This is a genomic window from Cytobacillus massiliigabonensis (assembly GCF_900199725.1).
GTDB lineage: Bacteria > Bacillota > Bacilli > Bacillales > Cytobacillaceae > Cytobacillus > Cytobacillus massiliigabonensis.
The window spans coordinates 2,513,745-2,571,415 of record NZ_LT904904.1 but is presented as its reverse complement, the minus strand read 5'-3'; the positions used below and the strand labels follow the sequence as shown (position 1 = coordinate 2,571,415).

Annotated in this window: 60 protein-coding genes and 2 riboswitches (2 of these 62 cut by a window edge); of the genes, 24 read left to right on the top strand and 36 right to left on the bottom strand. The window is 37.0% G+C overall.

Annotation, left to right across the window (positions count from 1 at the left end; all coding sequences use genetic code 11):
* A protein-coding gene (locus C1726_RS23895) for a substrate-binding domain-containing protein (protein ID WP_102275442.1) crosses the window boundary here: on the bottom strand, positions 1 to 20 show its 5' portion. 937 nt of this gene lie to the left of the window's left edge; 20 of the gene's 957 nt are visible here — the first part of the coding sequence; the start codon lies at positions 18 to 20; the stop codon falls past the left edge of the window.
* A 95-nt stretch (positions 21 to 115) separates the two neighbouring features.
* On the opposite strand from C1726_RS23895, the gene modA reads away from it, so the two are divergent.
* The 3 genes from modA to C1726_RS23880 all read left to right on the top strand — a co-directional run bounded on the left by modA (position 116) and on the right by C1726_RS23880 (position 2,141).
* Positions 116 to 931, top strand: coding sequence for a molybdate ABC transporter substrate-binding protein (modA, locus tag C1726_RS23890; RefSeq protein ID WP_102275441.1), 816 nt, complete (start codon positions 116 to 118; stop codon positions 929 to 931).
* A gap of 5 nt (positions 932 to 936) precedes the next feature.
* Complete coding sequence (gene modB / locus C1726_RS23885) at positions 937 to 1,590, top strand: molybdate ABC transporter permease subunit (protein ID WP_102275440.1); 654 nt, start codon at positions 937 to 939, stop codon at positions 1,588 to 1,590.
* 98 nt (positions 1,591 to 1,688) lie between these two features.
* Entirely contained in the window at positions 1,689 to 2,141 is a 453-nt protein-coding gene (locus tag C1726_RS23880; protein ID WP_102275439.1) for a cupredoxin domain-containing protein, read from the top strand.
* A gap of 38 nt (positions 2,142 to 2,179) precedes the next feature.
* Here C1726_RS23880 and safA read toward each other — a convergent pair whose 3' ends face one another.
* Positions 2,180 to 2,806 carry a SafA/ExsA family spore coat assembly protein gene (gene safA / locus C1726_RS23875; RefSeq protein WP_102275438.1) on the bottom strand — a complete coding sequence of 209 codons (627 nt, stop codon included), beginning with the start codon at positions 2,804 to 2,806 and terminating at the stop codon, positions 2,180 to 2,182.
* A gap of 330 nt (positions 2,807 to 3,136) precedes the next feature.
* Here safA and pflB point away from each other — a divergent pair, with 330 nt between their 5' ends.
* The 4 genes from pflB (at position 3,137) to C1726_RS23855 (ending at position 8,479) form a co-directional block, all read left to right on the top strand.
* Complete coding sequence (pflB, locus tag C1726_RS23870) at positions 3,137 to 5,362, top strand: formate C-acetyltransferase (protein WP_102275437.1); 2,226 nt, start codon at positions 3,137 to 3,139, stop codon at positions 5,360 to 5,362.
* 363 nt (positions 5,363 to 5,725) lie between these two features.
* On the top strand, positions 5,726 to 6,454 hold the full coding sequence (gene pflA, locus C1726_RS23865) for a pyruvate formate-lyase-activating protein (protein WP_102275436.1): 729 nt from the start codon (positions 5,726 to 5,728) through the stop codon (positions 6,452 to 6,454).
* Positions 6,455 to 6,550: 96 nt separating this feature from the next.
* The gene (locus tag C1726_RS23860; RefSeq protein WP_235822836.1) at positions 6,551 to 7,630 is read left to right on the top strand and encodes a hypothetical protein; all 1,080 of its coding nucleotides are present in this window, start codon (positions 6,551 to 6,553) and stop codon (positions 7,628 to 7,630) included.
* Positions 7,631 to 7,747: 117 nt separating this feature from the next.
* Entirely contained in the window at positions 7,748 to 8,479 is a 732-nt protein-coding gene (locus C1726_RS23855; protein ID WP_102275435.1) for an urease accessory protein UreH domain-containing protein, read from the top strand.
* A 30-nt stretch (positions 8,480 to 8,509) separates the two neighbouring features.
* On the opposite strand, the gene nadE is transcribed toward C1726_RS23855, so the two are convergent.
* Both nadE and C1726_RS23845 read right to left on the bottom strand, forming a co-directional pair.
* Complete coding sequence (nadE, locus tag C1726_RS23850; RefSeq protein WP_102275434.1) at positions 8,510 to 9,334, bottom strand: ammonia-dependent NAD(+) synthetase; 825 nt, start codon at positions 9,332 to 9,334, stop codon at positions 8,510 to 8,512.
* Positions 9,331 to 10,821 (bottom strand): nicotinate phosphoribosyltransferase, encoded by a 1,491-nt coding sequence (locus C1726_RS23845; protein ID WP_102275433.1) that lies wholly within the window; start codon positions 10,819 to 10,821, stop codon positions 9,331 to 9,333. The genes nadE and C1726_RS23845 overlap by 4 nt, the downstream gene beginning before the upstream one ends.
* Positions 10,822 to 10,991: 170 nt before the next feature.
* On the opposite strand from C1726_RS23845, the gene C1726_RS23840 reads away from it, so the two are divergent.
* Positions 10,992 to 11,573 carry a biotin transporter BioY gene (locus C1726_RS23840; protein WP_102275432.1) on the top strand — a complete coding sequence of 194 codons (582 nt, stop codon included), beginning with the start codon at positions 10,992 to 10,994 and terminating at the stop codon, positions 11,571 to 11,573.
* Positions 11,574 to 11,789: 216 nt separating this feature from the next.
* Here the strand turns inward: C1726_RS23840 and C1726_RS23835 are convergent, their stop codons facing one another.
* Positions 11,790 to 12,710 (bottom strand): lysylphosphatidylglycerol synthase domain-containing protein, encoded by a 921-nt coding sequence (locus tag C1726_RS23835; protein ID WP_102275431.1) that lies wholly within the window; start codon positions 12,708 to 12,710, stop codon positions 11,790 to 11,792.
* Between the two features lie 170 nt (positions 12,711 to 12,880).
* On the opposite strand from C1726_RS23835, the gene C1726_RS23830 reads away from it, so the two are divergent.
* Together C1726_RS23830 and yidC are read left to right on the top strand one after the other, a co-directional pair.
* Positions 12,881 to 13,171, top strand: coding sequence for a hypothetical protein (locus C1726_RS23830; protein WP_102275430.1), 291 nt, complete (start codon positions 12,881 to 12,883; stop codon positions 13,169 to 13,171).
* 28 nt (positions 13,172 to 13,199) lie between these two features.
* Complete coding sequence (gene yidC / locus C1726_RS23825; RefSeq protein ID WP_102275429.1) at positions 13,200 to 13,985, top strand: membrane protein insertase YidC; 786 nt, start codon at positions 13,200 to 13,202, stop codon at positions 13,983 to 13,985.
* A 26-nt stretch (positions 13,986 to 14,011) separates the two neighbouring features.
* On the opposite strand, the gene crcB (C1726_RS23820) is transcribed toward yidC, so the two are convergent.
* Positions 14,012 to 14,383 (bottom strand): fluoride efflux transporter CrcB, encoded by a 372-nt coding sequence (gene crcB / locus C1726_RS23820; RefSeq protein ID WP_102275428.1) that lies wholly within the window; start codon positions 14,381 to 14,383, stop codon positions 14,012 to 14,014.
* A gap of 2 nt (positions 14,384 to 14,385) precedes the next feature.
* Positions 14,386 to 14,766 (bottom strand): fluoride efflux transporter CrcB, encoded by a 381-nt coding sequence (gene crcB, locus C1726_RS23815; RefSeq protein ID WP_102275918.1) that lies wholly within the window; start codon positions 14,764 to 14,766, stop codon positions 14,386 to 14,388.
* 145 nt (positions 14,767 to 14,911) lie between these two features.
* On the opposite strand from crcB (C1726_RS23815), the gene C1726_RS23810 reads away from it, so the two are divergent.
* On the top strand, positions 14,912 to 15,472 hold the full coding sequence (locus tag C1726_RS23810; RefSeq protein WP_235822835.1) for a YhcN/YlaJ family sporulation lipoprotein: 561 nt from the start codon (positions 14,912 to 14,914) through the stop codon (positions 15,470 to 15,472).
* A gap of 30 nt (positions 15,473 to 15,502) precedes the next feature.
* On the opposite strand, the gene C1726_RS23805 is transcribed toward C1726_RS23810, so the two are convergent.
* The 6 genes from C1726_RS23805 to C1726_RS23780 all read right to left on the bottom strand — a co-directional run bounded on the left by C1726_RS23805 (position 15,503) and on the right by C1726_RS23780 (position 20,003).
* Positions 15,503 to 16,090, bottom strand: a complete 588-nt coding sequence (locus C1726_RS23805; RefSeq protein ID WP_102275427.1) for a GNAT family N-acetyltransferase — start codon at positions 16,088 to 16,090, stop codon at positions 15,503 to 15,505.
* A 71-nt stretch (positions 16,091 to 16,161) separates the two neighbouring features.
* Complete coding sequence (locus C1726_RS23800; RefSeq protein ID WP_102275426.1) at positions 16,162 to 16,365, bottom strand: DUF6501 family protein; 204 nt, start codon at positions 16,363 to 16,365, stop codon at positions 16,162 to 16,164.
* 51 nt (positions 16,366 to 16,416) lie between these two features.
* Positions 16,417 to 16,650, bottom strand: coding sequence for a hypothetical protein (locus C1726_RS23795; protein WP_102275425.1), 234 nt, complete (start codon positions 16,648 to 16,650; stop codon positions 16,417 to 16,419).
* A gap of 96 nt (positions 16,651 to 16,746) precedes the next feature.
* Positions 16,747 to 18,387 carry an AMP-binding protein gene (locus C1726_RS23790; RefSeq protein WP_180968327.1) on the bottom strand — a complete coding sequence of 547 codons (1,641 nt, stop codon included), beginning with the start codon at positions 18,385 to 18,387 and terminating at the stop codon, positions 16,747 to 16,749.
* A 156-nt stretch (positions 18,388 to 18,543) separates the two neighbouring features.
* A complete protein-coding gene (locus tag C1726_RS23785; RefSeq protein ID WP_102275423.1) occupies positions 18,544 to 19,341 on the bottom strand; it encodes a VOC family protein in 798 nt (265 codons plus the stop codon).
* A gap of 77 nt (positions 19,342 to 19,418) precedes the next feature.
* Positions 19,419 to 20,003 carry a hypothetical protein gene (locus C1726_RS23780; RefSeq protein WP_102275422.1) on the bottom strand — a complete coding sequence of 195 codons (585 nt, stop codon included), beginning with the start codon at positions 20,001 to 20,003 and terminating at the stop codon, positions 19,419 to 19,421.
* Positions 20,004 to 20,190: 187 nt separating this feature from the next.
* Here C1726_RS23780 and sda point away from each other — a divergent pair, with 187 nt between their 5' ends.
* Positions 20,191 to 20,322, top strand: a complete 132-nt coding sequence (sda, locus tag C1726_RS23775; RefSeq protein ID WP_102275916.1) for a sporulation histidine kinase inhibitor Sda — start codon at positions 20,191 to 20,193, stop codon at positions 20,320 to 20,322.
* Between the two features lie 232 nt (positions 20,323 to 20,554).
* On the opposite strand, the gene odhB is transcribed toward sda, so the two are convergent.
* Complete coding sequence (odhB, locus tag C1726_RS23770) at positions 20,555 to 21,811, bottom strand: 2-oxoglutarate dehydrogenase complex dihydrolipoyllysine-residue succinyltransferase (protein ID WP_102275421.1); 1,257 nt, start codon at positions 21,809 to 21,811, stop codon at positions 20,555 to 20,557.
* A gap of 1 nt (position 21,812) precedes the next feature.
* Positions 21,813 to 24,653 (bottom strand): 2-oxoglutarate dehydrogenase E1 component, encoded by a 2,841-nt coding sequence (gene sucA / locus C1726_RS23765; RefSeq protein ID WP_102275420.1) that lies wholly within the window; start codon positions 24,651 to 24,653, stop codon positions 21,813 to 21,815.
* A gap of 406 nt (positions 24,654 to 25,059) precedes the next feature.
* A riboswitch (SAM riboswitch) is annotated at positions 25,060 to 25,171 on the top strand.
* Between the two features lie 84 nt (positions 25,172 to 25,255).
* On the opposite strand from sucA, the gene C1726_RS23760 reads away from it, so the two are divergent.
* The 4 genes from C1726_RS23760 to metH are packed head-to-tail and all read left to right on the top strand — an operon-like array spanning position 25,256 to position 32,853.
* The gene (locus tag C1726_RS23760; RefSeq protein ID WP_102275419.1) at positions 25,256 to 26,377 is read left to right on the top strand and encodes a methionine biosynthesis PLP-dependent protein; all 1,122 of its coding nucleotides are present in this window, start codon (positions 25,256 to 25,258) and stop codon (positions 26,375 to 26,377) included.
* A complete protein-coding gene (metC, locus tag C1726_RS23755; protein WP_102275418.1) occupies positions 26,365 to 27,555 on the top strand; it encodes a cystathionine beta-lyase in 1,191 nt (396 codons plus the stop codon). The genes C1726_RS23760 and metC overlap by 13 nt, the downstream gene beginning before the upstream one ends.
* A gap of 2 nt (positions 27,556 to 27,557) precedes the next feature.
* Positions 27,558 to 29,423, top strand: coding sequence for a bifunctional homocysteine S-methyltransferase/methylenetetrahydrofolate reductase (locus tag C1726_RS23750; protein ID WP_102275417.1), 1,866 nt, complete (start codon positions 27,558 to 27,560; stop codon positions 29,421 to 29,423).
* A complete protein-coding gene (gene metH, locus C1726_RS23745; RefSeq protein ID WP_102275416.1) occupies positions 29,401 to 32,853 on the top strand; it encodes a methionine synthase in 3,453 nt (1,150 codons plus the stop codon). The genes C1726_RS23750 and metH overlap by 23 nt, the downstream gene beginning before the upstream one ends.
* 48 nt (positions 32,854 to 32,901) lie before the next feature.
* Here the strand turns inward: metH and C1726_RS23740 are convergent, their stop codons facing one another.
* Together C1726_RS23740 and C1726_RS26390 are read right to left on the bottom strand one after the other, a co-directional pair.
* Positions 32,902 to 33,216, bottom strand: a complete 315-nt coding sequence (locus C1726_RS23740) for a DUF3889 domain-containing protein (RefSeq protein WP_235822834.1) — start codon at positions 33,214 to 33,216, stop codon at positions 32,902 to 32,904.
* On the bottom strand, positions 33,213 to 33,356 hold the full coding sequence (locus tag C1726_RS26390; protein ID WP_180968288.1) for a hypothetical protein: 144 nt from the start codon (positions 33,354 to 33,356) through the stop codon (positions 33,213 to 33,215). Before C1726_RS26390 ends, C1726_RS23740 begins: the two co-directional genes overlap by 4 nt.
* Before the next feature lie 137 nt (positions 33,357 to 33,493).
* On the opposite strand from C1726_RS26390, the gene C1726_RS26385 reads away from it, so the two are divergent.
* Together C1726_RS26385 and C1726_RS23735 are read left to right on the top strand one after the other, a co-directional pair.
* Complete coding sequence (locus tag C1726_RS26385; RefSeq protein WP_180968287.1) at positions 33,494 to 33,655, top strand: hypothetical protein; 162 nt, start codon at positions 33,494 to 33,496, stop codon at positions 33,653 to 33,655.
* Positions 33,656 to 33,904: 249 nt separating this feature from the next.
* Positions 33,905 to 34,297 carry a globin domain-containing protein gene (locus tag C1726_RS23735; RefSeq protein WP_056684735.1) on the top strand — a complete coding sequence of 131 codons (393 nt, stop codon included), beginning with the start codon at positions 33,905 to 33,907 and terminating at the stop codon, positions 34,295 to 34,297.
* A gap of 27 nt (positions 34,298 to 34,324) precedes the next feature.
* Here the strand turns inward: C1726_RS23735 and C1726_RS23730 are convergent, their stop codons facing one another.
* The 3 genes from C1726_RS23730 to C1726_RS26835 form a co-directional block, all read right to left on the bottom strand.
* Positions 34,325 to 34,888, bottom strand: a complete 564-nt coding sequence (locus C1726_RS23730) for a glycerol-3-phosphate acyltransferase (RefSeq protein ID WP_102275415.1) — start codon at positions 34,886 to 34,888, stop codon at positions 34,325 to 34,327.
* Positions 34,889 to 34,997: 109 nt separating this feature from the next.
* Positions 34,998 to 37,157: a beta-propeller domain-containing protein gene (locus C1726_RS23725; RefSeq protein ID WP_102275414.1), complete on the bottom strand. Its 2,160-nt coding sequence runs from the start codon at positions 37,155 to 37,157 to the stop codon at positions 34,998 to 35,000.
* A gap of 129 nt (positions 37,158 to 37,286) precedes the next feature.
* Positions 37,287 to 37,415 (bottom strand): hypothetical protein, encoded by a 129-nt coding sequence (locus tag C1726_RS26835; RefSeq protein ID WP_268877046.1) that lies wholly within the window; start codon positions 37,413 to 37,415, stop codon positions 37,287 to 37,289.
* A gap of 243 nt (positions 37,416 to 37,658) precedes the next feature.
* Here C1726_RS26835 and C1726_RS26380 point away from each other — a divergent pair, with 243 nt between their 5' ends.
* Together C1726_RS26380 and C1726_RS23720 are read left to right on the top strand one after the other, a co-directional pair.
* Positions 37,659 to 37,799 carry a hypothetical protein gene (locus tag C1726_RS26380; RefSeq protein WP_180968286.1) on the top strand — a complete coding sequence of 47 codons (141 nt, stop codon included), beginning with the start codon at positions 37,659 to 37,661 and terminating at the stop codon, positions 37,797 to 37,799.
* A 144-nt stretch (positions 37,800 to 37,943) separates the two neighbouring features.
* A complete protein-coding gene (locus C1726_RS23720) occupies positions 37,944 to 38,171 on the top strand; it encodes a hypothetical protein (RefSeq protein ID WP_102275413.1) in 228 nt (75 codons plus the stop codon).
* 147 nt (positions 38,172 to 38,318) lie between these two features.
* On the opposite strand, the gene qoxD is transcribed toward C1726_RS23720, so the two are convergent.
* From qoxD to thiT, 5 genes are all read right to left on the bottom strand, one after another.
* A complete protein-coding gene (gene qoxD, locus C1726_RS23715) occupies positions 38,319 to 38,600 on the bottom strand; it encodes a cytochrome aa3 quinol oxidase subunit IV (protein WP_102275412.1) in 282 nt (93 codons plus the stop codon).
* 1 nt (position 38,601) lies between these two features.
* Complete coding sequence (qoxC, locus tag C1726_RS23710) at positions 38,602 to 39,198, bottom strand: cytochrome aa3 quinol oxidase subunit III (protein ID WP_102275411.1); 597 nt, start codon at positions 39,196 to 39,198, stop codon at positions 38,602 to 38,604.
* Positions 39,195 to 41,144 carry a cytochrome aa3 quinol oxidase subunit I gene (qoxB, locus tag C1726_RS23705; protein ID WP_102275410.1) on the bottom strand — a complete coding sequence of 650 codons (1,950 nt, stop codon included), beginning with the start codon at positions 41,142 to 41,144 and terminating at the stop codon, positions 39,195 to 39,197. Before qoxB ends, qoxC begins: the two co-directional genes overlap by 4 nt.
* Before the next feature lie 48 nt (positions 41,145 to 41,192).
* Positions 41,193 to 42,116: a cytochrome aa3 quinol oxidase subunit II gene (gene qoxA, locus C1726_RS23700; RefSeq protein ID WP_102275409.1), complete on the bottom strand. Its 924-nt coding sequence runs from the start codon at positions 42,114 to 42,116 to the stop codon at positions 41,193 to 41,195.
* A gap of 357 nt (positions 42,117 to 42,473) precedes the next feature.
* Positions 42,474 to 43,073, bottom strand: a complete 600-nt coding sequence (gene thiT / locus C1726_RS23695) for an energy-coupled thiamine transporter ThiT (protein ID WP_102275408.1) — start codon at positions 43,071 to 43,073, stop codon at positions 42,474 to 42,476.
* A gap of 65 nt (positions 43,074 to 43,138) precedes the next feature.
* Positions 43,139 to 43,241, bottom strand: a riboswitch (TPP riboswitch).
* A 186-nt stretch (positions 43,242 to 43,427) separates the two neighbouring features.
* On the opposite strand from thiT, the gene C1726_RS23690 reads away from it, so the two are divergent.
* Positions 43,428 to 45,170 carry an AAA family ATPase gene (locus C1726_RS23690; protein WP_102275407.1) on the top strand — a complete coding sequence of 581 codons (1,743 nt, stop codon included), beginning with the start codon at positions 43,428 to 43,430 and terminating at the stop codon, positions 45,168 to 45,170.
* A 164-nt stretch (positions 45,171 to 45,334) separates the two neighbouring features.
* Positions 45,335 to 46,567: an ATP-binding protein gene (locus tag C1726_RS23685; RefSeq protein WP_180968285.1), complete on the top strand. Its 1,233-nt coding sequence runs from the start codon at positions 45,335 to 45,337 to the stop codon at positions 46,565 to 46,567.
* A gap of 171 nt (positions 46,568 to 46,738) precedes the next feature.
* On the opposite strand, the gene menC is transcribed toward C1726_RS23685, so the two are convergent.
* From menC to C1726_RS23650, 7 genes are all read right to left on the bottom strand, one after another.
* Entirely contained in the window at positions 46,739 to 47,845 is a 1,107-nt protein-coding gene (menC, locus tag C1726_RS23680; RefSeq protein ID WP_102275405.1) for an o-succinylbenzoate synthase, read from the bottom strand.
* Positions 47,846 to 48,096: 251 nt separating this feature from the next.
* Entirely contained in the window at positions 48,097 to 48,867 is a 771-nt protein-coding gene (locus C1726_RS23675; RefSeq protein WP_102275914.1) for a divergent polysaccharide deacetylase family protein, read from the bottom strand.
* Between the two features lie 102 nt (positions 48,868 to 48,969).
* Positions 48,970 to 50,043 (bottom strand): ABC transporter substrate-binding protein, encoded by a 1,074-nt coding sequence (locus C1726_RS23670; RefSeq protein WP_102275404.1) that lies wholly within the window; start codon positions 50,041 to 50,043, stop codon positions 48,970 to 48,972.
* Entirely contained in the window at positions 50,043 to 50,843 is an 801-nt protein-coding gene (locus C1726_RS23665) for an ABC transporter permease (RefSeq protein WP_102275403.1), read from the bottom strand. Before C1726_RS23665 ends, C1726_RS23670 begins: the two co-directional genes overlap by 1 nt.
* Positions 50,840 to 51,643 (bottom strand): ABC transporter permease, encoded by an 804-nt coding sequence (locus C1726_RS23660; RefSeq protein ID WP_102275402.1) that lies wholly within the window; start codon positions 51,641 to 51,643, stop codon positions 50,840 to 50,842. The genes C1726_RS23665 and C1726_RS23660 overlap by 4 nt, the downstream gene beginning before the upstream one ends.
* Positions 51,633 to 52,739 carry an ABC transporter ATP-binding protein gene (locus C1726_RS23655; RefSeq protein ID WP_102275401.1) on the bottom strand — a complete coding sequence of 369 codons (1,107 nt, stop codon included), beginning with the start codon at positions 52,737 to 52,739 and terminating at the stop codon, positions 51,633 to 51,635. Before C1726_RS23655 ends, C1726_RS23660 begins: the two co-directional genes overlap by 11 nt.
* Positions 52,740 to 52,959: 220 nt before the next feature.
* The gene (locus tag C1726_RS23650; protein ID WP_102275400.1) at positions 52,960 to 53,643 is read right to left on the bottom strand and encodes a M50 family metallopeptidase; all 684 of its coding nucleotides are present in this window, start codon (positions 53,641 to 53,643) and stop codon (positions 52,960 to 52,962) included.
* Positions 53,644 to 53,877: 234 nt separating this feature from the next.
* Here C1726_RS23650 and C1726_RS23645 point away from each other — a divergent pair, with 234 nt between their 5' ends.
* Complete coding sequence (locus C1726_RS23645) at positions 53,878 to 54,888, top strand: AI-2E family transporter (RefSeq protein ID WP_057765218.1); 1,011 nt, start codon at positions 53,878 to 53,880, stop codon at positions 54,886 to 54,888.
* Between the two features lie 32 nt (positions 54,889 to 54,920).
* On the opposite strand, the gene C1726_RS23640 is transcribed toward C1726_RS23645, so the two are convergent.
* The 4 genes from C1726_RS23640 to C1726_RS23625 all read right to left on the bottom strand — a co-directional run bounded on the left by C1726_RS23640 (position 54,921) and on the right by C1726_RS23625 (position 57,485).
* Positions 54,921 to 55,238: a hypothetical protein gene (locus C1726_RS23640; protein ID WP_102275399.1), complete on the bottom strand. Its 318-nt coding sequence runs from the start codon at positions 55,236 to 55,238 to the stop codon at positions 54,921 to 54,923.
* Positions 55,223 to 56,245 carry an anti-sigma factor gene (locus C1726_RS23635; protein ID WP_180968284.1) on the bottom strand — a complete coding sequence of 341 codons (1,023 nt, stop codon included), beginning with the start codon at positions 56,243 to 56,245 and terminating at the stop codon, positions 55,223 to 55,225. The genes C1726_RS23640 and C1726_RS23635 overlap by 16 nt, the downstream gene beginning before the upstream one ends.
* Positions 56,232 to 56,744, bottom strand: a complete 513-nt coding sequence (locus C1726_RS23630; RefSeq protein WP_102275397.1) for a sigma-70 family RNA polymerase sigma factor — start codon at positions 56,742 to 56,744, stop codon at positions 56,232 to 56,234. Before C1726_RS23630 ends, C1726_RS23635 begins: the two co-directional genes overlap by 14 nt.
* 219 nt (positions 56,745 to 56,963) lie before the next feature.
* Positions 56,964 to 57,485 carry a GNAT family N-acetyltransferase gene (locus C1726_RS23625; RefSeq protein ID WP_235822833.1) on the bottom strand — a complete coding sequence of 174 codons (522 nt, stop codon included), beginning with the start codon at positions 57,483 to 57,485 and terminating at the stop codon, positions 56,964 to 56,966.
* Between the two features lie 108 nt (positions 57,486 to 57,593).
* On the opposite strand from C1726_RS23625, the gene C1726_RS23620 reads away from it, so the two are divergent.
* Positions 57,594 to 57,671, top strand: partial view of a gluzincin family metallopeptidase gene (locus C1726_RS23620; protein WP_102275396.1) — the 5' portion only. It continues 804 nt past the right edge of the window; only the first 78 of its 882 coding nucleotides appear in the window; the start codon lies at positions 57,594 to 57,596; its stop codon lies off the right edge, out of view.

Here is a 57,671-nt window from a genome sequence, read left to right as displayed (position 1 = left end):
TCCATCCAATCATTTTTAATAATGTGATAAATATTACTGTTATAATTAGTTATATCTAATTATAATTAATTATAACTTGTTAAATAAAATTATAAATAGTTAGGATGATTGAAAAATGAAATGTAAAGGTTTAATGGTTATTCTCTTTTTGCTGTTCATGCTGATTATTAGTGGATGCTCAAATAAGCAAACAGATGACCCATCTAAAAAGACAGCAGATTCAGGAAAAGAAGAGACTGTAGAACTCACGATTTCGGCGGCTGCCAGCTTAGAAGATGCAATGAATGAAATGAAGCCCCTTTTTGAAAAGGAAAACAAGAACATTAAGGTTTTCTTTAATTATGGCGGATCTGGATCGCTTCAGAAGCAAATTATTCAAGGTGCCCCTGTTGATCTCTTCTTTTCAGCAGCACAGAATCAGTATAATGAGCTTATATCAAAAGGTCTTATTGAAAAAACAAAAGGGAAAGATCTTCTACAAAATTCGCTTGTCTTAATCATACCAAAAGAATCAGATCATCGGATAAAAGGATTTAAAGATCTGGGAAACTTTGAGGATGGAAAACTGGCGCTTGGTACACCAGAAGCTGTCCCTGCTGGACAATATGGGAAACAAACACTTGAAAATATGAACGTTTGGAAGAAAATAGAGAAAAATCTTGTCTTTGCAAAAGATGTGAGACAAGTGTTAACATATGTAGAAACTGGAAATGTCGATGCAGGGATTGTTTATAAGACAGATGCCTTAACGTCAGACAAAGTTGAAATCGTTGAAGAAGCTAACAGCAATATTCACGATCCAATTGTTTATCCTGTAGGCATTTTGAAAGGAACAAAACATATGCAAGAAGCCGAAGCCTTTTTTCAATTCCTTCAAGAGGAATCCGCTAATAAAATATTTGAAAAATACGGATTTATTGTAACGGATTGAGCGGAATGAATGAAACATTTTTTTCACCCGTACAGCTCTCATTAAAAATTGCCTTTGTTTCGCTTATTATTGTTTTTTTACTTGGAATACTCCTAGCAAAATGGATGGTTAATAAGAAGTTTAAAGGAAAAGTCATCGCTGAAACAATCCTTTTGCTTCCACTAGTGCTTCCGCCAACAGTTATCGGCTTTCTATTAATTGTGATTTTTGGGAATACAAGTCCAGCAGGTAAATGGATCGAGTGGATTTTCGACCAGCCAGTGATGTTTACTTGGTGGGCTGGCGTAATTGCGTCGACAGTTGTTGCATTGCCGCTTATGTATCAGTCTGCAAAAACAGGATTTTCAACGATTGATCCTGCCATAGAAGAAGCTGCAAGAGTAGATGGAGCTGGAGAATGGAAAGTATTTTTTCTAGTAACAATGCCACTTGCCCACCACTCGCTAATAACTGGTGCCATTCTCAGCTTTGCAAGAGCTTTAGGTGAATTCGGTGCTACATTGATGTTTGCCGGAAATATTCCTGGAAAAACACAAACGATGTCTACTGCGATATATATGTCAATTGAATCAGGTAATATGAAGCTTGCGTGGCTTCTTGTCATATCAATGATTTTAATTTCGTTTTTTATGCTGCTTGTTGTCTCCAGATATAAATAGTTTGTTTAAATCAATGAAAATATTATAAAGCAGACAAGTTCTACCCCCCTCCTTGCATATCTATAATAATGGACAACCATTTGTAAGGAGGAGAAAAAATGCCATTTTTTGTGTTGAAAAAAAGCTCCATTATTATGTTTCTTATTTTAATTACTGTTGTTGCATCTGCATCCATTTGGTTAATTTTGAACACAAGTGCAGAAACGGTTTTTAATCAGGAAACGAAGGGTGAAGTTCGTGAAATTCATATGGTTACAGGCGAATTTAAGGCTACATTATCTGACGGCAAAGAAATTGAATCGTATCGCTGGGATCCAGGAACGATTTTTATGGAAAAAGGAGAAAAAGTAAATTTAATGATCTCTGGTATAAATGGGGCAGAGCATCCTTTTTCTATAGAGGGTACAGATATTAAAGGCATAGTGAAAAAAGGCGAAGAAACCGTTGTTCCACTTCAATTTAAAAAAGATGGAGTTTACCGGTTAATTTGCCATACTCACCATGATAAATCACAAAACGGACCAATGATTGCATACATTGTAGTTGATTAAAAGTAAAGCACCGGAAAAAATTCCGGTGCTTTTTTAAATTATCTAGAAATAAACATTTGTGTCCAATAATGACCGTAGGAACCACCTTTTACATAACCGACCCCAATTTCTGTGAAACTGCTGGAAAGTATATTTTTTCTGTGCCCTTCACTGTTCATCCAGGCTTGAACAACTTCTTTTGGAGTAGCCTGTCCAGCTGCAATATTTTCACCAGCCGAACGATATGATATGCCGAAACTCTTCATCATTTGGAATGGTGTTCCATAAGTTGGGGAGTTATGGTCGAAATATTTTCGATCAATCATATCCTGAGACTTGTATCTTGCAACTCTTGCAAGCTCCCAATTTGATTTTAATGGGTTTAATCCGTATTTAGCTCTTTCCTGATTAACAAGCTGTACAACCTGATCTTCTACACTCGTTGTAGCAGCTGATAAAGTTGGAATATTTACTTTTTGCCCCGGGTATATCATGTTAGGGTTAGAAATTTGCGTGTTTGCATTGATAATCTCAGTAACACCTATTTGGTATTTAACAGCAATTTTCCACATGGTATCCCCAGACTGTACAGTGTGTACGGTAGAGGCGCTTGTATGAATAGAAAGTCCAAAGGCTAGAGCGACAGACAACAAAATAGTAAGTGAAATCTTTTTAAATGTTTTCATAATTCTATTAAACCAAAATCTCTATCTCTATTAAACCGGTAAATGCTGGCTATTCATTTTGCTATTTTCATATTAGTACTTTCCTTCTTATTGTAAAGACATTTTTTTATAATGAGAATGAACTTTATATAACAGAGTTTTCATTTTGAGCAACCGTTATAATACAGTTTCAGGAACGAATAACAATTTCCCCTCTTTTAGTTGCTGATATATAAGTGTTCACAATAAAGTCGAAAAGTTTGTGAGGTATTTCACTAATCATCTGTTATACTCAAATTGTAGATATTGCCAGCATCTGTATTACAATTTATTAACCCGAGGTGAATGGAAATGGAACAATGGAAAGGGTTTAAAACTGGAAACTGGGAAAAAGAAGTAAATGTCAGTGATTTTATAATAAACAATTTCACTCTATACCTTGGAGATGAAAATTTTCTTGAAGGACCTACCGGCGCAACGACTTCCCTCTGGGATCAAGTGATGGAACTTACTAAGCAGGAACGAGAAAGTGGCGGAGTCCTTGATATGGATACTGAAATCGTTTCAACAATCACTTCACATGGACCAGGTTATTTAAATAAAGATAAAGAAAAGATTGTTGGCTTCCAGACTGAAAAGCCTTTTAAACGCTCCCTTCAGCCCTTTGGCGGCGTACGGATGGCAATTTCCGCCTGCGAATCCTATGGTTATGAAGCTAGCAAGGAAATGGAAAAGATTTTTACAGATTATAGGAAGACGCATAATCAGGGTGTATTTGACGCCTATACAGATGAAATGAAGCTTGCGCGCAAAGCTGGAATTATTACAGGTTTACCCGATGCTTATGGACGCGGAAGAATTATTGGAGATTATCGAAGAGTTGCACTCTATGGAGTTAATGCACTAATTAAAGCGAAGAAAGAGGATTTAAAAGCAACAAGCCGGGTAATGACAGAAACAAATATAAGGCTTCGCGAAGAGATATCAGAACAAATTCGTGCATTGAATGAATTGAAACAACTCGCATTGATTTATGGTTTTGATATTTCTGAGCCTGCTAGTAATGCAGTTGAAGCATTTCAGTGGCTTTATTTTGCCTACCTTGCTGCAATTAAAGAACAAAATGGTGCAGCGATGAGTCTTGGCCGCGTATCGACATTCCTTGATATTTATTTAGAAAGAGATCTTCGAAACGGTGTGATGACTGAACAAGAAGCTCAAGAACTTGTCGATCATTTTGTGATGAAGCTTCGTCTTGTTAAATTTGCAAGAACACCCGATTACAATGAATTGTTTAGCGGAGATCCAACATGGGTAACGGAATCAATTGGCGGGATGGCATTAGACGGTCGCCCTTTAGTAACGAAAAATTCATTCCGGTTCCTTCATACTTTAAATAACCTTGGTCCTGCACCAGAACCAAATTTAACTGTTCTCTGGTCATCGAAGCTGCCTGAAAACTTTAAGAAATATTGTGCAAAAATGTCCATAGAGACGAGTTCTATTCAATATGAAAATGACGACATTATGCTGCCCGAATTTGGAGATGATTATGGAATTGCCTGCTGTGTCTCAGCAATGAAAATTGGTAAACAAATGCAATTCTTCGGTGCACGGGCTAATTTAGCAAAAGCCCTTCTCTATGCGATAAATGGAGGGAAAGATGAAAAGCTGCATGCTCAAGTCGGACCTGAGTATGCACCGATAACAGGAGAACTCCTTAACTATGAAGATCTGATGAATAAATTCGATCATATGATGGAATGGCTGGCAGATTTATATATTAATACGTTAAATATTATCCATTTCATGCATGACAAATACAGCTATGAAAGAATTGAAATGGCTCTTCATGATTCTGAGGTTATTCGTACAATGGCAACGGGCATTGCGGGACTTAGTGTTGTTGCAGATTCATTAAGTGCAATCAAATATGGACAAGTAACAATCGTTCGTGATGACAATGGTTTAGCAGTTGATTTCATTACGGAAGGCGATTATCCAAAATACGGAAATAATGATGATCGTGTAGATAGCATTGCGGTTGATATTCTTAAACGTTTTATGAAAAAACTGAAAAAACATCAAACCTATCGTGATTCTGTTCATACATTGTCTATTTTAACAATTACGTCCAATGTGGTGTATGGGAAGAAAACGGGAAATACACCTGACGGACGACGTGCGGGTGAACCGTTTGCACCAGGAGCTAACCCAATGCATGGCCGTGATACGAAAGGTACGCTCGCTTCCCTTTCTTCAGTCGCGAAGCTCCCCTATCAATATGCATTGGACGGTGTTTCAAATACTTTTTCGATTGTCCCTAAAGCGTTGGGGAAAGATGATGAAAGCCGTATTCGTAATCTCGTATCTATTCTTGATGGCTACACAATTAAATCCGGGCATCATTTAAACGTGAACGTCTTTAATCGTGACACATTAGTAGATGCAATGGAACATCCAGAACTATACCCGCAATTAACAATTAGAGTATCCGGTTATGCGGTAAACTTTATTAAACTGACAAAAGAGCAGCAGCTGGACGTTATAAATCGTACATTTCACGAGACAATGTAATAAGAAAAGCGGAAGCGCCTTGGTCATCGCCGTACAAACTGGAAGGGCTTCGAATCTAGCTGCGGCTCCTAGCCCCTCGAGGTCATAAGCTGTACTGTTCTGTGGCAAATTACGCCACGCCACAGTCCATCTTATGCTTGTCGGGGCTGAACATTCGCCTCGCATTTTAATGACTAAGATATAGGAAACACGGTTTGCGTGAGCGAACCGATGTTGACTTATCGTAGGGAGAAGACCTGAAGTTTGATAGGCGATAGGCGCTGGAGCTGGACAATAATATAAGCGGAAGTGTTCAAGAAACCAGCATTATTATCGATTTCTTGAACCCTCCTCTCTAACCTCTGGCATGAAAGGAAGATGATCATGATTGGAAACATACATTCAATTGAAACATTTGGAACCGTTGACGGACCAGGTATTCGATATGTTGTATTTACACAGGGCTGTCTGCTCCGCTGCCAATTTTGCCATAATGTCGATACGTGGGAGATAGGCACAGGCAAGCGAATGTCTGTCTCAGAAATCATGTCAGATATAAGGTCCTATCTGCCTTTCATTGAAGCATCTGGTGGTGGCATTACTGTTAGCGGAGGTGAACCGCTGCTGCAAATCCCCTTTCTAATTGAACTCTTTAAAGAATGCAAGAAGGCTGGGATTCATACCGCAATTGATTCATCAGGTGGCTGTTATTCAAACGCACCGTTATTTCAAGAACAATTAAAAGAGTTATTGCAATATACTGACCTCGTTCTACTCGACTTAAAACAAATTGATAAAGAGAAACACAAAAGACTGACTGGTTTAACCAATGATCATATCTTAACGTTTGCTCGTTACTTGTCTGATCATGAGGTACCAGTTTGGATTCGCCATGTACTTGTTCCAACCATTTCAGATGATGAACAGGACTTAAGAAAACTAGGGGAGTTCATCCATTCATTAAATCATGTGCAGAAGGTTGAGGTACTCCCCTACCATAAGCTTGGTGTATACAAATGGGAAGCGCTCGGTCTAGACTATCCTCTAAAAGAAATTGAGCCGCCAAGCGAAGAAAAAACTGCATGGGCACAGCGAATCCTTACAAAAAATTAACTCACTTTTCTTACATGCAGCAACTGACCATTGCTGCATTTTTTGTTTTTCTTCTTCTTTAAATACAGTATAATTAAATGGAAGGAGTGGTTATATTTGACAAAAATAAGTGCAAAAAATAATAAAATTCTTCTATTTTTCATTTTCATTAGTTTCATACTCGCTGCAAATTATACTTTATATAGAATTCCAATAGCAGTTCCAGTTCCTAGTGGTGCAGTTATAGGATCGATACTCGATTTCATGATTGTGATTCCTTTGCTTGCCTACTTCTTTATCATCCGGAAGAGATATTCACTTAAGTATATGGGGATCGTAATCCTTGCTGCTTATGGTGCTGCGTCCATGATTATTCCCAATGAACATTTATCTCAATACTCTTTTTTGCCATATATTGTTTTCCTTTCGGAAGGATTGCTCATTCTAGTTGAGCTCTTCATTCTTTACAAGATCATATCAAAACTGCCTAGGCTCATTAGAAATTATCGGTCCATTTCAAAACAAGATTCACTTTTTCAATTACATGTGAGGAGAACTGTTAAAAATCATCTGCCAAATCATCGTCTAATCACTGTTTTCTTGTCGGAGTTATCTATGTTCTATTATTCCCTCTTTGCTTGGCGAAAAAAGGTAAATATTCAAAATGGTCGCTCCTATACTTATCATAAAAAGACAAGTGTTAATGCTGTTTACATCATGCTTATTCATGCGACAGTCATTGAATCGATTGGCTTTCATTATTTTCTTCATCAATGGAATGAAATGGCTTCTTACATTCTTCTATTCCTTAATTTATATGCCATTCTATATTTTCTGGCTGAAATTCATGCGATTCGTCTTACCCCTTTTGTGCTTACAAAAGATTGCCTTCTTCTGCAATCAGGCTTTTCCAGAAGCATGGAGCTCCCTTTAGAGAATATAAAAGAAATAAAATATTACGATGGTCCAGAAAAGTTAAATAAAAAAGAACTGAGTAACCTATTTGATGCAAGAGTAATCGATTTTTTTCAAGAAAAGCCTCAATTCGAAATAAATTTAAAGGAGCATCAAGTAGTGAACTTCGCTTACGGGATGCAGAAGGAAGTTAAACGAATCATTTTAAATGTTGATGATCCAGAAGATTTTTATCAAGCTATTCAACAAAGAATTGGAATGGATGAAACTGTTTCTGAGTAAGAAACGGTTTTTTTCTATTCAAAAAAGTTAACGAACTTGTTATTAATTAAGACTTCACTAGGACAAATATTTGATATGCTTAATAAGAATATATCTTACAGCCTTGGAGGAATAATGATGTATCAACTGCTCAATGATCTTTCACAAGTTTTAAGTGGTCCTTTTTTATCCATGGTTGATGAGAGCAAAGAAATACCGCTGCTGGGTGCTTTTATACTAGGTTTAGTTGGTGCGCTGGCACCTTGTCAGCTAACAGGAAATATAGGTGCTATTACTTTTTATGGCAATAAAAGTATTCAGACTAAAAATCAGTGGGCAGAAGTATTCTTTTTTATAGTCGGCAAAATCGCTGTTTTTTCAGCTTTAGGCTTTTTTGTGTGGTTTCTTGGTCAAGAGCTGCAAATGATGCTTCCAGAATACTTTTCGATATTTCGAAAGCTCATGGGTCCATTATTCATAGTTATGGGACTTGTCCTAATTGGAATGATTCGGCTTAAATGGGTGTCTAAAGTGAGTGAAAAACTGCCAGAATTCAAAGGAAGCGGAAAAATGGGATCATTTTTAATGGGGGCAATCTTCTCTATTTCGTTTTGTCCGACGATGTTCTCGCTATTCTTTTTTGGGCTTATGCCTTTAGTTTTGAATTCAACTTATGGAGCTGTCCTCCCTCCTATTTTTGCGATTGGCACCTCTGTCCCACTCATTGTTTTTTTAATGATCATTTATGTGTTAGGCGTTGATGGAGCCTTAATGAGGAAAAGCAAGAAAATTGGGCTATTTATTCAAAGGATTGCGGGGGTGATTCTATTGTTGATTGGCATCATGGATTCAATTACATATTGGGTATGAATAACGCTTGGGTTCCCCCAAGCGTCTGTTTTATTTCCACCATCTATCAAACATCGAAGCAGGAATTTGTCTTTTATGTTCTGTGATTAAATAGCGTTTTTCAATTTTTTCAGCAACATCCGATGATACTTGTTTCCCTTCTAGGTAATCATCCAATTCTTCATAAGTAATGCCTAGCTCTGTTTCATCTGCCTGTCCTGGTCTTTCATCAAGAAGGTCGGCAGTTGGTACTTTTAAGTACAATCTTTCATCCGCACCTAATTCTTTCAGCAGTGCCTTCCCCTGTCTTTTTGTTAATCCAGTTAATGGTGTGATATCTGCGCCGCCATCTCCATATTTTGTAAAAAATCCTGTAATTGCTTCTGCAGCATGATCCGTTCCAATAACTAGGAGCCCTTTTTCACCGCCAAAAGCGTATTGGGCAATCATTCTCATTCTAGCCTTTACATTTCCCTTTTGATAATCACTTAAAGGCTGAGCTTGGATAATGGAGTTAAATTCTTTTTGGACCTCATCGACTGCTGCTTTTATATTAAATACATATTCTTGATCAGCTTTAATAAAGGATAAAGCTAACTTTGCATCGGTTTCATCTGCTTGTACGCCATATGGAAGACGTACTGCAATAAATAATACGTCATTTTGCCCCTCATTACGCAGTTCCTCTACTGCCAGCTGGGCTAATCTGCCGGCAAGTGTGGAATCCTGCCCACCGCTTATTCCAAGGACATATCCTTTCGCTTTTGTGCGAATCAGATATTCTTTTAAGAAATCAATCCGTCTTCTAATTTCGTTTTTTGGATCAATGTCCGGATTTACATGAAGGCTCTGCATTATTTCTTTTTGTAATGTCATTTCTCTTCCCCCAATTTTCCCTTTTCTAAATACTCTTTTACCTTTTGTTTCACCATTTCAATATGCTTCATTTTATTATCCCAGCACTTTTGGCTTAAATCGACTGGATACTCTTCTGGATTTAATGCTCTTCGATACTCTTCCCATAAGAGATTTAAGTTTTCCCTCGCATATTGCTGAATCGATGAAAGGTTTGGCAAAGAGTAAACACGTTTTCCATTAATAAAAATATCTTTATGGAGTTCTTTTGCTTCAAAATCTGTTACATATTTCTTCATATATGTATGAACAGGATGGAACATTTTTAAACGTTTTTCATCTTGTGGATACTCGAAGTCTAACGCAATGTAATCCCCTTCAGATTTATTAAATTTTTTATTTATGATCCGATACACTTTCTTTAGACCCGGTGTCGTAACCTTTTCAGGATTTCCGCTGATTTTTATCGTATCAACCATGTTCCCTGCTTCATTTTCAATCGAAACAAGCTTGTAAACTGCTCCAAGAGCAGCCTGATCATAGGCAGTAATCAATTTTGTTCCAATTCCCCATACATCAATTTTCGCACCTTGCCCTTTTAAATTCATGATTGTATATTCATCAAGATCATTGGAAGCAATAATTTTCGTTTGATGAAATCCTGCATCATCAAGCATTTTCCTCGCTTCTTTCGAAAGATAAGCCAGGTCACCGCTGTCAAGACGAATACCCACAAAATTTATATGATCACCAAGCTCTTTCGCTACTTTTATGGCATTTGGAATTCCAGATTTCAATGTATCATAAGTATCAACAAGGAATACACAATTTTTGTGCCTTTGTGCATACTTATGAAATGCCGTATATTCATCTCTATATGCTTGCACGAGTGCATGAGCATGTGTACCAGATACAGGCATGCCAAATTTTTTCCCTGCTCTAGCATTTGATGTTGATTGAAAGCCTCCAATATATGCAGCTCTTGCCCCCCAAATAGCTGCATCCATTTCATGTGCCCTTCTTGTTCCAAACTCCATCGCTATTTCCTCACCAACGACCTCTTTAATTCGAGCGGCCTTTGTTGCGATTAAAGTTTGATAATTAATAATGTTTAACAAGGCTGTTTCAATTAATTGTGCCTGTGCAAGCGGAGCCTCTACTCTTATAATTGGTTCATTTCCGAATACAAGCTCCCCTTCTTGTAAAGAACGAATGGAACCTGTAAATGTAAGAGAGCGCAAATATTCAAGAAAATCTTCTTTATACTGTAACTCATCACGCAAATAGGCGATATCACTATCTGAAAAACGGAATTTCTCAATAAATTCAATGACTCTTTCTAAACCTGCAAATATTCCATATCCATTTCCAAATGGAATTTTACGAAAATACAATTCAAAAACGGCATTTTTATTATGTATTTGATCATTCCAATACGTTTCTGCCATATTAATTTGGTATAAATCTGTATGCAAAGAAAGACTGTCATCATTATATGATGTGCTCATAATATACCTCCTCTTATAAGCAATTAATAGTTTTATATTACCCTGAAATGAGTATGATTACACAAGCCATGTTCCATCAAGGAAAAAGAGCTTGACAAAAGATTAAGAAAATATTAATTTAAAATTGTTAACCTAATTATCTTAAAGTTAACATAGAGAGGAGTTCGCAAATGACAAATCAGCAACTAAAATTAAGATCAATGATTGTTACTGCACTATTCGCTGCTATTATCGGCGTTTTAGCACAAATAACGATTCCGCTTCCGCTAGTACCGATTACTGGACAAACACTGGCCATCGGGTTAGCTGCAACAATCCTTGGTTCCCGTTATGGTACGCTTTCTGTCCTATTGTATTTAGTGATTGGCTCTGCAGGTGTACCTGTATTTGCCGAATTCTCAGGTGGAATTTCTAAGTTAATTGGACCGACAGGCGGATTCTTAGTTGGATTTATTCCTGCAACATTTATCATCGGTTTCTATATGGAGAAAGTTGGATTTACATTTAAACATGCAATGTTTGCAAATACCATTGGGATGATTATCACCTTATCTTTTGGTACTGCGTGGCTGAAAATTTCAGCAGAACTTACTTGGGTACAGGCTTTAGCCAGCGGCTTCACTCCGTTCCTTGCTGTTGGGTTAATTAAAGCAGCACTTGCTTCATGGATCGGCATTATCATTCGAAAAAGATTAGTTTCCGCAAACCTTTTATTTTCCGCTCACACAAACGTTAAGCAGGAATCAATATAATTGGAGGGGCTGTTGATGAGACAGCCCCCTTTTATATAAAGATAAGAAAGCATAACTTTGGAGTTAGAGAATTGTCTAGCGGAAGCGTCTTATCGCCTATCAAACTTCAGGTCCCCTCCGCAACGATTGCGTCAACATCGGTTCGCTCACTCTCACCGTGTTTCCTTTATCGAAAGAACCGGCCCTTCCGCGATGACCAAGACACTTGCGCTTTTCTTATCGAGTATTTTTTTTCAGCATAAAATGTCTCATAATAAACGGCGTCCCTAAAACAGCTGGAACGATATAATAGCTTAGACGGTAGAACATAATAATTAATAAGCTAAGTTCTGCTGGTACTCCCTTTGTCTCCATTCCTATTAAAAAAACAAGATCGAAGGAGCCGATTCCACCAGGGATCAAGCTAATAATACCCGCACAAGCAGAAATAATTACAATTGGAAATACATTCGTAAATGGAACTGAAACGCCTAAAAAGTTCGCTATCCCCCATATACAAAAAACAACAAATAACCATTCGAATAAGGAAACAGCCATTAGTTCACTAATAAAGCCGCGTTTTACATGCCCTAGGTTCCAAAAAGATTTTTTTAGAAAGAAAACAATCAAGAGAATAGGTGTGTATAAGGCAATTGCCCAGACTGCCAGTTTGATGAATTTTACTTCTGAATAAACATGCATATCAGAAAATGCGGTGATCCAGGATAATACGGAAAGTCCTGATAAATAAAATAGGGACAATTTCGCAATGGTCTGGATATAAGGTGTGTCATTTCTTACGTATGATCTATAGTAAAAGGAGCGTAATGTTGTGCCAGCAACTCCACCAAATCCGATCAGATTGGAATATGCATTTGCAGCAAGCGAAAAAAAGATAAGCTTCCTTTTCGGTATGTATATGTGAAATATTTGAAGCAGAATGACATCATAGAAAAACATCGGTATCAGTGAAATTAGACCTAGGATTAAAATAAATAAAAGTTTATTTAATGCTAACCTGTCCAAATAATGATTAAGCAGCTGCCAATTAAAATCTTTGAAAATTTCCTTTGACTCAAAGGCGAGAACAAATAAAATAAAAATGGGAATAAATACTTTTATAAATTTAACGAGCGTTTTTTGCTTTGGTAATAACAAAATACCCCACCGTTCTAAATTAGTCAGTCTATCTACTATTCTATTACTCTATTCCCTTGGGTTCAACAGGAAAGCTTATGTTTCAATTGTATTTGAATATGTTCTTCATTGCTTAAATCAAACATTTACTCTATAATTTATCCATTGGCCTTAAGTTATGAGGTGAAAATATGACTGAATTTATTATCGATATCTCGAATATTCCCACCGAGTATACAATTTATGCAAGCTTCCTCTTGGGCATGATTGTTAAGTTTATTTGGGTTTGGAATATTGAATATCATTTTTATAACTCTTTAGATACTGCTAGAACAATTGAATCATCGAATAAATTTTCGATTCAGCAGTTATTTTATTATAAATATAGAAATCCATTATTAGTTTGGATGATTAAATGCATTCGCAAAAAACAAGGTCCTAGTGATGATCCTGAAGGTGCTACTCCTCTAATTGTAAAATAATTTATTTACTATTAAGAGGAGTGACAATATGAAAAAACTGAAATACTTTTATTTATTATTCATGCTCGCAGCAGGAACTATGCTTTTATCAGCTTGTGGATCACCCAATACACAAAATAGCGATGGCTTCTTTCAAAAATTCGCTGTCGAACCATTTGCCTCTTTAATACACGGAGTGGCAGTTCTCTTTCATGATAATTATGGCATTGCAATTATTGTGATTACTCTTGCCATTCGACTGTTGTTAATGCCTTTAATGTTAAAGCAATATAAAAAACAACAAATAATGAAAGAGAAAATGGATGTCCTTAAGCCTGAAATGGATAGCATCCAAAAGAAGTTAAAAGCTGCAAAGGATCAAAAAGAACAGCAAAAGCTTCAGCAGGAAATGTTTGCTCTTTATAAGAAGCATAATGTCAATCCGCTTAATATGGGATGTCTTCCAATTCTTATTCAAATGCCAATATTAATGGGATTTTATTATGCGATTAGAGGTTCCGAGGAAATTGCTGCCCATTCGTTTTTATGGTTTAATCTCGGGCATTCAGATATATGGATTACAGCAGTTGCTGGGATTGTTTATTATTTGCAGTTCAAGGTTTCACAGGCGAATATGCCTGCTCAAACACAGCAGCAAATGAAGTTTATGGGTCTTCTCTCCCCTATAATGATTGTCTTAATTTCGCTAAATGCACCAGCGGCATTGCCGCTTTATTGGACAGTTGGCGGTATTTTCTTAACTGTGCAAACAATGATTGGTCGAAGGCTGTACCCATCCGAGAAATCAAAAGGTACAGAAGTAAGCTCAAACTAACAAAAAGAAGGAGTATAGCCAAAATGCTATGCTCCTTTTCCAATTTTTCCGGCAAGCATCCCCAGGAAAGCAAGTATAATTCCGCCTGCATAGGTGATCGCAATATAAAATATTCCTGCTATTTTTTCTTTACTTTCGATCAGTTTTATTGCTTCTAAATTAAAGGTTGAGAACGTAGTAAATGCTCCCATAAAACCTGTTCCAAGAAATAAGGTCAACTCATCATCTTCTGCTATTCCCAATAGATAGCCTAATAAAAAGGAGCCCATCAAATTAACAGCTATTGTACCTAATGGAATCTTGCTTGGGAATTTTCTTTGGAAGTATGAAGTTGCAAGGTACCGGCAAATTGCCCCAAAAAAACCGCCAATTCCTACCAAACATATATGAAAAACCAATTTTATGTCCTCACTTTTCTGAATGGATAGAAATAGCCAAACCAGGATGCTGCCAGTCCGCCAGTTAAACTAAGCAAGATGTATAGTAGTGCGATACCAAAATCCCCTTTATCAATGAGCTTGATCATATCCGTGCTAAAGGTAGACATTGTCGTATAAGAACCAATTGCACCGGTACCGATTAACAGAACAAGCATGCGATTTACCTTCTCGTTATTACCGTATTTCCTTGTGAAAATGCCAAGGAGAAAGGATCCAGTTAAATTTGCGATAAGAGTTCCATATGGAAAGGCATGTGCCCATAAATGATCAGTCCAAATAGAAACAAAATAGCGAAGCAAACTGCCAGCAATTCCGCCAATTCCAATAAAAACATAAATCATGCTTCTCTCCCTGCTTTCCATGTTCATCAATCCTATCATACCATTCATAAGGAAAAAATCTCATCCTTATGAAAAATAAAGCATGAATAGCTCCTATTTAAGTAGGAAAAATAAATATGAATGACTTGAAAGGAGTGAATGTAAGTTGAAATATAAATGGATGTTTATTGCAGCCTTAGCAGCAATTTTCCTTACGGCATGCGGGGCAAATAACAATGGGAATGATACTGCTCTCGGAAACCGTGATGTAACAGATCCGGTTCGCGTAAATGATGGGAATCGTTTTAATGATACAAATGATCTAAACGACCGTGACCCTTTGCTTCGAGTGAGAAATGATACACAAAATGAAAATAATGATTCACCAAGAATGAGAGTAGCCGATAAAGCTGCAGATCGAATTGCTTCAATGCCAGAAGTGGAAGATGTGAACGTAATTGTTACAGATGATAATGCGTATGTTGCAGCTCAGCTTGGTGAAGGCGTTGAATTAACACGTATTGTTGAAAAAAAGATTTCTGATCAAGTGAAGGCGGTTGACCAGGATATTAACGATGTATATATTTCGGCAAACCCAGATTTCTATGATCGTATGACTTCATATACAAATGATATTCGTAATGGTGAACCAATTGAAGGTTTATTTGAAGAATTCACAGAAAGTGTCCGCAGGATGTTTCCTTCAAATGTGAATAAACAACGGTAAATGAGAAAAGAGGATCGAAAGCTGATCCTCTTATTTCATTTTTTCAAGAAGCAGCTTTTTCACCTCAGGCCACTCATCTTGAAGGATACTAAAGTATACGGTGTCACGTGCAAAGCCATCAGAAATAATTCTATCCTTTCGCAGAACTCCTTCTCTAACGGCACCAAGACGGGCAATGGCCTGCTGGGATCGTATATTTCTTGCATCTGTTTTAAAAAATACACGATTCAACTGCCAGCTTTCAAAAGCATGTGTTAGCAGCAAGAATTTACATTCTGTATTCACTTTTGTTCGCCAAACGGATGGGTGGTACCATGTAAATCCAATCTCTGCACTTTTGTTTGCATTTGAAACATCTAGAAAGCGAGTACTCCCCACAATTTCATTTCTTTCCTTATGTATAACAACAAATGGATATTGAGTCCCCTGCTTCTTTGCAATTATCGCTTTTGAAATTTCAGCACTTAATTCTTCCTTTGTATTGATTTTTGTTGCCATAAATGTCCAAATTTCTTTATTTTTAGATGCTTCCCACAACGGATCTTCATGAATTTGTTCTAATGGCAATAACTCAACTGTATCACCAGATAATATAAAATCCCTTTCACCTATATTCATTTGTATCCTCACCTCTTGAAATTCCTATTACCTAAAAAACTGCCAGCATTTTTTACTGACAGTTTCATTCATTATGCATTTTGGAAATAATCTTTGTAAAAACCGCCAACTTTTCCTGAATTATCAATGATAAAATAAAATTCCTCAGTTTCATTTTTTACTTCATACGTTTTACCAGCTGTTAATGCTTTGTTCACGATATATTTAGCTGCATCTGTGTGCACACATTTAACATGTTTTACAGTCTCTCGTTCATGCCAGTTTAGATGGATCATTGTAGCAACTCCTTCATTCTTTATATTTAATAGTATAAAGAAAAGGGGCTACTAACTGCAAGATGATTCTTGATTTTTTAAATTCTCCCGTGAATGCGGATGTATTTTCATCCGTATACTTCTGATTTTATTTTCATCAAAAGTAAACATTTCAGCCGTAATCACATTCTTTAATGTTATATAAGTAATTTCACATATGCGGTCAATACGAATAAATTCTAAAAATTCATAGGTTCTCCCATCATAAACCAGTTCTAATAACCGTGCATTCGTAACATAATCCATAAGAAAACCCTCTCTCTTAGAAGATGGCAATATTTATATACCACCTTTGCAGGGTGTCTTAAACATTGAGAGGGAAATAATGCTGAGGAAATTTCATTAAATTGAATTTGCTCTTTCAATTTTTTCTTTGGCCTGCTCCCGTAAACGGTATTTTTGAATTTTCCCAGATGCTGTCATTGGGTAAGCATCTGTAAATTCAAAATGCCGAGGAATTTTATGCCTTGAAATTTTCCCTTTGCAGTATTCGTGCATGTCTTCGCTTGTAATTGATTCCCCTTCCTTTAAAATAATCCAAGCAACTACTTCTTCACCGAATATCGCATCAGGTACACCTACTACCTGCACATCAAGGATGCTCGGATGTGAGTATAAGAATTCCTCAATTTCACGGGGATAAATATTTTCACCGCCTCGGATAATCATATCCTTTAACCGTCCGGTAATTTTACAGTATCCATTCTCATCCATCACTGCCAAGTCCCCAGTATGGAGCCAGCCATCCTCATCAATTGCTTCTTTAGTTGCCTCAGGATTTTTGTAATAGCCTTTCATGACTTGATAGCCTTTTGTACAAAGCTCCCCCTGTATCCCAATTGGGACCTCTTTACTTGTTCCAGGTTCAACAACCTTTACTTCAACATTGGGTAAAGCCTTTCCTACAGATTCAACCCGAAGTTCGATTGGATCATCTGTTCTTGTTTGTGTAATGACAGGAGATGATTCAGTCTGTCCGTAGGCAATCGTAATTTCACGTACACCCATTTTTTCAATTACTGCCTTCATGACTTCAATTGGACAATTGGATCCTGCCATGACACCTGTGCGAAGTGTAGTAAGGTTATACTGATTGAAGTCAGGATCGTTTAATTCTGCAATAAACATGGTTGGTACCCCGTGGAGGGCTGTACATTTCTCATCTTGTACAGTTTGAAGTACTGTTTTTGGATTGAATTCTTGTATTGGAACCATTGTTGCGCCAACCGAAACACACGCGAGCGTGCCGATTACACAGCCAAAACAATGAAAGAATGGCACAGGAATACATAAACGGTCATCCTTTGATAATCGCATGCAATGGGCGATATTAAATGCATTATTAACAACATTATTATGCGTAAGCATAACACCCTTTGGAAAACCAGTTGTTCCTGAAGTATATTGCATATTGATCACATCATCAGGATCAAGGCTGTTTAACCGCTCATCAAGCAGGTTATCAGGCACCGTATCCCCTAAAGCTAAAATATCTTCCCAGCTAAATGTCCCTGGGTATCTCTTTTCACCGAGCACAATGACATTTTTTAAGAATGGCAGCCGGGTGGACTGAAGACAGCCAGGTTTACTCGTTTTTAATTCTGGTGCAATTTCATACAGCATGTCTATGTACGATGCATCACGATATTGTTCCATTAAGATTATTGTTGTCGAATCAGATTGCTTTAATAAGTATTCAAGTTCTGCTGTTCGATAATTTGTGTTAACGGTAACGAGAACTGCCCCCATTTGACCAGTTGCAAATTGAGTAATGAGCCACTCTGGTGTATTCGTTGACCAAGCTGCAATATGCTCGCCTTTTTCCAGCCCAAGCTTCATCAAGCCCTTTGCAGCACGTCTGCAATTGCCCTCCAATTGCTTATATGTCATACGCAGACCTCTATCAGCGTACACGACTGCTTCGTGATCTGGATGCTTTATTGCTTTTTCCTCTAATAGCTTGCCGACAGTTAAACTTAACAACTCTGTCATATGAACATCACCCTTTCGTATAAACATAAGTTATCTGAAACGCTTACATTTTATGTTATCATATATCACGTAATATTCAATATTTTCTAATAATGGTATTTTGCAATTAAAAATGCGTCACTAGGCTGCAACGCATTTTAAACATATTTAGTTATATTCCGCCGAAAACAAAAAGATAGAATTTACATCAAGGACTGGGGCAAAATTTATTTCAAAAGGTCTTTCGCCTTTTTTATATAGGATGTTATGTAACGGGCTGTCCTCATTTAATGGCTGACAAAAATGAATTTCAAACGATCCAGCTTTTAGTATAGCCTTTTTCAATGATGAGCGTTCATCTATATAAATGTCGGTTAAGGTAAAATGGAATAATTTTGCCCAATGCTTCGCTGCAGATTGACAGTCATTAACTGCAACCTGAATAGAAAATATGGAATGCATCACGAGTCTATCATCCAAGTATGCAAGTTCTTTCAATTCTTTCATCCGGACCGAATCCTCTTGCTCCCATTCAATAAAAAAGGGATACGGCAAGCTCGATGAGTTTTTAATAAAAAGCATTTTCCACCGAATCGTTGAGCCATCTTGCCTTTTTCTGCTTCCATTAAAAATAGGATACGTTTCACAACCTTTGTTCTCTAGCTCTACTTTTAAATCAAGCATATTATTTGTTCTGAAGCAAATTTGTCCAATCCCTTCTCCAATCGTGAGATCTTTAATTAATTGAGAGATTAAAGGATTATTAGATTTAGCTGCAATCTCCGCATTCTCGATCGCTAAGTATTCGATATATGCATCTCCCACATAAAGTAAACTATTATATGTGCCCCATTTTTCATGGCTTCCTCCCATTACTGCATGAAATCCATGCCTCACCCATTCTTCCACTGCCACGTTAGGATGCTGCTGTATAAAGTGAACAATATGATCAAGTGCTAATTTCATAGAATCTCCCCTTCATCGTATTCTGCTTTTATTGTAAATGGAAATAGAAATAGAAAAAAGAGAGCAGAGCTGCTCTCTTAATTCAACTTTATAGCTTCTCCAGTCTTTTCGTCTTCCAGGAGGAAGTTTTTCCCTGTAAGTGAATTCTTTTCAACAGTTACATATCTTCTAGGCACTTTGTCACTTTCAGTTTCCTCAGCCTCTAAAGAAACAACAATTTTCACTGTTTTGTCATCAACGATTTGGAGTCCTTTAATTGTCATCGCATGATTTACGTAAGCAGGGTCATTGACTTGAACAAGCAATACATCTTCCTTTTCCCAATCAAACGTCTCTTTTAATTCACCAGCATGCTTCTCTGCGGTAAATACCCAAATGCCTCCCTTTGGCTGGCGTTCAGGAGATCCAAAAAACCAATTGACATTTTGAAAAGCAATCTCTTCAAATGTTTGTTCTGCTACATACACTTCCGCATCCTCTTTAGCTTCGGCTGCTTTTTCCTCAGTCTCTTCTTGTTGTTTCTCCTTTTTTTGCTCTTTTTCACTCTCGTCTTCCTTCGCTTCAGCTGTTACTTCCTTTGTTGATTCTTCTTTATCTTTTGAACAGGCAGCAGCAAGGAATAGGACGAGTGTGGATATAAATATCCATTTCATTAATTTCATAGTTGCATCCTCCTATGTATTTACTTCCAATTTTTTACCTATGTTGAGTAAACCACTTTTTTTCAGTGTTTTTAAGGTTCAAAAGTCCTTTTTTTGTCTTTTTAGAAAATTAGGGTTTTCAAATGTGACAGAAACGATTAAAATGAATGAAAGCTTCATATTCAATCCATTTCAGGAGGTATGCAGAATGAAGATTATGAGTAATGAACAATTGGTCGTCTCGTATCGTGATGCATTAAAGTCTGGGTCAGAGAAAGAATGGATTAGGATATTGAAAATGGAGATTGCAAAACGCGGTTTAAAGCCATTTAAAAAGTAAAAGACACAATTCCAACAATGGAGCGATTGGTTTAGATCCCTTTCGCTCTTTTTAATTGCATTTTAATTAGTCCGATTAGCACATAAAAACAGGGTGGAATACTCCACCCTGTTACTTTGTTTTAATAACATTTTTCAAATCTGTGAACTGTCTAATGCAAGCGGTCCCTCGACTTTATAACTTCAGTTCTCCCCTAGTCTGTAAGGCAATGATTAAGGCGTTTGCGTTTTTCTTATGCTTCAAACAACAGTGATTCTGGATCTTCAATTAATTCCTTCACTCTTGATAAGAAAGTTACTGCTTCTTTGCCATCTACAATTCGATGGTCATATGATAGTGCAATATACATCATTGGACGGTTTTCCATACGCTCTGCATCAATTGCTACTGGACGCAGCTTAATGGAATGCATGCCTAAAATGCCGACTTGTGGTCCATTAAGAATTGGTGTGGATAATAGCGAGCCAAAAACTCCGCCATTTGTAATCGTAAATGTTCCACCTTGCAGATCTTGCAAAGCTAATTTGTTGTTTCTTGCCTTTTCAGCAAGATCCAAAATATCCTTTTCTATTTCAGCAAAGTTTTTACGGTCTGCATCGCGTACGACTGGAACAACAAGGCCTTCGTTCGCAGACACGGCAATGCCGATATCATAGAATTTTTTCAGAACGAGCTCATCGCCTTGAATTTCTGCATTCAATAAAGGACTTCTTTTCAAAGCAGCAACAACAGCTTTAGTGAAGAAGGACATAAATCCAAGCTTTACGTCATTTTCTTCTAAGAATTTATCTTTACGACGTTTACGCAGATTCATAACATTTGTCATATCGACTTCATTGAAAGTAGTCAGCATCGCTGCGGTTTGCTGTACTTCAACAAGTCGATTAGCGATCGTTTGACGGCGGCGGGTCATACGAATACGCTCAACTTCTTTACCAGCAGGCTGAACGGCAGGTGCTGGCTGCGGTTTTGGAGCTGATGACGTTTTTTGCTGTACTGCCTCTTGATGGGTAAAAGATGATACATCATGTGCACGAACACGTCCAAGCGGATCAACAGTCGGTACTTGTGTAAGATCAATTCCTTTCTCACGAGCCATTTTTCTTGCGGCAGGTGAAGCAATTGGCCGCTGCCCCTTCTGCTCATTGTTTACTTGAACGTTTTCTTCTTCTTGAACAGCTTGTTTCGGTGCCTCTTGAATTGGAGCCTTTGCTGTTTCAGCTTGTGATTGGACTGACTCAGCAGAAGCTTCCCCGCTTTCATCTACTACGGCAATCGTTTCACCAACATTAACCGTATCGCCTTCAGCAGCTCTAACTTCTTTAAGGATTCCGCTATGATCTGAAATGATCTCGACATTCACTTTATCTGTTTCAAGCTCGACAACATAATCGCCTTTATTTACGAAATCACCTGGTTTTTTTAACCATTGGGCGATTGTTCCTTCTGTAATCGATTCAGCTAGTTCTGGTACTTTTATATCTGCCACCTTAATTTCCTCCCTCTTGCTTATGCGTAAATGCCTCTTTTATCATTCGTGCTTGTTCTTTTTTATGAACATTTGGATCCCCTTCAGAAGGGCTTGATCGTCTGCGTCTGCCAATGTAGGAAACATCGATTTCTTTCTGTGCAATATATTGTAATCTTGGCTCAACAAAATTCCAAGAACCCATATTCTTTGGTTCCTCTTGAACCCAAACAATTTCACTTAAGTTTGGATAGCGTTTAATTATTTTTTGAATGGCTTCAATCGGGAAAGGATAGATTTCTTCTACTCGCAGAAGATGGAACCATTCATGGTCGTCTATATTTTTCAGGTGATCAGCTAAATCAATAGCCATTTTTCCTGTCGATAGAATTAGGCGAGTAACTTTCTCGATACTTTGACCTAAATCATGCTGTTCAATGACTGATTGGAATTCACCTTCACTCAGCTCATATCCGCTTGAAGCAACAAGTGGATGACGCAATAGGCTCTTCGGTGCCATAATAACAAGCGGACGAACCTCTTCACGTTTCAGAATGGCTGCCTGTCTGCGTAAAATATGAAAATATTGTGCAGCAGAAGTCAAATTAGCAACAGTCCAGTTATTTTCTGCGGCTAATGTTAAAAATCTTTCCAGGCGTGCACTTGAATGCTCAGGACCTTGACCTTCATACCCATGTGGCAGGAGCATAATTAGACCGGATTTTTGCCCCCATTTGGCTCTTCCCGCAGCAATAAATTGATCAAAGATCACCTGTGCTGAGTTAGCAAAATCTCCAAATTGTGCTTCCCATAAAACAAGTGTTTCAGGTGCAAAGACATTATAACCATATTCAAAGCCGAGTACAGCTGCTTCTGATAATGGGCTATTATGAACAGCGAAGGAAGCCTTCGCGGATGAAAGTAAATGCAGCGGCGAATAAGATTTACCTGTGCTGCTATCATGTAAAACTATATTCCGGTGGGCAAATGTTCCTCGCTCGGAATCTTGACCTGTCAGGCGAATTGGTGTGCCATCATGTAAAATTGATGCAAAAGCTAATGTTTCAGCATGACCCCAATCAATTTTCTTTTCGCCATCAAGTGCGTTCTTTCGTCGGTTCAGAATTTTGTCCAATTTATTGAAAACTGTAAACTTTTCTGGCCATGTTATCAGCTCTTGGTTAATTTCCTTTAACGTATCAAAAGAAACAGCTGTCTTAAGTTTTGGCAAGCCTTTTTCTACAGTTTCAGGCGGATTTAATTCTTCTGTTTCCTTTTTACTTGCAGGTACTTTTTCATAGGCAGCTTTCAATTTAACTAATACATTTTCCTCGATTATATCAGCTTCATCTTTGCTGATGATTGATTGATTTACAAGTTTTCGTCCATACAGTTCTTTTACTGTAGGCTGTTCATTAATAATTTTATACATTAATGGATTTGTTGTCATTGGCTCATCCATTTCATTGTGCCCAAAGCGGCGGTAACCAATAAGATCGATTAAGAAGTCCTTTTGAAACTTTTCTCGGTATTCGCTCGCAAATCTTGCAGCTGCTATGCAGCTTTCAGGATCATCTGCATTCACATGCAGAATTGGAATCTCATATCCTTTTGCGAGATCACTTGCATATCTCGTTGAACGGGAATCTCGAGATTCTGTTGTAAAGCCAATTGTATTGTTTGCAATGATATGAAGGGATCCTCCAGTATTATATCCCTTCAATTGCCCTAAGTTTAATGTTTCTGCAACAATTCCTTGACCAGGGAATGCTGCATCCCCATGAATAATTATGGACATCGCTGAACTTAAATTTTCAATTGGATAGCCTTTAGTTGATCGATCATCCTGTGCAGCTCGTGTAAACCCTTCAACAACAGAACCGACAAATTCAAGATGGCTTGGGTTATTCGCTAATGTCAGACGTGTCACAGTTGTATTTTCATCTTTTATTTGTTTATCAAGACCTAGATGGTATTTCACATCTCCTGTCCAGCCATAGCTAATCCCGATAGATCCTTCAGATGGAACAAGTTCTTTATTTGGCGCATGCTGAAATTCAGCAAAAATCATTTCATACGGCTTACCAAGCACATGGGCAAGTACATTTAAGCGCCCTCGATGTGCCATGCCAATATTAATTGTTTTTGCCCCTTTTGAAACTGATTCTGCAACAATCTCGTCAAGTAAAGGCACCATTGAATCAAGCCCTTCAATTGAGAACCGTTTTTGACCAACAAATGTCCGATGAAGAAATTTTTCAAATTCTTCTACTTCTGTTAATCTTTTTAGAATCTTTGTTTTTTCTTCTCTTTGCAATTTAAGCTTTAAGCTGCCTGATTCAACTTTTCGGCGCAGCCAATTTTTTTCGTTTGCATCATATACATGATGGAATTCGAATGCAATCGTACCCATATACATGCTTTTTAAGTAATCAATTGCATCAAATGCGTTCCTTAGAGGAATTGGCGCATCTTTACATATGACTCCTGCTGGAATTGCATACAGATCCTCTTCTATTAACCCATAATGTGAAAGCTCAAAAAGCTTTTTTTCGGGTTCATGGTCATTTAATGGATAAATGTTTGCGGCTAGATGGCCATAAGTGCGAATATTATCTGCCAGACGAATTGCCGACAAAGTTTTTTCTAGTTGCGGAACAGTTTGATTAACGCCACTAATTTCCGCCTTCTCTGTACGATTTTCTAGCATTGGTGATCCTGCAGTTTCGAAGTATGCTTTCATTTCAGGATCAACAGATTCAGGGTCTTCTAAATATGCTTCATATAATTCAATGACATAGCCAAGGTTCGGGCCATGAAAGCCTTCAGCAAAAGGCTTTTCGCCATTCAATGGCTTTTTCATGGAAAATGACCTCCATAACTGAATTTGTAGTAAATGCAACTTTTTATCCACTTTTTCTCATGTAATTGATAATTATTAGAATAATAATATTTTTCAGAGGATAAATCGTTTTCAAAGCCATTCTACCATGTAAAACCCTGTTGTTCAAAGGTTTTTAATACGAAACTAGTGAAAAATATTTTTTTTATTATTCAGGAAGAAAAACTTATACTAAAAAAGTGATTATCTTCCATAAGTATAAGGATTAAATAAATCATTCATACTTTTTTATAACTTTCCTATAAGAGATAATGGATTAATGAATTTAGTTTACATAATAATATTATTGTGCATTCGCGCATTTTTTAAATACCCATTGACTTTTATTATAAAAGTGTTGTAAAGTTTGAAATAATTAAATATTGATTTCTTATCAAGAGAGGTCGAGGGTAAGGCCCGAAGACACCTCAGCAACCATTAATCCTTGAGATTAATAAGGTGCTAATTCCTGCAAGTTTTTATAACTTGAAAGATAAGAAGAACGGCTAATTATTGCTTATGAAAAAGTCTTCTTCTTATAGAAGGCTTTTTTTATTTTTTATAGAGAAAAAGGAGTGCATAAGATGCATAAGCTTGATACAATTCTTGCCCAAATTGGCAATCGAAGTGAATCTGCAACAGGAGCAGTGAATCCACCCATTTATTTATCTACTGCTTATCGTCATGAAGGGATTGGCCAGTCAACTGGATATGATTACATCCGCACTGGCAATCCTACAAGATATTTGCTTGAAAATGCAATTGCTGAGCTTGAAGAAGGCGACCAAGGATTTGCATGCAGTTCAGGGATGGCGGCTATTCTCACCGTACTATCCCTCTTTCAGTCTGGCGACGAATTTATTGTTTCAAAGGATTTATATGGCGGTACTTATCGTCTATTTGAACAAGGATGTAAGAAATGGGGTTTACGCTGCAAATATATTCAATCATTATCCTCTGAAGTTTTAGAGGAAGAAGTCACTGATCGGACGAAAGCCATTTTTATCGAGACACCAACGAACCCCTTAATGGAGCAAACGAATATTGAAGAGGTCGCTACTTTTGCAAATAGGCATCATCTTCTGCTTATTGTTGATAACACGTTTTTCACTCCCCTTTTACAACAGCCTTTAAAACTTGGAGCAGATATTGTCATCCACAGTGCAACAAAATATTTAGGCGGTCATAATGATGTATTGGCTGGTCTTATCGTTGCCAAGGGCAAAGAGCTATGTGAATCATTAGCTGCAAATCATAATGCTTCGGGTGCGGTATTAAGTCCATTTGACTCTTGGCTGCTTATTCGTGGAATGAAAACATTATCTCTAAGAATGGAGCGTCATGAAAGAAATGCAAAGGAAATTTTCCAGTATTTATTTGAGCATGATGCTGTTACCGATGTTCTTTATCCAGGACAAGGCGGAATGATCTCTTTCCGAATCAAAGACCAAGGTTGGGTAAATCCGTTTTTACAAAGTCTTCGCCTTGTTACATTTGCAGAAAGTCTTGGCGGAGTGGAAAGCTTTATAACATATCCCGCAACGCAGACACATGCCGATATTCCAGAACATATCCGGCTTGAAACAGGTGTCTGCAATCGATTATTGCGTTTTTCGGTTGGAATAGAGCATGTAGAAGATTTAAAAAATGACCTAGAGCTGGCTTTTGCTAAAGCTCAGACGGAGGGTGTGCAATGTGTGAAATAGAATCATGGAGTTTTCAGACGAAACTTCTTCATAATAGTCAAAAAATTGATCATCTAACAGGTGCTGTCAGTGTTCCAATCCAGCATGCCTCTACCTTTCATCAATATGATATTGATTCATTTGGAAAGTATGATTACAGCCGTAGCTTAAATCCAACGAGAGAAGCATTAGAAACGGTTATAGCTGATATGGAGGAAGGAACTAGAGGCTTTGCATTTTCATCAGGAATGGCGGCCATTTCAACTGCTTTCCTGCTACTGTCAAAGGGAGATCACGTAATAATTACAGAGGATGTATACGGAGGAACCTATCGCTTTGTAACAGAAGTGCTTTCAAGATATGGCATTGAGCATACTTTTGTTGATATGACTGATTTAGATGATGTTAAGCAGGCTATCCGTCCAAATACAAAGGTCTTTTATGTTGAAACTCCATCCAATCCACTGTTGAAAGTAACGGATATTAAAGCGGTCAGCTCGATCGCTAAGTCTCATGGCGCACTGACATTCGTTGATAACACTTTCCTAACGCCAGCATTACAAAAGCCCTTAACTTTAGGAGCAGATGTTGTCCTGCATAGTGCAACAAAGTTTTTATCAGGTCATAGTGATGTTGTTGCCGGACTTACTGTAGTAAAGGACCGAATTCTTGCAGATAAAATTGGTTTTTTGCAAAATTCATTTGGAGCAGTACTTGGTGTACAAGATGCTTGGCTCGTTTTACGCGGAATCAAAACGCTACATGTGAGACTTGCTCAATCCATCCAATCGGCCAAACAAATCGCCCAAGCCCTTAAGGAAAATCCAGCCATTAAAAATGTTTACTATCCTGGCTTGGAGGACCATCCACACTATGTTTTACAAAGCAAGCAAGCAAAAGGTGCTGGAGCTGTCCTTTCATTTGAACTTGAAAATGAAAGAATATTAAGAGATTTTGTATCAAAGGTAAAAATTCCTGTGTTTGCTGTGAGTCTTGGTGCTGTGGAATCCATCCTTTCCTATCCTGCAAAAATGTCCCATGCAGCCATGCCCCTTCATGAACGTGAAAAACGAGGAATTAGCAATAGCCTTCTTCGCCTCTCAGTTGGATTAGAGAACTCAAATGATTTATTAAAGGACTTTAATAAAGCACTATCTGCTAGTAGTTTCAAAGAAAAAGTACTTCATAGAGGAGAATGAAAATGAGTTTCCTTGAAAAAATGAAAAATGAAATTCTCATTGCTGATGGTGCTATGGGGACCCTTCTCTATTCATATGGGACAGATTGCTGCTTTGAGGAATTAAACCTTTCGCATGCAGAACAAATCCAGCAAATTCACCAAGCGTATATACATGCCGGTGCAAACCTGATACAAACCAATTCCTATGCCGCCAACTATATAAAGCTGCAAAGGTATGGTCTTGAGGATAATGTGAAGGAAATCAACACATTTGCCGTTCGGAACGCTAGGAAAGCAGCTGAAAAAGACAGCTTTGTAGTTGGAACAATTGGCGGTATACGAGGGATTAAACCCAATATGGTACCTCTTGAAGAGATAAAAAGAAGTTTTCGGGAGCAGCTCTATTGTCTTCTGCTTGAAGGGGTTGATGGGATATTACTAGAAACATATTATGATCTTGAGGAAATGGAAAATGTTCTACCCATTGTGCGGAAAGAAACACAATTGCCAATCATTGCCCAGGTTTCCCTTCACGAAGTTGGTGTTCTGCAAAATCAAACACCGATTTCAGAGGCATTTAAGCGTCTTGAGAGTCTGGGAGCTGATGTAGTCGGCTTAAATTGCCGGCTAGGCCCCCATCATATGCTTTTAACATTAGAGGATATTCCCCTTTCAAAGCATGCTTTTTTATCAGCTTATCCGAATGCGAGTATTCCTGCATATACGGACGGTAAATTCCATTTTGAAGGTGACTCCAATTATTTCAAACAGTCTGCCAGTGCATTTAGAAATCAAGGTATTAGATTGTTAGGAGGATGCTGTGGGACAACACCTGAGCATATCCAGGCATTTGCAGATGAACTTAAGGGCCTCTCCCCTATTTCAGAAAAGATAATTAAGAAACGTGAGCAGATACAAGTATTAAAGAAAGACATCCCGGTTAGAGAGTTTCCCCCGTTAGAAGAAATCGTCAATGACCGACCATCAATAATTGTAGAGCTTGATCCGCCGAAACATTTGAAAACGGAGAATTTCTTTGAGGGCGTAAAGGCTTTTAAGAAAATGGGCATTGATGCAATCACATTAGCTGATAATTCTCTTGCTACTCCAAGAATTTGTAATTCAGCCCTTGGTTATCGCGTTAAAAAGGAGATTGGCGTTCGTCCATTAGTTCATATTACATGCAGGGATCGAAATCTGATAGGTCTTCAATCCCATTTGATGGGACTGCATACACTTGGACTATATGATGTATTAGCTGTAACAGGTGACCCAGCAAGAGTTGGAGATTTTCCTGGAGCATCTTCTGTTTATGATTTATCTTCCTTTGAGCTGATTCAAATGATTAAGCAGTTGAATAAAGGCTATTCGATTTCGGGCACACATTTAAAAGAACAATCCGTATTTTCCGTAGGTGCCGCTTTTAATCCGAATGTTCGATCCATCGAAAAGGCTGTACAAAGGCTCGAAAAGAAAATCCATTATGGGGCAGATTATTTTGTTAGCCAGCCTGTATTTTCAGAAGAAAAACTAACGGAAGTGTATGAAGCGGTTAAACATCTAGAAAAACCAATTTACATTGGGATCATGCCACTAACAGGGAGTAAAAATACAGAATTTCTCCATAATGAAGTGCCAGGCATAAAAATTTCAGAGGAAATCCGCAGCCGTATGGCCAGTTTAATCGATAATCCTATTCTAGCAGCGCAAGAAGGAGTAGCTATTGCCAAGTCATTAATTGATGCGGCCTGTGAGCTTTTTAATGGAATCTACTTGATTACTCCTTTTATGCGCTACGACATGACGGTTGAACTATCAGCATATACAAAAGAAGTGAGCGCCAAAATAACGAGGAGGAAAAAACATGCAGAAATCAGTACTATCTGATCAACTAAAGAAAAAAATTCTGATCATGGATGGCGCAATGGGCACAATGCTTCAGAACGCTAATTTATCAGCCGATGATTTTGGCGGGGAGGAATATGAAGGCTGCAATGAATATTTGACGATTACCTCCCCTTCTCTCATTGAACGTATTCACCTTGAGTATTTGCATGCTGGTGCCGACATCATTGAAACGAATACCTTTGGGGCTACAAGTGTGGTTTTAGATGAATACGGATTAGCCCATTTGGCATATGAGCTAAATAAGAAATCTGCCTTAATTGCCAGAAAAGCAGCCGATCAGCTGTCTACTAAGGGTTGGCCAAGATTTGTGGCAGGTTCACTTGGACCTACAACTAAAACCTTAAGTGTGACAGGCGGGACAACCTTTGAAAATCTGATTCAATCCTATGAGGAGCAGGCGCGAGGATTGATCGACGGGAATTCAGACCTCCTTCTCCTTGAAACAAGTCAGGATATGTTAAATGTAAAGGCAGGATATATCGGTATTCAAAATGCCTTCAAAAAGACGGGCAAAGAATTGCCGCTTATTGTGTCGGGAACGATTGAACCAATGGGAACAACACTTGCAGGACAATCTATTGAAGCTTTTTATATTTCACTTGAACATATGAAAACATTGGCAGTTGGATTAAACTGTGCAACAGGTCCTGAATTCATGCAGGATCATATACGATCCTTATCCGGTCTTGCCTCGACAGCCATCAGCTGTTATCCAAACGCTGGACTGCCAGATGAGGAAGGGCAATATCATGAAACACCAGAAACGTTAGCACAAAAGCTAGGAGGTTTTGCTTCTGAAGGATGGCTGAATATCGTTGGGGGCTGCTGCGGAACAACGCCTGATCATATTAAAGCAATTGCTGAAGAAATGAAAAAGTATGAGCCACGTACATTTGAAAAAAGTACGATTCATAAAGTTTCCGGAATTGAACCATTTATTTATGATGATCCTACCCTTCGTCCAATTATGGTTGGAGAACGTACGAATGTCATTGGTTCACGAAAATTTAAAAGGCTGATAAGAGAAGGGAAATTTGAGGAGGCATCTGAAATTGCACGCGCGCAAATAAAAGGCGGTGCCCATGTAATCGATGTTTGTCTTGCCGATCCTGACCGTGAAGAACTTGAAGATGTTGAAAACTTTATGAAGGAACTTGTCAAGAAAGTGAAGGCTCCCCTTGTTATTGATTCAACTGACGAAAAAGTGATTGAGAAGGCTCTTTCGTATTCTCAGGGAAAAGCAATTATTAACTCTATTAATCTAGAAGACGGAGAAGAAAAATTTGCAGTGACCGCTCCTCTTATTCACACATATGGTGCTGCTGTAGTAGTTGGTACAATTGATGAAAAAGGGATGGGTGTTACTGCCGCGAAGAAGTTAGAAATAGCGAAGCGTTCTTACGATTTACTTGTAAATAAATATGGCATCCAACCGGAGGATATTATTTTTGACCCGCTTGTCTTCCCTGTTGGAACTGGTGACGAACAATACATTGGATCAGCGAAAGCAACGGTAGAAGGCATTCGCTTAATTAAAAAAGCAATACCAGGCGTACAGACGATCCTTGGCATTAGCAATGTGTCATTTGGCCTCCCTCCTGTTGGCCGTGAAATTTTAAATTCTGTTTTTCTCTATCATTGTACTCAAGCCGGTTTAGATTATGCAATTGTCAATACGGAAAAGTTGGAGCGATTTGCCTCTATTCCTAAGGAAGAAGTGCTGCTAGCAGAAAAGCTGCTTTTTGAAACGACAGATCAAGCACTAGCTGAATTTACAGATTTTTACCGAGATAAGAGAAAAGAGAAGAAAAGTATTTTGCCTGATATGACGCTTGAGGAACGTCTTGCTTATTATGTGGTAGAGGGAACAAAAGAAGGACTGATTTCCGATCTTGAAGAGGCACTCCGTGTTTATTCTGCCCCCCTTGAAATCATTAATGGTCCATTAATGGATGGAATGAAGGAAGTTGGACGCTTATTTAATGACAATCAGCTAATTGTTGCTGAGGTCCTGCAAAGTGCTGAGGTGATGAAAACATCTGTTTCCTATCTGGAGCCTTATATGGAAAAGGATGACACAACTTCAGGAAAAGGAAAAATTGTTCTTGCTACCGTTAAGGGAGATGTCCACGATATCGGTAAGAATTTAGTGGATATTATATTAAGTAATAATGGCTATGATGTAATTGATCTTGGAATTAAAGTGGCTCCAGCACAGCTTGTGGAGACGATTAAAAAAGAAAAACCAAATATGATAGGACTTTCTGGTTTGCTTGTGAAATCTGCACAGCAAATGGTCCTTACCGCCCATGATTTAAGGCAGGCTGGAATTGATATCCCGATTTTAGTTGGTGGAGCAGCATTATCAAGAAAATTTACCGATACAAAAATCGCTAAAGAATATGATGGTCTTGTTCTTTATGCAAAGGATGCAATGAATGGTCTTTCGCTTGCTAACCAGCTGCAGGTGCCCGAAGAATTAGAAAAGCTAAAGCTTCAGCAAGCAGAAAAACAATTGACTGCTTTAAGTGCTGTACCTTTTGAAAGAAATCGAGCAAATACCGCAACCGCAGTTAAAATGAGAACAAAATTAAATATAAACATTCCTGTTTTTGTTCCAAAGGATTTAAAGAGAAAATTGCTGAAGTCCTATTCTCTCGCACATATTGAACCGTATATTAATAAGCAAATGCTGATTGGACACCATCTTGGCTTAAAAGGAAAACTTGATAAATTGCTTGCTGCTGGCGATGAGAAGGCGGTTAAAATAAATGGTGTGGTGAATGACTTGATCCAGGCATCAAAAGAAAATAATTGGATCAAGCCGGCAGCTGTTTATCAATTTTTCCCGGCACAGTCAGATGGCGATAAAGTGATTATTTATAATGAGGAGCAAACAGCTATTATTGAAACATTTGAATTTCCACGGCAGGAAGTTGAACCATTTCTTTGCCTTGCAGATTATTTAAAGCCAAAGGAAAGCGGTCAAATGGATTATGTTGCCTTCTTTACTGTTACTGCTGGTAAAGGCATCCGTCAAGTTGCAGACCAATTAAAGGGACAAGGCAGATTCCTGGAATGCCATGCCCTGCAGTCACTTGCTCTCGAAACGGCTGAAGGCTTTGCTGAACTCATTCATCGCCAAATTAGAGATCGTTGGGGGTTCCCAGATCCAGTTGAAATGACAATGAAAGAACGATTTGCAGCTAAATATCATGGCCAGCGATATTCATTCGGATATCCAGCCTGTCCAGATTTAGAAGATCAGAAAAAATTATTCCGTTTAATTTGTCCGGAAGATATTGGCGTTCATTTAACAGATGGCTGTATGATGGAGCCTGAAGCATCCGTTTCAGCTATTGTTTTTGCCCATCCTGATGCAAGATATTTTAATGTACAGAAGGTATGAGCTAACCCTAGCACATCTTTTGCATTTCAAGCGGATGTGCTAGGGTATTTAGTTGATTGTTTTTTGCGTACTTACATTTATTACCCGATCATCTTTGGGATCAAATTCAATCTGAATGAGCAGCCCGAACTCTTTTCCTTGATCATCCACCCAAAGCTTAAACTTTTCAATTGAAGAATTTGGCTTGTCCTCTCTCCCAATATGTAAATAATCAACAATATTCGCACGAGGATACTTCTCCTTCGCAGTCTTAACAGCTAGTTGCCCCCATTTTGCATAGGAAGGTGGAGAAGCATTAGCAGCATTGGCTGATAATATTAAACCCCCTAGCATCAAGAGGCAAACAAACACATTCTTCATCATGGATTTTGTCTCTTTATGCTCTTTTCTTCCGCACGCATCCGTTCTTCCTCTTCTTCCACGCATATATAGGCAATTTGTTCAGACATCAAATGATGCATAATATCTTTATCATCTAAACATTCATTTTCTTTATTTTTCATATAAAAACAAACCTCCTATCTTAACTGATTATAGGATTTACTATAGGAGGTTTGCTTATTCACCAAGAGGAAAATTATCATTTAATGAATATTTATGAGGAAATATTGCAATCTAACAGTAGGAGGTGCTGTGAATTATGAATGATCAAAACATACCGGAAATGGCATTATTGCTAGAAAGTATGAATGGTGCATATACGACCGAATCGATCGTAACAAACTCAGTAAATGATTACGATATGAATGATGAAGAAAACAGCACGAAAATTGATGTAAATAATTATCTTTTTGAAGATTAGAAAAGCATTGCTGACTTCAGCAATGCTTTAGCCACATTTTATACTACCCTTTTTCTCCAACTTAATTTCCCCTTCCATTTAGTAATCCTTCTATATTTATCATCCAATTCCAATAGTTTTAATAAATGCACAATATGTATAGCACGGTAGCAATTGTTTAAATGAACGTGATTTAAATCACAAAATTTTACGCTTATAATTATTATAATTAAATTAACTAATAGAAAAGTCGATGGTAGGTGTTGAAAAATGGATTATAAGTTTAAAAATCTTTTTGATGAAATTGGCGGAGCTGAAACAATTGATAAATTAGTTAATGCTTTTTATCCGCGAGTGTATGCAGATAAAGATTTGCGGCCACTATTTGAGGATGATATGGAAGAGATAAAAAGAAAGCAGCGGATGTTTCTTTCCCAATTTACTGGTGGACCAGCCCTTTACAGTGAAGAATTTGGACCGCCTGCGATGCAAAGAAGACATCTTCCTTTTGAGATTACTCCAACACGTGCAAAGTGCTGGCTTCGTTGTATGAAGGAAGCCTTTCATGAAATTGGGCTTGATGAACATCCTTCGGGTCCTGTTTTCTATGATCGCCTGACTCAAGTTGCTGGCATTATGGTAAATAGTCCTGATCCTGAATAAAAATAATCCTAACCGAAAATAATTCGGTTAGGATTTCCATTTTTCTATCAAGTTCTTTATGTGCGCCAATAAAATAATAATCGTTATTCCGATGAAGCCCCACATGGATGTGACAGAATTATGCAGGAAATCAACAGCTACGGGAAGGACAAGAAAGGAACCAAGTCCTGAAAGTGTGAAGCTTTTAGTAAATGGATAAGTGATTAAGAACGCTATAATGATGACAACAGCCAATAATGGTTCGAAAGCAAGTGCCCCGCCAATATAAGTGGATATTCCCTTTCCTCCTCTAAAACGAAAAAAAACTGGTCTAATGTGCCCGATCAATGCAAAGGCAAGCCCGATTAACTGTTCCAGAGCAGATAGTTCAAGCATTCTGCCAATAAAAATAACGAGTGCCCCTTTTAATGCATCCCCAAGAAAAGTAAGAACAAAAGCCTTTTTTCCATATAAACGTCCCGCATTCCTTGCACCAGGATTGCCTGAACCTTCCCCAAGAATTTCCCCTTTATGAAAAATTTTTATTAGAAAATGTGCTGTTAAAATATTCCCAATAAAATAGGAGCTAACAAAAAAAATGATTAGATTCATAGAATACTCCAGTCTTTGAAAAATAAATAATGTTTTAGATATAATTATGAAGTAAAATTAAATTTTCTTCAATAAAATTAGCACCCATTATCTGGGTGCTGCTTGTATTTTATTTATTTAAATTTAACTCCCCTTTTAATTTATAGGAACCTAATTCATAAGAACTGATTTTATTCGGAGATAAAGCATAGAACGCATCGCCAATATAAAGGACACGCTGGATGCTGTTTTCCCACTCCTCGTAGATGGAATTTTGATTGTGGTGCGTCATTTTAGCTTTAAGTGAAAATCCTTTTTTTAGATCAATATTGTAGACATATGCACCTTGGAATGTAAAAGTTGAGTTCCAATCCATTTCATTCTTTGCTTTCCCATTTTCATATACAGTTATCGGGAAAGAGAATATGTTTTTCTTTTTATCAAATAGCAGAGCCTTATGGTCATAGCTTAATTGAGAATATGTTCCCCTGCCGCCGATTATTTCTGTAAATTTCTCCTTTGGATTCGATAAATCTGTGATGTCAAATAGTGAAAGCTTAACACCGTCTGTGAAAATTAGCGGCTGCCCATTTGTTCCCTTTCCAGGGATTACCTTTGTGTCATGACCAAATCCAATTAAATGATTTTCATCATATGGGTGAAGATAATTGCTAAAGCCAGGAATTTTCAATTCTCCTAATACTTTCGGCTGTTTTGGATTTGATCCGTCAATGACAAAGAGCGGATCGGTTTCCTTGAAAGTTACGATGAAGATTTTATCATTTATAAATCTGGCAGAGTATATTCGTTCTCCTCTAGCTAAATCCTCTAGCTTTCCAACCTGCTTTAAATTTTCATCAAGTATATAAAGGTTATTGGCAGATGGCCTTGAATTATCCCATACTTGCCCCTTAGTCGTAGCGATGCGGAAATAACCTTTATATTCATCCATCGAGAATTGATTTAATATCGTTCCTGTGATTTCACTTGAACTGTGGAAATCAACCTTCATCCCATCTACACTAAATTTATAAACCGTTGTATCAGGGGTGAATGAATCATCTTTTTCAATTGCCATCGGCATATAATTTGTAACGGCAAGATATAGATTGTTTTTTGACATGTATAGCTGATCGCCACTCCCTAAATAAGTGGTGAGAGCTATATTGGAAGTTGGTTTCTCTAAGTCAATGACAGCAATATTTGTAAAATTGGTTTCTTTAGAATCTGGAAAGTACTGAATCTTATCATAAGTAACAGCTTGCATTTTTGTATGACTAGCAGAATCTGAATATCTTGGACGAATATCAATTTCTGGATTCTCTCGCAGCAGCCAGTAATCCGGGTATTTATTGGCAATTAAATAAACCTTGCTATCCATTAATCTTGATGTGACAAGTGTTCCTTCAATCTCAATTTGCCTTATTTCTTCAGGATTCTTTTTATCCTTCACATCGTAGATAATTGCTTTCGTGGTTTCATGTACAGGTGCAATTTTCATGTCTGCTGTTTTTTTCTCGCTCGCCTGTCCCTCGTAACTCGTACCCATAACGATTAGCTGATCGTCTTGTAAATACAATTGAAATGGATAAAATGATTGTTTATAAATAATCTCTTTTTCCAATGCCATTTTTTCAGCAGGGGTTGCTCTAATAATTTGCAGTTTATTATCTTTCAGCTGGAAAATATACTTGCCATCGGTTTTGACAATATCTGCTTCATCAATCCCATTTACTTGTACATTTGTTTCTGAATGATCTTGTGATTTTTCAGATTCCCCTGCTGCAGAATCCATTGCAGCTTCCTCTGTCACAGCATGATCATTCTTCTCCCACACTTCAGCCATTCGTTTCAGGATATATTCGTTTAACTTGCTTTTTGATTCAGCGATCGGCAGCGATTCATTTACAATAAACTGCTGATAAATACTTGCCTTCATTTTTCTGCCCATTTTTGACTGGATTTCATTTGAAAGGTGTAATGTATAGGAGTTTAATTCGTAACCATTTTCTGGGGGTTCAATAAGAATCGTTTTCTGGTCGTCACTCAATGATACAGGAGTTTTTTGCTTCTCTCCCTCCTGATTCAAAATAGATATGCTACGGTCATTAACGCTTGATGGTTCAAGCTTTTCGGAAAATTGTACTTTCCAAAGTTTATTCTTTAAAACGATCAAATCTTCCTTTTCGTCTAAACCCCCTACTATTTTTAATTGAGTAACAAAGAAGCCGGTAAGGACAAACATCATGATAACGAGAGCCCCGAATACTAATATCCATTTTTTCTTCATATTTTTCACTCCTTTTATAGCTATTGACGGACCCCAATTGTATTCTGTTACATATTTGTAATAAAAATGAAAAATAAAAATCCACTCAGATAAGAGTGGATTGACCATTTATGTATGGAAATAATGTTTTTACCAGTTCTCTGTCTTTTCAAGCAATGAATCGATTTCGATATGTCTGATCATATAGTGAAAGTCGTCGTCAGCTATTTCTTTCGTTGCATCCAGAAGCTTATCGATATCCATGTTCTTCTTTTGCATAATCAGACCTCCTTTTCATTTAGACCTTTTGCTTTATTACAGTATTCGTCGACCTGTTTGGATTTATGAGGGTCCATATACTATTACCCATTTTTTCCATCTTTAAACCTCAACAATCACTTTTTTTGAAATATTGCAAACAATTCACGGACAAAATTCGTGGAGAATATACTATAAAAAACACGTAACACATCAATAAATGATTACCAAGTTTATTAATTGAATATTAGCAGGTGTTAGAATATGAAGCCAAAAGTAAATTCACACGAAATGGCAAAGGTTATGCAGTCTGTATTAAATAAAGGACAAAACGAAAATCGTATGACAGTAAAAGAATTACTTAATGATATTAGAAAACAATTAGAGCCTCACTATAAAAAATAACAAATTAAGACTTGAAGATTTTGTCTTCAAGTTTTTTTTGCGTTATAATACCTAAATTTTTAGAAATAATAAAATATTTTTTAAAAAAAGTTTGACAATTTTGTGAACAAATTGAATAATTTAAATATAAGGAGGTTGAATGAGATGAATGTAAATGCAAATATTTTAAGGGCAGTAAATTATGTTGCAGTAACAATACTTGCAATTGGCCTTATCATTTTTACAATCGGTTTCTTTGGAAACGGTAACAATATAATAACACCAATTGGAATTGGAACAATTATGGGTGCAGTTTTTATCTTTGTGATGGGAATATTTTTTGTAGCGACGGAAGAGATGCTGAACAAAACAAAAAAAGGAGCATCCATTTAGATGCTCCTTGCTTTGCAATTTGTCTAGCTGCGGCTCCTAGCCCCTCTTGGGTCTAAGCCAATCCGGCTAGAAGGTTAAAGAACAACCTTCCATCCAGCTTGACTTATGCTTTTCGGGGCTGAACAGTCGCCTCCGCTTTTCATTTTGTTACATATCCCAGTTGAATAGGAAAAGTGTACCGAATATTGTAATTAACGCAATGAAAATCATAAAGTAGACATTGCCATAAATGGACCATTTATCCTTTGTTTCACCTGCATGCATAAATACAACAAGTTGAAGCAAAGCTTGAATAAATGCTGTTACGATTAGAACCGTTAATCCTGCTGCGAATGACAGGTCTAAGAAATAAACTGCTAGAGCAATAGCCGTTAGAATTAATGAAAACACAAAGCCCATTACTTGTTTAGCTGGGAATAATTCTTTCATTTTACATCATTCCTTTCAAGTAGATGAAGCTGAAGATAAAGATCCAAACTACATCTAAGAAATGCCAGTAAAGGGAGAAAATAAATGATTTATTGGCTGTTTCAGGAGTCAACCCGCGTTTCTTAATTTGCAGGATGATCGCTAATCCCCAGAATAAACCAAACGTTACGTGTGCTCCGTGCGTTCCTAATGTTGTTAAAAGGCTGGCTGTAAATGCACTCGTTTGTAATCCTGCTCCAATATGAACATAGTGTACAAACTCAAAAATTTCAAATCCTAAGAACCCTAAGCCCAATAAAAGAGTGATGGCAAAAAAGCTAATCATTGCTTTTATTTTGCCTAAACGCATCGCATGAATTCCAAGACCAATTACAAAGCTACTTGTAAGAAGTAAGATCGTTTCAATTAAAACTGGCGTTATTTCAAAAATTTCTGCGCCAGTAGGTCCATTACCTGTGCGGTGTTCTAATGTGAAATAAGTTGTAAAAAGTGTTGCGAAAAGCATAATTTCGGCACCAAGGAAAATCCAGAAACCGAAAATATTTAAATTATTTTGCCCAGTGCTATATTCAAGAGGTTGCGAGTGATCTATTTTCATAATTTAGCCCCCCCTGTTTTCTCTTCAGTTTCTTTAATCTCTTCAACAGAAATATATCTTCCGTGATCTTTTTCGAATGAGCGTAATGCCAAACAAGCAAAGATGCCAATTGTTGAAAGAATGACAAGAGGCCAGATGGCAAATACAAATGAAAAGCCCCATACGAAGAAGATTGAACATAAGATAAATGGCATGCCGCTATTATTAGGCATATGAATCTTGTCTAACTTAGCTGGGAATAACACATGACCCTTTTTCTTTGAATCCCAGAATGGCTGAATAGAATTCACTTCCGGTGTTACTGCAAAGTTATATTCAGGAACTGGTGTATTAGTAGCCCATTCTAAAGTACGTGCATCCCAAGGATCTGATCCAATATTTCTTGGTGAATAACGAATACTGTAATAAACATTATAGACGATTAGAGCAAAAGCAATTGCCATAATCCCTGCTCCTGCGAATGAAAGCATATTTAATGGTCCAAACCCAGTAGATTCTGAGTATGTGTACATACGACGTGCTTGACCATCTAGACCAGTAATATACATTGGGAAGAATGCAAGAACAAAGCCGATTGAAAGTAACCAGAATGTCCATTTCCCAATTCGTTCATTTAACATAAAGCCGAACATTTTTGGCCAATAATACGTAAGCCCTGCAAGCATCGCAAATACGACACCAGGAATAATTGTATTATGGAAGTGAGCAACTAGAAACATTGTATTATGATATTGGTAATCTGCTGCTGACATCGCAAGCATTACCCCTGTCACTCCACCGATTGTGAAAAGAGGGATAAATCCTATTGAATAAAGCATAGGAACGGTAAAGCGAATCTTCCCTTTCCACATTGTGAATAGCCAGTTGAATATCTTAACCCCTGTTGGTACGGCGATCGCCATCGTTGTAATAGAAAAGAAGCTATTTGATGCAGCGCCTTGCCCCATTGTAAAGAAATGGTGAGCCCATACTAAACATGAAAGTACTGAGATAATTACCATTGAAGCGACCATAGATTTATAGCCATATAGATTTTTGCTTGAGAACGTAGAGATAATCTCACTATAAATCCCGAAAGCTGGCAAGATTAAGATATATACCTCTGGATGTCCCCAAACCCAGAATAAATTCGCCCACAGCATATCCATACCGCCATTTGAGCTCGTGAAGAAATTTGTTGCAAAAAGACGGTCCATTGTACCCATAGCTAGCGCAACAGTTAATACTGGAAAAACAGTAACAATGATAAGGTTTGCAACTAAAGTAGACCATGTGAACATTGGCATTTTCATCATTGTCATACCAGGGGCTCTCATTTTCATAATCGTTGTGATCATATTAATACCCGTCATTAATGAACCAAGACCAGATATTTGGATCGCGATCATATAATAATTTGTCCCTACTGATTCGCTAAATTCATTTCCTGCAAGCGGGAAATAAGACGTCCACCCTGCATCAGGTGAACCACCAATTACGAATGAGATGTTAAATAGCATGGCTCCCATGAAAAATAGCCAGAAACTAATTGCATTTAAACGTGGGAACGCAACATCACGTGCACCAATCTGTAATGGAACAATGTAGTTCATAAAGGCAAAAATGAAAGGCATCGCCATAAAAATGATCATAACGACCCCATGTGTAGTAAAAATTTCATTATAGTGCTGTGCATCTAGTAATTTACTATCAGGTTGTGCAAGCTGAGCACGCATCATGATGGCATCTACTCCACCACGGAAAAGCATCAGCAATGCAGATATTAAATACATTAAACCAATTCGTTTATGGTCAACCGTTGTCAACCATTCACGCCATAGATAGCCCCATTTTTTAAAATAGGTTAATCCAGCAATAATTGCGATCACAGTAAGTCCAATAACAACCATAGATACATAAATCGCAGGACTTGGATGTGGTATAGCAAAGCGTTCAAAGAATTCCATCCGTATGTTTCTCCTTTCGAGAAAAGTTATTTAACTATTCTTCTATTCTTAATGATTGCTATGATCTGAATGATTTTCTTCTGATTCATTTGAATTAGAATGTTCTTCATGTGTTTCCTCTTTTGATTCACTGTCTGATGATCCATGGTCATGCTCAGGTGGTGGTGCAAATTCTAAATGAGTTCCAGTGAATGTCATTTGACCAAGATGTCCAGGCTTTAATAATTCATTATATTTTTCTTCAGAAAGTGGATCAGCTGTTTCTTTTACTTCCTCTACCCAATCATCAAAATCCTTTTGAGACATAGCAGTGACATTAAATGAGTTTTCAGCAAACCCTTTCCCGCTGAAGTTTGCATTACGTCCCATAAATTCGCCCGGTTCATCAGCAGCTAGGTGCAATGTTGTAATCATATCAGCCATTGCATATTTTTGTCCGCCGAGCTGTGGAATCCAGAAACTAGTAATTGGTCCATTTGAATACAATTTGAATTCAAGTGCACGATCTGTCGGGATATATAAATAATTGACTGTTTCAATATTTTCTTCTGGATAGCTAAAATGCCATTTCCAGTTGGACGATGAAGCATAGACAACTAAAGGTTCTTGTTCTTCATAACCTTTCGGAGCAGACTCTACGATATAGTTACTTTGTACAGAAACGAAAGATAGATATGCAACAATTATCACAGGAATTCCGACACAAATTGCTTCGACCCATGGATTCCCTTCCATGTGAGGTGGTTCATAGTCTTCACTTTGTTTTGAAGCGCGAAATTTCACCAATACGTATATTAAAATAGCAAAAACAACAATAACAACTACCGACATAATTCCTATCGATAAAAGAATGTCATTGGCTTGCCTTTCAGCTTGTGGCCCTTTAGGATCGAAGACCGCTAATGGTTCACATCCTGTTAACACAGTGACAATAGTGAAAAATACCGCTAATACAGCCCATTTCAATTTCATAACAGGGGCTCCTTTCTTATAAGAAATAATAAATTCCAATTATTGTGTACATATTTTCACAATCTTCAACAAAAGAACATTTAAAAATTGTTCTTGCTGGTTCATTTACAATATTAACATGTTGTTAACGAAATAAATGTGACAAATAAGCGAAGGAATATTTTTACTTTGTGACGGTCATTCATATATTAAAATAGCAATAAATGCTGATGATATAAGCATTTAAGGCTCGTTTTGATCTGAAAAATCCCCCTTCATTGGATAGACAATTTCTAAAATCGTTCACATATTTGTAAAAAACTCTAAATGTAAAAGAAAAAATCCTCTCTAACATACTTAGAGAGGATTAGAAATTATTTAGGAAGCTTTGTTTTGTGGGATAACTATCATATCATTTTTCCTTATAATTAATTGTGGAGCTGTTGAAATAATCAATACAGCAGCGACTGAACATAGTACCCAAGCCCCAAGCGCTGTTGCTCCATTTACTGCAAATGAGAAAAGGAACGGTGACATTCCATCTGGCGCATAGCTGCCAAAAAATAATACGCCGGCTATGAAATGCCAGAAATATCGAGCAAGGCTTCCGACAAATATAGCGCCAACAATCCATGCAAGAGCAATTTTCTTATTTCCATTTCTATGATGTTTTTGAATGAAGCTGTAAAAAAGTCCTGCAATACCGATGAACGCAAAAGCTACTACATATTCAATAATTGCTTGCACCGGGGTAACAATCCATGCATCCCCCATGGCAATTTGGAGAATACCCCACATAAATCCAGAAATCAAGCTTACACGAAACCCCCATCGAAATGCCAGGATAAAGATTGGCAGCATGGCAACTGAAATTGATATGTTTGGCATTGGCTTGATTGAAGGCAATAAATCTAAAATAATAGCAAATGCCGCAAAAAATGAAGCCTCAATCAATGCGATTAAACTTAATTTTTTCATAAAAATACTCCCCTTCTCAAATGGTACGGCACCTCAAGGGGAGAATAAGCAAGGTCAAAACAAAACACCTATTCAATCCACATTCCTGCGCTAGAATTATCTAACAGGTTCGAAGGGTCAGAACAGTGAACTGTTCACTCTCAGCTTTACGCTCCCCTTGTGGTTTCGTTTATTTAATTATCCTATGCCATTATATCTTGTTTTCCAATATTTGTGAAGGAGTTCATTTACTATTTAGGATCATTCATCTATTCGAACAACAATCCATTATTTTCTATTTCTTACATTAATCATCCACTATCCTTTAATAGTCTTACTAATTATAATGAAAAAGTACAATGAGGAGGGAAAAAGTTGAAATTAAATTTTAGAAAAGCTTCAACAATTGTTCCGATTATTGTAAGTCTACTAGTCATTGCTACAGCGATTTTCTTGGTTGTTCAAAATACGAATAAATCCGCAACTATCCCCTATTCTTCTGTTGAAGAATTGATTGCCTCGCAAAATGGGGAAATGGTTACGATAAATGAACATATAAATGGAAAACTTACGATTCAAACCCGTGATGGGGAATTTATTTCACATGTGCCCCCAAATAGTCAAATGATTGATAAATTGATAGAAAACTATCATGTTGAATATACATTTTCATCTAGCAGTCCCTATACTCCATGGATTGTAGGCGTGCTTGCTATCTTAATTATTGCCCTCGGCATTTATTTATACAAATCTGGCAAAGGCGGACTTGGTGCAGCAAATACTATGAAGCAAAGTGTATCGAAGGCAAAGCCGCTTCCATCTATTTCTCTTGCTGATGTTGGAGGAATACAAGGTGAAATGAAAGATGAGATCATGCAAACTCTTTCTATTCTAAAAGAACCTGAACGTGCACTTCAAATGGGTTTAAAGCCGCCGAAAGGGATACTTTTATATGGTCCTCCAGGAACAGGGAAAACATTGCTTGCACAAGCGATTGCAAGAGAGCTTGGTGCAACCTTCTTTTCAACGAGCGGTTCATCATTTAATGAAATGTTTGTAGGCGTTGGTGCATCCCGTGTGCGAACATTGTTTCAAAATGCAAGGAAGCAAAAGCCTGCAGTCGTTTTTATCGATGAAGTCGATGCCCTTGCTGGTAAAAGAAAACAGCATGGTGGAGAAGAAAGTGAGAAAACGCTAACCGAACTGCTAGTTCAGCTAGATGGCGGACATTCTAACGACGGCATTCTTTTCATTGCTGCGACAAATAGAAAAGATATGTTAGATGATGCTTTTCTTCGTCCTGGCCGGATTGACTTTTCTTTTCATGTTCCACTTCCTGATATGAAAGGCAGAAAAGAAATTATCGAAATTCATACGAAAAATAGAAAATTAGCTGAAAATGTCATGAATTCGTTTGAAGAACTTGCTGAAAGCACTTCTGGTTTTTCCGGTGCAGATCTTCAATCCCTGTTTGAAACAGCAAGTCGTAGAGCTGTACAAAATGGACAGGCTTGCATTTCAAAAGAAGATATTGATTTCGCTTTAGATAGAACGGTACTTGGAAGCTCTACTCGTGCACTTCAAAACGCAGAAACGAAAAAACGAGTTGCCATCCATGAATCAGGACATGCTCTAGTTGCAGCAATTACAAAGCCTGGGTCTGTTCGTAAAGCAACCATTATTCCCCGTGGTCAAGCGCTTGGCTATGTTGCGCCGGTACCAAAAGAAATGCATTTATCGACAACAAGTGACATGCTTGATCAAGTAGCTATGATTTTAGCTGGCGGTGTTGCTGAAAGAATGATTCTTGGCGAGCATAGCTTAGGTGTTGGCGGCGATGTTCAGCAGGCAAAACAGATGATTGAACAAATGGTTGATACAGGCTTACTAGATGACGGGTTTACTTTAACCTTTAACAAGTCAGATAAGGAAGCAAAAATGCAAGAACTTTTCCAGAAAGCGTTAGTGAGGTCTGAAAAATTAATACAAGCGAATAGAATCCAATTCGAAAACCTAGTAGAAGCTCTATTAAAGAAAGAAACTTTAGATGGTACTGAAGTGCAAGATATAGTGGATTTTATTCCATCAGATGCAGAAAGAGAAATCGTTCTTGTTTAAATTATTCCGGCTCATTATGAGCCGGTTTTTTATTTGTCGAGTATTGTAAAATAATCAGGAATTATTTTTCATGCTCATTCAACATTTATCTACATATTATAAAGGAATCCTCTTCATGCTTGTTTAATTAGATATGGAAGAACTAGCATGGAGGAATGGTGCTCTTGAAGGATTTTGTAGCCGATTTATTTTTTCACTTTTTTATCATGATGATGATTCCCTTAGTAAATATCATTCTTAGCAGATATAAAAAAGACCTGAAAACAAATATTGTTTTTCTTATCACGATTATATTTTCACTTTTATTGTCTATGTCTTTTCCTGTAAGAGTTGCTGACGGTATGGCATTTGATTTAAAATTCATTCCTATTTTTATTTCCTTTTTCTATATAGGTCCACTAGCTGGCGGTATTACAATAGGTGCTTTATTAGGTGTAAATGTACTTGGAGAGCTTAAGGAATTATTATTGCTATTGATTAATTATTTAATCATCATTCCCTTATTTGGCTTTGTTTATAAAAACTATCAAAGAGGAAACCCTTGGAAAAAACTTTGTATTGGCATTGCTTTTTATATTCTAATTACTGGTACACGCATAATTGCTTTTCTGAAATTAGGGCATTCGGAAGATTTCCTATACTTATTCTCATTTTCCATCGTTTCATTACTGACACTTGCAATCATTATCTATTTAATTGAAATGAATAAGCTTCAGCTAGCCATGCAGGAACAATTACAAAATGCTGATAAATTGAATGCGGTGAGTCAGCTTGCTGCTTCGGTTGCACATGAAATTCGCAATCCAATGACAACCATTCGCGGTTTTCTGCAAATCATGAAAGACGAAAAAAACTTAACATCTAAACAAGGAATGTTTATATCTGTTTCACTTGATGAATTGGACCGCACACAGAAAATAATCGGTGATTTTCTATCACTTGCACGCCCTTCAAACCATTTTTGCGAATCCATACCTCTTTCGCAAACATTATTAGATGTGGCTGAATTTATGCACCCGTTTGCTGTAATGTCTAATGTTAATCTTATTACAAATATTGAAGGGAATTTAGTGATAAATGGAAATACGAATGAATGCAAGCAATTATTTATCAATTTAATTAAGAATGGGATTGAAGCAATGCCCACTGGGGGAAAGTTAGAATTGTTAGCTTATCAAGAAAATGGAAATGCCATTATAAATATCATGGATGAAGGAATTGGTATCGACCCTATCCATATTAAGCAATTAGGACAGCCATATTACTCGACCAAAACAAAAGGAACAGGACTTGGTTTAATGATTAGTTTTGATATCATTAAACGTATGAATGGCGACTACAAAATTATGAGCAAAGAAAATGCGGGGACAACCTTTAAAATGATCTTCCCTATATAACTGATTCATTCCGCAAGAACCGACAACATCCTTTGTGTACGACAAATTAAGACTTGCAGGATGACGATTCTAAGCAGGAAATGTCTGAATCTGCGCTTTCCCGAGAAATATTAATTGAATATTCCGCTATTTTCGATTGCGCTCCCAGGACTATATGTACCTGGGAGTTATTTAAGAAAATATCTTTTCATTTAAAGTAAATTGCCGGATGGTCTCTCTATTAGGCTCATAGCCAATACCAGGATGATCTGGCACATTAATATACCCATTTTCAACTACAACTTCTGGATATATGATATCTTTTTCCCAATAGTGTGAAGAACCAGCGGTATCACCTGGCAAAATAAAATTCGATAATGTGGTTAATGCAATATTATGCGCTCTTCCAATGCCTGCTTCAAGCATCCCTCCACACCATACAGGGATCTTATTATCTTTACAAAGGTTATGAATTCTTCTTGCTTCTGTTAACCCCCCTACTCTTCCAATTTTAATATTGATTATTTGGCAAGCTTTCAATTCAATGGCTATCCGCGCATCCTCATACGAATGAATGCTTTCATCTAAACAAATTGGTGTTGTAATTTGCTTTTGAAGCTTTGCATGATCAATAAAGTCATTGGCAGCTAAAGGCTGTTCAATCATCATTAAACCGTACTCATCCAATGATTTAAACAAATCAGTGTCATTTAAGGTGTATGCTGAATTTGCATCTGCCATTAGTGGGACTTCAGGAAAATTCTTTCGGATTTCTCGAATAACCTCAAGATCCCAACCCGGTTTTATTTTTACCTTCATTCGCTTGTACCCTTTTGCTGTATACCGATCAATTAATTGTAAAAGGTCATCGATTGTTTTTTGAATACCAATGCTTACACCAACTTCGATTTTCCCCTTATTTCCTCCAAGTGCTCTAGTAAGGCTTATCCCCTTTTCTTTCGAATATAAGTCCCAAACAGCACCTTCTAGAGCTGATTTTGCCATATTATTTTTTCTAATAGATGAGAGTAAACAAGTAATTTGATCAGGATGCTCTAACTCTCTATTAATTACAGCTGGAATGATAAAATCTTCGAGCATATGCCAGTTTGTCTTTACTGTTTCTTCCGTATACCATGGTGTATCAAAGGCAACAGATTCACCCCATCCAATATGACCATTTACTGATTTGGCTTCAAGCAGAAGAAATTCTTTATCCTGCATCGTTCCAAAGCTTGTTGCAAAAGGAGATCTCATTCTCATCTTTAAATGACGCAAACTAATTTCCTGAATCTTCATTTGCTGCACCTCAATTGCTAAAAATTACTTTTCATCTTTTATAATAGTGGAAAACTTCATTTCTTTCACTAAATGGATATCAATCTGCATCTTTTTTTTACTAGAACATATACTATTATTACGGTCGTTCACCTCTTCTACCTTCGCAGCGATTGCGGGACTAACCAGATTGGAATGTGGACGGCCTTTAAAAAATTTTCATTACAGAAAGTGAAACAACCTAGTAAAAATACCAGGTTGTCTTTCTTTTTTTATATTCCTTCATCAAGTAATTCATACCCTGGTATAAGCTTAGAAAGTGGGACGAGTTCTGCTTTATTTTTATAAACAGGAATATATGCTTCTAATACACTTGCCATAATTGGACCTGAGACTCCAACATGTCCAATTGCAATGATTTGCTCACTTTTATTCAACTTTCCAGCTAATAGGTTCGCTTGTTTAGTGACATGCCTTGTTGTATATACGTCATCAAAAAACAAATTATTTTCTAAATATGGGATGTTAAGTTGATTGGCAATCTTCCACACTACACTATTTGCTGTTGTTTTGCTATCAAGATAAAAAAATCCATATTCTTTGCAAACCTCCAGAACAATTCTCATGACTCTCTCATTCTCTGTTGCTTTCGATCCCATATGATGATTCATGCCGGTTGCATGCGGAACATCTTTAATCGCAGCGACAACTCGTTTCCGAATCTCTTCATCACTTAAGTCTGTTGTGATTGCACCTGGACCAAGCCAGCTCTTCTTTCCTTTCTTTGGCTCCATTGGCAAATGGACGATCACTTCATGTCCATTACGTTTTGCCATTTCTGCATCTGCTTTCGTGCTCGGCATAAAGGGCATAATTGCTGCAGTTAAGGTTATAGGAAGCTCTAATATTTCTTCTGTTCCTAGCATATTGTTTCCAAGGTCGTCTATTACAATTGCTAACTCCCTTTTTATTTGAGAAGCTTCTGTAAATTGGGGCTGGTTTAGAAGGAAAAGCAGAGCAAGCAGGCAAAGTATTTGTTTCATTTCACCACTCCTTTTTTTCATTAATTTTTCCACTTTTCAATAAGAATATGTTAAGCATAGGCACAAAAAAACTGACCAGCTATTAGCCAGTCAGTTTTATGATTATTTTGTATGCATTTTAAATTCGAGAAAAAGATCATTGTAATGTGCGAGCATTCTTTTTCCTAGGTTTTCATAAACCTCGAGCTTTGAAGTCATTTCTTCATCCGGATAAAAACGTTCGTCATTTACTACTTCTTCATCCATGAATTTTAGTGCTTCTTTATTAGGGGTAGAATAGCCGACATAATCTGTATTCTGTGCAGCTACTTCTGGATCAAGCATAAAATTGATAAATTGATGTGCAGCTTCGACATTTTTCGCTGTTTTTGGAATAACCATATTATCAAACCATAAATTCGATCCTTCTTCTGGGATTACATACTCCACATTTTCATTTTCCCACATAATTTCTTGAGCGGTCCCAGACCAGACAAGTCCAATTGCCGCTTCTTCATTTTGCAATAATAAACGGTTTTCGTCCCCGACAATCGCCTTTATATTAGGTGTAAGTGCATCTATCTTTTCTTTTGCTTCTTGAAGGTGATCTTTGTTTTTATCATTCAAAGAATAGCCTAGACTATTTAAAGACATTCCTAACACTTCGCGTGCACTATCAACAAGCAAAATTTGATTCTTAAATTCCGGATCCCAAAGGTCATTCCAGCTTGTTAATTCTCGATCGCCAAGTATTTTCGTGTTATACAATATGCCAACCGTTCCCCAAAAATACGGAATCGAATATTTGTTCTCATGATCGAATGGCAAATCTAAGAAACGGGAATCAAGATATTGAAAATTAGGGAGCTTTGAATGATCAATTGGAAGAAGCAGATCCTCCTGTATCATTTTATCGATGATGTACTCGGAAGGGACGGCAATATCATACGCGGTCCCTCCTTGCTCGATTTTCGTCAGCATTGCCTCATTGGAATCAAATGTCTCGTAAATAACCTTTATTCCAGTCTCATCTTCAAATTGCTTAATCAGTTCCTCATCAATATAATCGCCCCAGTTAAAAATAGTCAGAGTATTTCCGCTCGTATATCCCTGAGATGAGTTAAGCCTGAAAACAATAAATATTAAAACAAACGAAACGATTAGCACGGCTAATAATGCACGAATCAGCTCTTTCATTATCTAACCCCCATTCTGCCCGGCTTATTATTACGTTTAGTAATGAAGTAATATCCGACTACTAGGAGCATAGTAAAAATAAATAAAAGTGTAGAAAGAGCATTAATATTTAATGAAACGCCTCTTCTTGCAAGTGAATATATTTCTACTGATAAGGTGGTAAAGCCATTCCCGGTTACAAAAAAGGTAACAGCAAAATCATCTAATGAATATGTTAATGCCATGAAAAACCCAGCAAAAATCCCAGGTGTTATATAAGGGAGGACGACTTTTGTCAAAACATCCCAGCGGCTAGCCCCTAAATCAAGAGCTGCATAAATCATTGATGTATTCATTTCCTCAATTTTCGGAAGAACCATAATAACAACGATTGGCACACTAAAAGCAATATGTGCTAGTAAAACAGAGATAAACCCTAGCTTGATACCAACCATTGTAAACAAAATTAAAAAGGATGCACCGATAATAACATCCGGGCTGACAATAAGAACATTATTTAACGAAAGCAGTGTGTTTTTCACTCTTCTTCTTCTTGCATAATAAATAGCTAAAGCACCTGCAACACCCAGAATCGTTGAAATTGCAGCTGATAGCAAAGCAATAATAATTGTATTTAAAACGATGATCAATAACCTTGAATCGCCAAACAACTCCTTGTACCAATCAAGTGTAAATCCTTCAAATTGATACATCGTTCCCCCACTATTAAAGGAATAAAACATTAAATATAATATCGGGGCATACAGAATGAAAAACATAATCACTAAATAAACTGTAGAAAGTTTAGATAATTTCTTCATAAGATCCCCCGCTTTCTTTTCCCAGTGAGAATCATAATTAATACCATAGCAATGATTAAAAAGACGGCAATTGTTGCCCCCATCCCCCAGTCTTGTGTAACCAAGAAATGCTGCTCAATAGCAGTACCTAGTGTAATCACTCGATTTCCGGCTATTAATCTTGTAAGCATGAACAGTGACAAGGCTGGTATGAAGACAATTTGACAGCCTGATTTAACACCATCAATCGTCAGCGGGAAGATTACACGCTTAAATGTTGTCCATTTAGAAGCGCCAAGGTCATTGGATGCATCAACAAGTGATGGATTTAATTCATCCAATGCGTTAAAAATAGGCAGAATCATAAATGGCAAGAATATATATACAGACACAAAGATAAAGCTAAAATCAGTGAAAAGAATTTGCTTTGTCCCGATCCCAATGACTTCTAGGAAACTATTAGCTGCTCCGTATGTACCAAAAATGCCAATGAACGCATAAGCTTTTAACAATAAATTGATCCAGGAAGGCAAGATAATTAATAATAGTAAAAGCTGTTTATGCTTTGATTTTGTAAGCAAGAAAGCAACTGGATATGCTACAAGCAATGTAAACATTGTAATTAAAAATGCATACCAGAAAGAGCTAAATGTCATCTTCAAATAGACGGGTGTAAAAAATTTCTTGTAATTCTCAAACGTAAATTGTCCATCAATATCAAAAAATGAGTAATATAGGATTAATAGAATCGGTGTAATGACAAAAAGGGCAATCCAAATAACATATGGAATGAGATAAAAGTTCCGTGATTTACTTTTCATAGCTTCCCTCTTCATATGCTTCTAAACGTTTGTCAAATTCCTCTTCTGTCTCCCCATGTCTCATAACATGAATTGCTTCAGGATCAAATGTAAGTCCTATTTCCTCACCAACAATTGCCTTTCTTGTCGAATGGACTAGCCATTCATTGCCGTCCTGATCGTTGCAACTAATTTCATAGTGCACTCCTCGGAATAATTGAGAATCTACATGCACGCGAAGCTTTCCATTTTCCGGCTTTGTAATTTCTAAATCCTCAGGCCGAATGACGATTTCGACTGCTTCGTTTGAATCGAATCCTCCATCCACACATTCAAAGGTTTTTCCAGCAAATTGAACAGAAAAATCTTGCAGCATAACACCAGGGACAATATTCGACTCTCCAATAAAGTCAGCAACAAAGCGGTTAATCGGTTCATCATAAATATCTGTTGGTGTACCACTTTGCTCGATATTCCCATTATTAAGGACAAAAATTTCATCAGACATGGCTAGTGCCTCTTCTTGATCATGTGTGACGAAAATGAATGTGATCCCGAGTCTGCGCTGCAGCTCACGTAATTCATACTGCATTTCCGTACGCAGCTTTAAATCAAGAGCAGATAATGGTTCATCCAGCAGGATCACCTCTGGCTCATTAACAATCGCACGTGCGATAGCCACACGCTGACGCTGTCCGCCTGACATTTCTTTAATTTCCCTTTTTTCATATCCTTCAAGATTGACAAATCTTAATGCCTCTTTCACTTTTCGATCAATCTCATTGTTTTTAAGCTTTTTTATTCTTAAGCCAAATGCCACATTTTCATATACATTTAAATGCGGAAACAAAGCATAGTCCTGAAAAACTGTATTCACTTGACGTTTATTTGCAGGCACGCCGTTAACAATTTTTCCATTAATAAAGATTTTTCCTTTGGACGGTTCAATGAATCCAGCAATCAATCTCAGTATCGTTGTTTTCCCACAGCCAGATGGTCCAAGAAGGGTATAGAATTTCCCTCTTTCGATTTCAAAGCTTACGTCATTTAAAACTGGGGGGTCATTATCATATTGTTTCGTTACTTGTTCAAAACGAATTATTGTATGATCTGCCATTTTTATCTCCTTCAATCATTTATTTAATGTTTGAATTCATCGAAAAAAATCGAAAAAACATAGTACAAACATTCAAACGTAATAATACCATATTCCAATACGAACAGGCAGATTTTTATAGAAAAATTTACATAATAAAGAAAGAACCTAATTAATTCTTATTAATGAGATAAAAAAACAAGGATGTATCGTTCGATACATCCTTGTCTGAAAACAAAAATTATTTACTTATTCGATAGCTCCCAACCTTAAATCCTGCTATCGCAAATGCAATCGCTTGAGATAAAAAGACTATTCCCCAAAACTGTGCTGGAATAATATGTGTGGACTGTGCAAGTCCAGTTGCATCTCCAGCAGCATGTGGCTGTGTAAAACTTAATAGAAAAATAGTAAATGATGACGAAATGGATTCGACCAAAAGAATACTTGCTATCATTAGCAAGAAATGCTCCACAATGGCAGCTGTTCCTTTATATAATAAAAAGATAAAGGCTGCACCAAATGTGATAAGCCAAAAAATACCATAAAAATTTCTAACCCAGAAGATAAGATTTAATCCAATTAATAACAAAAGAATGACGATTAGTGGCTTGTATTGTTTTTTGCTAATAAACCAAAAGGACAGGAAAGCGATAAAGGAAGAGAACACATACCCTGCTCCTCCAGTGAAAAAGCCGCCAAACCAAGTGGAATGACTTGTGTAGGTCACTCCTTCCGTATTCATAAACAAAGAAATTTCGTGTACTTTTCCTCCAAAAAGGGCAATGAGTGCATGACCCGATTCATGGACGACCGTATTAACGACACGAAAGTAATTTCCTATGATTGGCACTTTTGTAAGAATAATAGAGATTGCAATAAATAATAAAAATTTCCAGCTAATTAACTCCTTAATTTTACCCATTCTGGTCTCCTTTTAGAAAATATGTAAATATTATACTTTTACGTTCCAAATTTAGGAAGGTTTCATCATTTTAATTAAATCATGGAATATACTTGAAGTGAATGTGAAAAAGTATCTGTTTTTTTATGAAATCATTATGAATATCTTTAAAAATAGACTAAAATAGAAGATAAGAAGTGTAGCCAGCTGCTGCGATATACGACTGCTACGATATATTGGAGGAATTTGACTTTAATGGAGACGATTCAAACTTTATTACAAAAAAGTGCGTTCAAAAGATTTATTATTTTTGGAATTTTATTATTCGTTCTTTATTTGCTAAGAAGCATGATTAATTTAATTCTAATCACATTTATTTTTTCATTTTTACTTAATCGGTTAGTAAACCTTATTACTAGAAAAGTTAAATTGAATCGAAAAGTAACCGTGCTCATTGTATATTTGGCTATTATCGGGCTGTTAACGATTGGAATTAGCAAGTATTTGCCGATCATTGTTGCTGAAATCTCCCAGCTAGTCACACAGATTACCGTTTTTTATACACAACAGCATGATAATATCATCATCAATTATGTCATGAGCTTTATAGAAACAAACCAAATCTCGAAATATTTGGAGCAAGGTTTTACATTCCTACTTAAGTACTTTAGCGGTGTAAGTAATATCGCTATTCAGGTCATGCTTTCGTTAATACTTAGTTTATTCTTCTTATTAGAAAAGCCAAGGCTAATCGAATTTACTTCAAAATTTAAAAATAGTAAGATTGCTCCTTTTTACAATGAGATTGAGTTCTTTGCCAAAAAGTTTGTCTTAACATTTGGTAAAGTAATTGAAGCACAATTTATTATTGCTATTGTGAATTGCGGATTGACAACATTAGCATTATGGATTATGGATTTCCCTCAATTAATGGGATTATCCATTCTCATCTTTTTACTAGGGTTAATACCTGTTGCAGGGGTGATCATTTCACTCATCCCTCTTTGTACAATTGCCTATACACTTGGGGGCTTCATACAAGTGATCTATATCCTTATTGTAATTATGATTATCCATGCAATTGAGGCATATATCCTTAATCCAAAATTAATGTCTGCTAAGACTGACTTACCTGTATTTTACACATTTATCGTACTGATCTTTGGAGAACATTTCTTTGGTGTTTGGGGACTGATTGTTGGTATTCCGGTGTTTGTGTTCCTTTTGGATGTATTAGAGGTTACGGATAAGAAAGTAAAAGTATAAATAAAATGGCAGGGAAATCTCCCTGCCATTTATTATGGTTTTGGGTTGATGCTCCATGCCAGTCCAAACATCAAAAAAGTAAAAATATATATGAAAAGGCATATGAGTATTCCCCATATTGAAAACAATCTTGAACGTTTCTGAGTAAAAAGCCCAATTCCACCTAAGATCAAACCAACTAAAGGCAGTTTTATAAGGAAAAAATCTGGAAATTCATCATAATCCATTATCAAGGCAATATTTAAACCGGTAAGTGAAAAAATAGCTATAATAAAGGAAAGAAAACCTGTGACAGAGGGAATTCTTTGCTTTTGACGCTTCTTTTTTGTGCTTTTTACTTCCAATTCCATAGTTTAACTTCCCCTACCTTCATTGTTCGAATGGCTTCATTTTTTTGGAGTTTTCTTAATTCTCGGGTTGGTCCTGTCACTACAGCCCCGTATACGTGAATTCCATTTTTCTTTAAATAGGGGACTCTTTCTTCTAAGGCAAGGGTTTTAGCACTTGCTATTTTCGCTGCGTTCTCCTCATCTTTTCTCAGGAATTCGAGAATATCCATAAATACTTCTTCATTTGTTTGGTCACGTCCATTAAAAGGTGACCAGGTGGTCTGATCAACCTGTAAAGGATAGCCGATTGGAGCGACTGGATAGCCTTCCTTATCTATTTGCTTTTCTTCAAGGCCAGTATCAACCGCAACCCATCGCACCTCTACATTTTTGCCAAGTTGTTTTTCTAAATCTTTTGCCTTCATTAATTTACTTAAAGAGATATAAACTTCACTGACTGTCCCATCAGGCAGATTTTTTAATAAGTCCCATTCAACTTCAAGCCCTGGCGGTTTAACTGCATCTGGATGAAATAAGCGATTTGAATCCATGCTTGCTATCTTTGGCAATGGACGATCCAATAGGATCGTTCTCTCAGGAAATCTAGGTTTATCAAATGCATAATTAATCAGGTACTCCCCTGCTTTATAATCTTCTTTTCCAATTCGCTTAAATACATCAAATTGAATATCCATTGAGAAGAATTTAATATGTTCCTCCAATTCCATTTCCTCTAAGCTGATGTTAGGCTCGGTTACATAGATTGTTTTTGCGGCAATCTCTATTAAATGATTTGCCTTCCCGCCGATAGCATAGTATAAATAAGATCCGAGTGTCATGACAGGAATGATTAATAGCAGAATAGCAAGACTTATCATAATCGTAGTGACTAATGCCGTGTATTTTCCTTTTTTAATTAAAGATCTTTGATCCTTTTCATGAATGGGCTGGCTATTATCAAAGTCCTGAATGGAATGATTAATATACGATTGATAAATTTCTTTGTCTTTCTGATTATCCTCTTTCATCATTCATCCTCCTTTCTTTTACCCTTTCAATCAATTTTTTTCGGCCGCGTACAAGATGGCTTTTTAATGTATTAAGATTCATATCAAGGATTTCTGCTGATTCTTTAAGAGTTAACTGATGTAAATCACATAAAAGGATCACATGTGTTTCTGCTACCTTTAAAGAATGAATATCTTCTATCAAGAGTTGAAAGCTCTCCTTCTCTAACATTCGATTCTCAGGAACCTTTTCATGAGTAATACGATTTTTGTTCATATTTTCGATTTTGTCACTGATAATTAATCGATTATTTCTCCTCGAAAAATCAATAAATGCATGGAAAGCCACTTTAAAAAGCCATGCCTTAATATTATTGATTTCATTATCACCTAAATGAATATACGCACGGTAGAACGCCTCTTGTACTAAGTCTTCCGCTGTAAAATGATCCTTTGAAAGGGAAAACAAATAACGGTATAGATCCTTTACATATACCTCATATGCTTCATCTAACTCCAAAGCTGTGCCCCCTTTCAGCCTATCCACGTTTTAGCATAGCAAAAAGTTGCATATTTGGAGAATTTTTTAATTATAAGCACGGTTCGCCTGAAGTACTTGAAATAAAAGAGATGGGAAACCAGTACCTTTAGATAATCTAGTTTACCGGCTAGACGATTTATTCATGTTGGCGGATCGGAAGCACAAACAGCATGAAAATGAGGATGATTGGAATCATCCTCATTTTAATGTTTTCTGGTATTCTGTGATTATTAAACGGTAAACCGGCTCAGGGTGATGTCCTTGCTCCACTTCACCTGTCGGCTTAAAACCAACTTTTTCATATATTCGTTTCGCTGCCTCATTATTATAAATGACTGACAAATATATCTCCTTGCAATAATATAAATCTATCATTTCATTAACTATCGCTTTTAAAATTGGTACCCCATACCCTTTACCTTGAAAAGCATGGCCGAGCATGATGCTTATTAATTCATATCTTCCTGTTTCCTTGTTTAAACCATGTGAAGCAAATCCAATTAGCCTCTCTCCATCATAGATGGCTCTCGGGGTAAAACCATAAACTTGACTGGCTGCTAGGAAAAAGGTATTCGATCCTACCCATCGTTCAAATATTTGAATTTGTTTTTCCTGATCTGGATCAGATTTTAAGTTGACGATTTGCCAAAAGTTGTCCTCGTTTACTTCTGCTAAATGGATGTTCATATCATTCTCACTTTCCTTTTTATAATATTTCATAATTTCTCTTCTATATAAATGCTTTATTTTCCTCCTTACCCATATTTTTCTTGTATACTAAAATTACAAAAAATAATATCAATGAAGAAATAGGAGATGTATATATATATGTTAAGGTATATGACGATTATATTCTCAATTCTATTGATTACTGCCTGTTCGAATAGTACGGTAATCGATACAGAA

Coding starts and splice junctions, on each gene's coding strand:
- pflA (WP_102275436.1), top strand. CDS start 5,726: ATGATTGGAAACATACATTCAATTGAAACATTTGGAACCGTTGACGGA.
- C1726_RS23800 (WP_102275426.1), bottom strand. CDS start 16,365: ATGATCCATCTAAACTGGCATGAACGAGAGACTGTAAAACATGTTAAA.
- sda (WP_102275916.1), top strand. CDS start 20,191: ATGAAGATTATGAGTAATGAACAATTGGTCGTCTCGTATCGTGATGCA.
- C1726_RS23725 (WP_102275414.1), bottom strand. CDS start 37,157: ATGAAGAAAAAATGGATATTAGTATTCGGGGCTCTCGTTATCATGATG.
- C1726_RS23670 (WP_102275404.1), bottom strand. CDS start 50,043: ATGAAAGAGCTGATTCGTGCATTATTAGCCGTGCTAATCGTTTCGTTT.
- C1726_RS23730 (WP_102275415.1), bottom strand. CDS start 34,888: ATGAATCTAATCATTTTTTTTGTTAGCTCCTATTTTATTGGGAATATT.
- qoxC (WP_102275411.1), bottom strand. CDS start 39,198: ATGAAAATAGATCACTCGCAACCTCTTGAATATAGCACTGGGCAAAAT.
- nadE (WP_102275434.1), bottom strand. CDS start 9,334: ATGACATTACAAAAAGAAATAATGCAGAGCCTTCATGTAAATCCGGAC.
- yidC (WP_102275429.1), top strand. CDS start 13,200: ATGAAAAAACTGAAATACTTTTATTTATTATTCATGCTCGCAGCAGGA.
- C1726_RS23785 (WP_102275423.1), bottom strand. CDS start 19,341: ATGAAATTAGCACTTGATCATATTGTTCACTTTATACAGCAGCATCCT.
- qoxD (WP_102275412.1), bottom strand. CDS start 38,600: ATGAAAGAATTATTCCCAGCTAAACAAGTAATGGGCTTTGTGTTTTCA.
- C1726_RS23645 (WP_057765218.1), top strand. CDS start 53,878: ATGGAGACGATTCAAACTTTATTACAAAAAAGTGCGTTCAAAAGATTT.
- C1726_RS26385 (WP_180968287.1), top strand. CDS start 33,494: ATGAATGATCAAAACATACCGGAAATGGCATTATTGCTAGAAAGTATG.
- C1726_RS23780 (WP_102275422.1), bottom strand. CDS start 20,003: ATGAAATTAATGAAATGGATATTTATATCCACACTCGTCCTATTCCTT.
- C1726_RS23740 (WP_235822834.1), bottom strand. CDS start 33,216: ATGATGAAGAATGTGTTTGTTTGCCTCTTGATGCTAGGGGGTTTAATA.
- C1726_RS23675 (WP_102275914.1), bottom strand. CDS start 48,867: ATGAAACAAATACTTTGCCTGCTTGCTCTGCTTTTCCTTCTAAACCAG.
- C1726_RS23665 (WP_102275403.1), bottom strand. CDS start 50,843: ATGAAGAAATTATCTAAACTTTCTACAGTTTATTTAGTGATTATGTTT.
- C1726_RS23840 (WP_102275432.1), top strand. CDS start 10,992: ATGACAAATCAGCAACTAAAATTAAGATCAATGATTGTTACTGCACTA.
- C1726_RS23650 (WP_102275400.1), bottom strand. CDS start 53,643: ATGGGTAAAATTAAGGAGTTAATTAGCTGGAAATTTTTATTATTTATT.
- metH (WP_102275416.1), top strand. CDS start 29,401: ATGCAGAAATCAGTACTATCTGATCAACTAAAGAAAAAAATTCTGATC.
- C1726_RS23855 (WP_102275435.1), top strand. CDS start 7,748: ATGTATCAACTGCTCAATGATCTTTCACAAGTTTTAAGTGGTCCTTTT.
- C1726_RS23845 (WP_102275433.1), bottom strand. CDS start 10,821: ATGAGCACATCATATAATGATGACAGTCTTTCTTTGCATACAGATTTA.
- C1726_RS23720 (WP_102275413.1), top strand. CDS start 37,944: ATGAATGTAAATGCAAATATTTTAAGGGCAGTAAATTATGTTGCAGTA.
- C1726_RS23735 (WP_056684735.1), top strand. CDS start 33,905: ATGGATTATAAGTTTAAAAATCTTTTTGATGAAATTGGCGGAGCTGAA.
- C1726_RS23830 (WP_102275430.1), top strand. CDS start 12,881: ATGACTGAATTTATTATCGATATCTCGAATATTCCCACCGAGTATACA.
- C1726_RS23655 (WP_102275401.1), bottom strand. CDS start 52,739: ATGGCAGATCATACAATAATTCGTTTTGAACAAGTAACGAAACAATAT.
- C1726_RS26835 (WP_268877046.1), bottom strand. CDS start 37,415: ATGCAAAAGAAGAACATGGATATCGATAAGCTTCTGGATGCAACGAAA.
- safA (WP_102275438.1), bottom strand. CDS start 2,806: ATGAAAACATTTAAAAAGATTTCACTTACTATTTTGTTGTCTGTCGCT.
- pflB (WP_102275437.1), top strand. CDS start 3,137: ATGGAACAATGGAAAGGGTTTAAAACTGGAAACTGGGAAAAAGAAGTA.
- modA (WP_102275441.1), top strand. CDS start 116: ATGAAATGTAAAGGTTTAATGGTTATTCTCTTTTTGCTGTTCATGCTG.
- qoxA (WP_102275409.1), bottom strand. CDS start 42,116: ATGAAATTGAAATGGGCTGTATTAGCGGTATTTTTCACTATTGTCACT.
- thiT (WP_102275408.1), bottom strand. CDS start 43,073: ATGAAAAAATTAAGTTTAATCGCATTGATTGAGGCTTCATTTTTTGCG.
- crcB (WP_102275918.1), bottom strand. CDS start 14,766: ATGATTTATGTTTTTATTGGAATTGGCGGAATTGCTGGCAGTTTGCTT.
- C1726_RS23640 (WP_102275399.1), bottom strand. CDS start 55,238: ATGGAATTGGAAGTAAAAAGCACAAAAAAGAAGCGTCAAAAGCAAAGA.
- C1726_RS23660 (WP_102275402.1), bottom strand. CDS start 51,643: ATGAAAAGTAAATCACGGAACTTTTATCTCATTCCATATGTTATTTGG.
- modB (WP_102275440.1), top strand. CDS start 937: ATGAATGAAACATTTTTTTCACCCGTACAGCTCTCATTAAAAATTGCC.
- C1726_RS23625 (WP_235822833.1), bottom strand. CDS start 57,485: ATGAAATATTATAAAAAGGAAAGTGAGAATGATATGAACATCCATTTA.
- C1726_RS23880 (WP_102275439.1), top strand. CDS start 1,689: ATGCCATTTTTTGTGTTGAAAAAAAGCTCCATTATTATGTTTCTTATT.
- metC (WP_102275418.1), top strand. CDS start 26,365: ATGTGTGAAATAGAATCATGGAGTTTTCAGACGAAACTTCTTCATAAT.
- C1726_RS23805 (WP_102275427.1), bottom strand. CDS start 16,090: ATGAATATAGGTGAAAGGGATTTTATATTATCTGGTGATACAGTTGAG.
- C1726_RS23760 (WP_102275419.1), top strand. CDS start 25,256: ATGCATAAGCTTGATACAATTCTTGCCCAAATTGGCAATCGAAGTGAA.
- qoxB (WP_102275410.1), bottom strand. CDS start 41,144: ATGGAATTCTTTGAACGCTTTGCTATACCACATCCAAGTCCTGCGATT.
- C1726_RS23635 (WP_180968284.1), bottom strand. CDS start 56,245: ATGAAAGAGGATAATCAGAAAGACAAAGAAATTTATCAATCGTATATT.
- sucA (WP_102275420.1), bottom strand. CDS start 24,653: ATGAAAAAGCCATTGAATGGCGAAAAGCCTTTTGCTGAAGGCTTTCAT.
- C1726_RS23750 (WP_102275417.1), top strand. CDS start 27,558: ATGAGTTTCCTTGAAAAAATGAAAAATGAAATTCTCATTGCTGATGGT.
- C1726_RS26390 (WP_180968288.1), bottom strand. CDS start 33,356: ATGAAAAATAAAGAAAATGAATGTTTAGATGATAAAGATATTATGCAT.
- menC (WP_102275405.1), bottom strand. CDS start 47,845: ATGAAGATTCAGGAAATTAGTTTGCGTCATTTAAAGATGAGAATGAGA.
- C1726_RS26380 (WP_180968286.1), top strand. CDS start 37,659: ATGAAGCCAAAAGTAAATTCACACGAAATGGCAAAGGTTATGCAGTCT.
- C1726_RS23795 (WP_102275425.1), bottom strand. CDS start 16,650: ATGGATTATGTTACGAATGCACGGTTATTAGAACTGGTTTATGATGGG.